Raw genomic sequence first — 57671 nt, 5'->3', positions numbered from 1 at the left:
GACGCTCAACAGCCTGTCGAAATCCCACGCCATGACAGGTTGGCGCGTCGGTTGGGTGGTGGCGCCGCCATCCTTGTCCGCGCACCTGGAAAACCTCGCGCTGTGCATGCTCTACGGCTCGCCGGACTTTATCCAAGATGCCGCCGTGGTGGCGCTGGAAAGCCAGCTGCCGGAACTGGAGGCCATGCGCGAAGCCTATCGCCAGCGCCGGGATCTGGTTTGCGAAAGCCTTGCGAACTGCCCCGGCGTTCGCGCGCTGAAGCCCGATGGCGGCATGTTCGTGATGGTCGATATCCGCGAAACCGGGCTCAGCGCCCAGGCGTTCGCTGATCGCTTGCTCGATCGTCATGGCGTCTCGGTACTGGCCGGCGAAGCCTTCGGTCCGAGCGCTGCCGGTCACATTCGTTTGGGGCTGGTTGTGGGCACCACGCAATTGCGTGATGCCTGCCAGCGCATCGCCCGTTGTGCCGAGGAATTGATGGAGGCTCAAGTACATGCTTAATCACAAGGCACTGTTTATTGATGGACGTTGGCAAACCCCGTCCGGGCAAGGTGTCGCCGAGGTGATCAACCCGGCCACCGAGGAAGTCGCCGGCAGCGTGCCGTTGGGCGATGAACGCGATGTCGACAATGCCGTGGCGGCGGCGCGCAAGGCTTTTGAGCCATGGTCGCGCACGCCATCCAGCGTTCGTGCCGGGTACATCGGTGCACTGGCCGAGCAACTGCGGGCTCGCGCCGATGAAATGGCGTCGGTGATCACCACCGAGCTGGGCATGCCGGTTCAGTGGTGCCGCTCGGTGCAAGTGGACGGGCCGATCATTGGCTTGCAGCAATACGTCGAACTCGCCGGTTTGATGGACGAAGTGCGTGAAGTCGGCAACTCGCTGGTGATCCGTGAGGCGGTGGGTGTCTGTGCGTTCATCAACCCGTGGAACTACCCGCTGCACCAGTTGATCGGCAAACTTGCCCCGGCGCTGGCCGCCGGTTGCACAGTCGTGGTCAAGCCCAGTCAGGAAACCCCGCTGCACGCCTTTTTGCTGGCGCAGATGATCGAAGACATTGGCCTGCCGGCCGGAGTGTTCAACCTGGTCAGCGGGCCGGGTTCGAAGGTCGGTGAAGCCCTGGCGAAACACCCGGACGTGGACATGGTGTCTTTTACCGGTTCCACCGGCGCCGGCGTGCGGGTCGCCCAAGCGGCGGCGCCTTCGGTGAAACGGGTATGCCTGGAACTGGGCGGCAAGTCGCCGCTGCTGATCGCCGAGGACGCCGATCTGGCGGCGGCTGTGCGATACGGCGTGCAGGACGTGATGATCAACTCCGGGCAAACCTGCACCGCATTGACCCGCCTGTTGCTGCCCGCCAGCCGATACGCCGAGGCTGTGGGATTGGCACTGGCCGAAACCCTGAGCCTGCGCATGGGCGACCCGCTCGATCCGCAGAGTTTCCTTGGCCCTATGTGTTCGGCCGGGCAACGCCGCACCGTGCAGGATTACATTCGCCTCGGTCAGGACGAAGGCGCACGGCTGTTGTGCGGTGGCGATTCGGCGCAGGCGTTCGAGCGTGGCTATTACGTCAGTCCGACGATTTTCGCCGACGTCGACAACCGCATGCGCATCGCCCAGGAAGAAATCTTTGGGCCGGTGCTGTGCCTGATCCCCTATGTTAATGAGGCGCAGGCGATCCAGATCGCCAACGACTCGCCGTTCGGCCTGTCCAGCGCAGTCTGGGCCGGCAACGCCGAGCGTGCCTTGCAACTGGGCCGGCAACTGCGCGCGGGGCAGTGCTTCCTCAATGGCGCAGCGTTCAACTATCAGGTGCCGTTCGGTGGCTATAAACAATCGGGTAATGGACGTGAATGGGGGGAAGAAGGACTTAACGAATACATCGAAGTGAAGGCGATCCAGGTGTGACCGTTGGGAACTCAAACGTTTTTCGCACCGGGCCTTGTGTGGTTGAACTGGTGTGCTGCCGAACGCGGCAGCGCCATTGATTGCAGAGTTCGGCCTGCGCTTCTGCTTTGTGTTCCTGTTTATCAGCGCGCTGTCATTTCTCGGCCTGGGCATTCAACCGCCCACCGCCGATTGGGACAGCATGGTGCGCGATAACGCCGTACTGATCACCTTTGGCGATATCAGCCAATTTCGTCGTCGACTGGATGCTGCACAAATCCAGCGGCCTCAAGGAGTGAGTGCTGAACATGAGCTCCGCACCAGGACTACACGGGACTGTTGTTTTCCTCGGCACCGCAAATGGACCCCGACTGGCTCGACCGCTTGCTGGCCAGCCGCGCCGCCCCGAATTCAAACCCTACGCTGGAAAAAGTCTAAGGAATCACCATGAAAGTACTGATCGTCCACGCTCATCCCGAGCCTAAATCCTTCACCGCTGCCCTGCGTGACCAGGCGGTGGCCACCCTTGAAGCCCAGGGCCATGAGGTGCAGGTCAGTGACCTGTACAAAATGAACTGGAACCCAGTGGCCAGCGCCGATGACTTTTCCTCGCGGGAGAATTCCGAGTACCTGGTCTATGCGCTGGAACAACGCCTGGGGGTGAAAAGCCAGTCGCTGGCAGCCGATATCCAGGCGGAACTGGACAAACTGGTGTGGGCCGACCTGCTGATTCTCAACTTCCCGATCTTCTGGTTCTCCGCCCCGGCCATGCTCAAGGGCTGGATCGACCGGGTGCTGGTGTCGGGCGTCTGCTACGGCGGCAAGCGCTTCTACGATCAGGGCGGCCTGAGCGGCAAGAAGGCGTTGGTGACGGTGACTCTGGGCGGCCGTGAGCACATGTTCGGTGAAGACGCGATTCATGGCCCGTTGCAGGACATGCTGCGGCCGATCCTGCGCGGTACCCTGGCCTATGTTGGGTTCGAGGTGCTCGAACCTTTCGTCGCCTGGCATGTGCCGTACATCAGCGACGAGGCGCGGCAACGATTCCTGGTTGACTATGACCAGCGTCTGCAACACTTGGCGGACGAGCAGCCGCTGGAATTTCCGAGGCTGTCGCAGTTCGATGAGCAGTTGTATCCGCTGAGCCGGCCAGTTGCCGTAGATGCCTATTAACGGCACAAACCCTGTAGAAGCGTGGCTTGCCGATGTCCTGCCCGCCGATATCCAAGTAGTGCAGCTGCAAACCTTCCGGCAGCGTAACGAAGTGCCCTTGCGCGGATGCGCTCATAAGGTGTCCTCCCGGCCTGTTGTTGTCGCCGGATTATTCCGAGCGCCCGGGCAAACAACATCGTCCGACAGGACTACGATGCGGGCGGAATGCGCCGGCTGCTGGCGCTGCAACTGTTCGATGAGTCCTTGATCAGCGACGAAACGGTCAATGAGCGGGTCGCCGTGGTGCGACAGCAACCGGTCTGCGTGTTGTCGACCATGCAAGTGCCGAACATGACCTCGCGCCTCGGCGAGTTGCAGTGTCCGATCCTCGGTTTCTGAACGACAAATTCTGCCCGGTGTCTGGCGCGCAAACGATGATGCAACACTGCCAGAACATTCGCTTTGTCCTGCTCAGCGAATGCGGGCATTGGGTGATGGTCGAGCACCGTGAGCTGTTCAATCGCGAGTGCCTGGCGTTCTTCGAGGAGGCTCGCTCATGAGTGAACAACTGCGCCATCAATACGGCGAAGAGCTTTATCAGGCGCTACTCAGCGGCGCCACCCTGGCGCCGCTGACCGAGCGCCACTGTTCATGGCCATGGGCGCCATTGCCCGGCGGGGATGACGTAAATACCAGGCAACACACAAAACCAGTGGGAGCAGCCCTCGCTTCATTGAGTTCGCCGCGGGCCACCAGGTCGGGGATCTGCGCCAGCGGCACGCGCAGGCATTCCAGCGGTTCGGGCTCGTCGCCGACCAGTTGGCAGGAACTCAACTGTTCGGCCAGCACCACCCGGTAGCGATGGCACAGGTGACCCGGTGCCAGGGTCAGTTCGCCCAGTTCGCTGAGGCGCGCGGCGCGCATTCCGACTTCTTCGCAGAGTTCGTGTTGCGCCGCTTGCAGATAGTCTTCATGGGGTTCTGCTCCGCCCTTTGGCAGGCCGAGGACGGTTTTTTCGATACCGACGGCGTACTCACGCACCAGCAAAACATGCAACGGATCGGGTATCGCCACCAGCATCACCGATCCTATCAACGTGCCATCCAGCCGATACTGAAGACTCCTAATTGAGGGGCCTGCCTTTTACGCTGCTAAGTCGTCGTCCCCGCGTAGCTTTCAGAAGCCTCAGAAGGAGGAGGACATGTTCGCTTGGTTTAAAATCTACTGACTTCATTTTAATTTCTAATGACCACCGAAGCTGTGTAGACGGTAATTGCGATAGTCTGTGTAAACCAAAAGTTTATAGTGGCGCTTATGGAAACCTTCAGCAGTATCGAATGCTTCGTGCGCAGTGCAGAGGTCGGCAGCTTCGCCGAAGCCGCGCGCCGCCTGAGCCTGACCCCGGCGGCGGTGGGCAAGAGCATCGCCAAACTTGAGGCGCGCCTGGGTGTGCGGCTGTTTCAGCGCAGCACTCGCAGCTTGACGCTCACAGAAGCGGGTCATCTGTTTCTCGGCGAAGTGAGTTCCAGTCTTCACACGATCCAGAATGCCGTGGCCAATCTGGCCAGCGCCGAAGGGCGACCGGCGGGGACGTTGAAGGTCAGCATGGGCACGGTGTTCGGGCGTTTGTATGTCGTACCGTTGCTCGGGGAGTTTCTGCGGCGCTTTCCGGCGATCAACCCGGACTGGCATTTCGATAATCGTCAGGTCGATCTCATCGCTCAGGGTTTCGATGCGGCGATTGGTGGAGGATTCGAGCTGCCGCAGGGGGTGGTGGCGCGTAAGCTGACGCCGGCCCATCGGGTGCTGGTCGCGTCAGCTGACTATCTTGCAGGGCGTGAGGTGATTGCCGAGCCCGATGATCTCAAACATCATGATGGCATCCTGATTCGATCGCCACAGACGGGGCGTGTGCGTTCCTGGCAATTGACCAGTCGCACCCAGCAACACAGCCCGCTGACGCTCAAGGCGCGGATGACCATGAGTGATTCGGAGGCGGCCTGCGCCACGGCCGCCCAAGGATTGGGCATTGCGCTGGTGAGCATGCCGTTTGCCGTGGGCTATCTGGAGGCCGGGACCTTGCAGCGGGTGCTGCCGGACTGGTATGTCGACGATGGCAACATTTCGATCTATTACGCGGAGCACAAACTGCTGCCCGGCAAGACCCGGGCGTTTGTGGATTTCATCATTGAGCAGTTTGCGGAGCAGGGGTTGGGGCAGCGGTTTAGTGCGCTCTGATTCAAAACCGAGGCGCGGCCATCGCGAGCAAGCTCGCTCCCACAGGGGATTTGTGAACGACGCAAAACAATGTGGGAGCGAGCTTGCTCGCGATGGCGGCGACTCGGTTCAGTGCGAACTCATCGCCCAAACCGCCCCGGCCAGCCGATAATTTTCTTCGGCCGCGGCGTCGCATAAGTCCGCACCTTGGAAGTCGACAATCCCAATCGCACCAACGACTCGGCAATCGTCACCGCCGCCGTCACACCATCCACCACCGGAACCCCGGTGCGCTGACGAATCTGTTCATCCAGCCCGGCCATGCCGCCGCAGCCCAGGCAAATCACCTCGGCCTTGTCTTCAAGCACGGCCAATTCCGCCTGACGAATAATTGCCTCCAACGCACGCTCAGGATCGGATTCCAGTTCCAGCACCGCCAAGCCACTGGCCCGCACAGACGCGCAACGGTCCCAGAGTCCGGACAGTTTGAGGCGATCCTCGATCAGCGGCACGGTGCGGTCCAGCGTGGTGACCACCGAGTAGGCATGGCCGAGGAACATTGCCGTGCTGGCCGCCGCATCGGTGATGTCCACCACCGGCACGTTGAGCAACTCCTGCAAACCTTCGCGGCCGTGTTCACCGTAACCGGCCTGGATCACGGCATCGAAGGGTTGGTCGTAAGCCATCACCCGGTCCATCACCGCGATAGCGGCCAGGTAACTTTCGAAATTGCCTTCGATGGAGTCAGCACCGAAGTAGGGCGTCAGGCCGATGATTTCCGTGCCCGGCGCGGCCACGGACTGAGCCGAACGGGCGATGGCCTGGGTGATGGACTCGGTGGTGTTGACGTTGACCACGAGAATTCGCATGGGAAGTCCTTATAGCGGGTGGTTCTGCGGCCCGACGGTGCCGGGCCACCAGGGGATTAATGGCTGACGTTATCGACGGCGATGGCTTCACCGCTGACGTCTGCGTAATGAGGCTGCCGTTTGGCGATGATCAGGTAGAGCATCCCGGCAATCCCGGCACCAATCAGCCAGGAGAAGGGCGATACGCTGTCGAAGCCCGGTACCAGCGCCAGGACGATGGCGATCAGCGCGGCAGGAATGAACGCCGCGACGGCGCGTAAATTGACTCCGCGGCTGTAGTAATAAGCGCCGTTAGGGTCTTCGCTGTACAACTGCGGCACGTTGACCTGACCTTTTCGTACGAGCCAGTAGTCGACCATGATCACCCCGTACAAAGGGCCGAGCAGGGCGCCGAGGCCGGACAGGAAATACACGATCACCAGGGGGCTGTTGTAGAGGTTCCACGGCAGAATCAGCACCGCGATGGTCGCGCTGATCAGGCCGGCGCGGCGAAACGTCAGGTATTTGGGCGCCAGGTTGCTCAGTACGAAGGCCGGGGCGACGAAGTTGGCCATGATGTTCACCGCCACGGTGACGATCAGGAACGCCAGGCAACCGAGCACCAGAAAGAAGGTGTTGGGAATCGAGGCGATGATCTCGGTCGGGCTTTCGATAATCCGGCCATTGATCTGAAATTGCGCGCCACAGAGCAGGACGGTGATGCTGGCGAACACCAGAATATTCACCGGCAGGCCCCAGAAATTGCCGACCTTGATGGTCTTGCGGCACGGCGAAGAACGGGCGAAGTCGCAGAAGTTGAGGATCAGCGTGCCGTAGATCGACAGCCACAACGCACCACCGGCAAAGATGTTGCGCCACATCTCGCCGCCGGTCAGCGGTTCGCGGATCGACCAGGCGATGGTCGCGTTGGCCTGAAAGTACATCCACCCGGCGAGGGCGGCGACGGTCAGCAGAATCACTGGCCCGGCGAACGCCTCGTAGCGCCGCACCATTTCCATGCCATAGGCGAGAATCGCCAGTTGCACGAACCAGATCGCCACGAAGCACACCCAGCCCAGGCTCGATAGACCGAGGATCGAGTTGTGGTCGTAGTCCGCGAAGCCGGGATGAACCGCGATCAGCAGCACCCGAAAGACCACCGAGGCCAAGTAGGTCTGAATCCCAAACCAGGCAATGGCGATAACGGCACGGATCAATGCAGGAATTTGCGCCCCGTGAATGCCGAAACTGATCCGGCTGATGACAGGAAACGGCACACCGGTCTTTTGCCCCATGTAGCCGGAGAGGTTCATGAAGCAATACACCAACGCCGCGCCGATCCCCAGGGACAGCAGGATTTGCCAGCCGCCCAGTCCGAGGGCATACAGCCCGATGGCGAATGAGTAATTGGCGATGTTGTGAACGTCGTTGGTCCACAGGGCGAAGATGCTGTAGCGGCCCCAGCGTCGACCTTCGGCCTTGGTCGGCGCCAGGTCCTTGTTGTGCAGGCGAGGGCTGAGTACGACGGGTTCTTGAAACGTTTGGTCGTGAGGGGGTGAAGTGGGTGGGAAGGAGGGCAGATCCAGCGCGATGTTGTTATTGGAGAGGCTAGTACGCATTCCGGCAGGCTCCGAGCTTGGCGTCGCGATGACTGTGCATGAGCGTTGGCTCGACAAATCTTCGTCGCGGGCAGTCAGCATCATTGGTTACGGGGCATCTGCAGCCTGTACGGGATAGGGCGCTTCAGGCTTGCGGATCTAAAGTGTGTGTATGTTTTGATGTGATTGTATACAAAACATGTATGCACTTAAGCCAGATCCATGCCAGTCAGCGATCTATGAATTTCGCTATTAATTTCGTTTTGTTATCTGTTTGCGATAAGTATCTGAAATAAAGGCGATATAAATTGACTGTTTGAACAGGTATTTATTTTTCAGAGGGATGTGTATGAAAGGTCGACTGAGGGAGTCAGGGCAGGGGCGTGTAACTTTTTGGGGCGCTTAAATGAAAAGTGCACACACAAATGGCACCTATGGTGACATTCGTGTGTACACATTTTTGGAGCCGATCATAGAACCTGTGGGAGCGGGCTTGCTCGCGAAAGCGTTGTGTCAGTCGACATCAATGTTGGATGTCAGTCCGCTTTCGCGAGCAAGCCCGCTCCCACATTGGATCTCACAAGGCTCAAGATTACGCCTTGGATTTGCTGATGATGTTGCCCGCATGCAGCCCGCATTCTTTCTGCGTCGCTTCTTCCCACCACCAACGACCTTCGCGCTCGTGCTGGTTCGGCAACACCGGACGGGTGCAGGGTTCGCAGCCGATGCTGATGAACCCGCGCTCATGCAGGCTGTTGTACGGCAGCTCGAGCATGCGGATGTAGCCCCAGATCTCTTCACTGGTCATTTGCGCCAGCGGGTTGAATTTGTACAGGGTGCGTTCCGGGGTGGAGAACGCGGTGTCGATTTCCAGCACGGCGACGGCGCTGCGTGTTCCAGGGCTCTGATCCCGGCGCTGACCGGTGGCCCAGGCCGTCACGCCCGAGAGCTTGCGACGTAGTGGCTCGATCTTGCGGATGCCGCAGCATTCGCCATGGCCGTCCTTGTAGAAACTGAACAGGCCTTTTTCCTTCACGAAAGGTTCGAGCTTGGTGTAGTCCGGCGACACCAGTTCGATGTCGATCTTGTAGTGCTCACGCACCTGATCGATGAAGCGATAGGTCTCGGGGTGCAAGCGGCCAGTGTCGAGGCTGAACACTTTGACGTTCTTGTTCAGCTTCCAGGCCATGTCTACCAGCACCACGTCTTCGGCGCCGCTGAAAGATATCCACAGGTCATCGCCAAACTCGGCGAACGCGAGTTTCAGGATGTCCTGGGCGGATTTGTTGGCATAGGTCGTGGCGAGTTCCACGACATCGAACGATGGGCTCATCAGGGCGGCTTCCTACAGGTCGGTGGCGCTGGGCGCTCTATATGTGGCTGATGGTAACAAAATCCTGCAGCGACTGGCGCGCCCTATGCGTTGCACCGGTCAGCCTGAGTCGCTAGAGTTCGGCAGTCTTTTTGGCTCGCTCGACTCAATAATCAATACAAATGGGAGTGTCTTGTGGAAATTGCCTGTCTGGATCTTGAAGGTGTACTGGTCCCGGAAATCTGGATCGCCTTCGCCGAAAAAACCGGGATCGAGTCCCTCAGGGCTACCACCCGGGACATCCCCGACTACGACGTGCTAATGAAGCAGCGTCTGCGGATTCTCGACGAGCACGGCTTGAAACTCACCGACATCCAGGAAGTGATCGCCACGCTCAAGCCGCTGGATGGCGCCATCGAGTTCGTCAACTGGCTGCGTGAGCGCTTTCAGGTGGTGATTCTGTCGGACACATTCTATGAGTTCTCCCAGCCGTTGATGCGTCAACTGGGCTTCCCGACCTTGCTCTGCCATCGTCTGATTACTGACGATTCCGGTCGGGTGACGAGCTATCAGTTGCGTCAGAAAGATCCCAAGCGCCAGTCGGTTTTGGCCTTCAAGAGCCTTTACTACCGGGTGATCGCGGCGGGGGATTCCTACAACGACACCACGATGCTGGGTGAGGCGGATGCGGGGATTCTGTTCCATGCGCCGGACAATGTGATTCGCGAGTTTCCGCAGTTCCCGGCGGTGCATAGTTTTGAGGAGCTGAAGCAGGAATTCATCAAGGCTTCGAATCGGGCGTTGAGTTTGTAGTCGTCTGGGAGGACGTCATCGCGAGCAAGCTCGCTCCCACAGGGATCGGTGATCACCTGTGGGCGCGAGCTTGCTCCGGGCGGCGTTCCGACGATGCTTTTAAAGGCTCTGCAAGGTATCGAGCAGTACTTTTACCTTGGTAATCGATTCCTGATACTCGGCCTGCCACTCGGAATCCGCGACGATCCCGCCACCGCCCCAGCAACACACCTGCCCATCCTTGACCAGCAAACTGCGAATCGCGATGGAGCTGTCCATCTCGCCGCGCACGTCCAGATACAGCAAAGACCCGCAGTACAACCCGCGACGCGTCGGCTCCAGCTCGTCGATGATCTGCATCGCGCGAATTTTCGGTGCGCCGGTAATCGAGCCGCCAGGGAAGCTGCCAGCAATCAGGTCCAGCGCGTCCCGGTCATCCGCCAGTTCTCCGGTGACACTGCTCACCAAGTGATGCACGTTCGGGTAGCTTTCCAGGCTGAACAACTCCGGCACCCGCACCGAACCGATACGGCACGTACGGCCGAGGTCGTTGCGCAGCAGGTCAACGATCATCAGGTTTTCCGCGCGGTCCTTGGGGCTGGCCAGCAGTTCGGCGGCGTTTGCCGCATCTTCGGCAGCGGTCAGTCCGCGAGGGCGGGTGCCTTTGATCGGGCGGGTTTCCACATGGCGTTCGCTGACTTTGACGAAGCGTTCTGGCGACAGGCTCAACACCGCACCGCCGTCGGGCAAGCTTTGAAAACCGGAAAACGGCGTCGGGCACGCCGCCCGCAGCGCGCAATACGCGGCCCATGGATCGCCCTGGCACTGCGCGCGGAAACGCTGGGCGAAGTTGACCTGGTAACAGTCGCCGGCCTGGATGTAATGCTGAATGCGTTCTAGCGCGTGGCGATACTCGTCAGCGCTAAGGTCTGCCTTCATCGGGGCTTTCAACTTGAAAGACTCGACTGCTTCAGCCGTCGGCTCACTGAATAGCGTGATCAGACGCTGACGTTCGCTGTCGATCAGCGACGGGTGGAAGACCAACTGACTTGTACTCAGTTGGTGATCGCTGATCAGCGCCCAGTCATACAGCCCGAAATGTGCGTCGGGCAATTGCAGATCGTCCTGCGCCTGACTCGGAAGATTCTCCAGATGCCGACCGAAGTCGTAGCTCAGGTAACCGATGAGGCCGCCAGCGAAGGGCAAGTCGCAAGGAACAGCCGCTTCACCGAGTCGTGTCAGATTGTCGCGAAGGCGTTGCAGGAAATCGCTGCCACTTTCGTCAGGCAGTACCGCTATTTGCTCCAGTGGCCAGGCACTGAGCAAGTCGTAGCGGCCGCGATCGGCGGTTGGTCGACCACTGTCGAGCAGCACGGCACCGGGGGCATGACGAATCGCCGCGAAGTACTCGGCGGGGTTGGCGCGATAGGGAAGCGGGTGTACGGAACAGGTCAACATGGGCGGGGCAGATCAGCCATCGAGGCGGGGTGGCGATTGTAGTCCCCTCGGGGAATTGCTCCTAGAGGGGATGTCGGGGATTGGTAGATTGGGGGCAATGGGTGAGAGACAGGTCAGCCCTCAACGGCCGGAATATGCCCAAACATCTCCTGAACAAACTCCACTCGCTCCCTCACCGTCTCAGTAATCCCGCGAGCCTTCAACTCCTCCAGGCGCGCTTCGACCGCATGGGTGCGCAACGTCAGCCCGCAATCATTGGCAATCTGAATGTTCAGTCCAGGCCGGGCGTTGAGCTCAAGAATCAGCGGCCCTTTCTCCTGGTCCAACACCATGTCGACACCGATATAACCCAGCCCGCACAGCTCGTAGCAGCCGGCGGCGAGCTTCATGAAACCGTCCCAGTAGGGCAGTTGCACGCCGTCCACCGCGTTGGTGGTGTCCGGGTGTTTGTTGATGATGTTGTTCAGCCAGGTGCCGCGCAACGTCTGCCCGGTCGCGAGGTCAACACCGACGCCGATGGCGCCCTGGTGCAGGTTGGCCTTGCCGCCGGACTGGCGCGTCGGCAAGCGCAGCATGGCCATCACCGGGTAACCCAACAGCACGATGATGCGGATGTCCGGCACGCCTTCATAGCTGATGCTTTTGAAAATCTGGTCCGGGATCACTCGGTATTCGATCAGCGCGCGGTCGCGGTGCCCGCCCAGGGAATACAGGCCGGTGAGGATGCTCGAGATATGGTGCTCGAGCTCCTCATGGTCGATGATCTTGCCGGACACTGTGCGATAGCGCCCCTCGAACCGGTCGGCCACCACAATGATGCCGTCACCGCCCGCGCCCTGGGCCGGTTTGATCACGAAGTCGTTGCGCCCGCCGATGATGTCGTCGAGGTTGTCGATTTCTTTCTCGGTGGAGATCACGCCATACAGTTCCGGCACATGAATGCCGGCGGCGATCGCGCGTTCCTTGGTGATGATCTTGTCATCGACGATCGGGTACAGACTGCGCTTGTTGTACTTGAGCACGTAGTCCGCGTTACGCCGATTGATCCCCATGATGCCCCGGGCTTCCAGGGCCTTCCAGGTTTTCCAGAAGCCGAACATCAGGCGTCAGCCTTCTTCAGGAAAGCCTTGAAACGCACCAGTTCGGTCAGGCGGTAGCCGCGATAGCGACCCATGGCCAGCATGAAGCCCACCAGAATCAGCAGGATCGCCGGGAAGGTGAACACGAAGTAAATTAGCTCTGGCACGGTCATGATCAGGTGCGCCAGAGACGCAGCGAACAGCGTACCGATCGCCACTTTCATGGCATGGCCGGAACCGCGTTCTTCCCAGGTAATCGACAGGCGTTCGATGGTCATCGTCAGAATTACCATCGGGAACAGCGCTACCGACAACCCGCGTTCCAGGCCGAGTTTATGGCTGAGCAGGCTGATCGTCGCGATCAGCACCACCACGAAGGTCAGTACCACCGACAGTCTCGGCAGCATTTGCAGCTTCAAGTGTTCAAGGTAGGAGCGCAGCGACAGGCCCAACGCAGTGATGATCGTAAACAGCGCGATACCGAAGCCGAGCTGGGTTTCCCGGAACGCCAGGGCGATCAGCACCGGAGTAAAGGTGCCGAGGGTCTGAATGCCGATCAGGTTGCGCAGGATCAGGATCACCAGCACACCGATCGGGATCATCACCATGATCATGAAGGTCTGCTGGGTTTGCAGCGGCAGGCCGTACAGCGAGTATTCGAGGAAGTTGGCGTCGGTGTTTTCGTCGGTCAGCTTGGCCAGGCGAATCGCGTTCATTTCGCTGTTGTTCAGGCTGAAGGTCACGTTGGCCTTCTTGCCACCATCGACGGTGATCAGGTTTTCGTCGCCGGTCCACCACAGCAGGCGGTCGGTCGGCAGGCCCTGTTCACCGGTTTCCGGGTTGAAGTACAGCCAGTCGGTGCCGTTGAAGCTGCGCAGCCAGAGTTCAGGTATTTGCGGTTGGTCGGCCACCAGGCGAATGGTGTGGACCTTTTCTATCGGCACGTGGGCGATGGACAGTACCAGCTCGACGATTTTGGCTTTGTTCGCGGTGGATGGATCGCCACCCAGCAGCAGTTTCACATTGTCGTCGCTAAGGTTGTTGACGCGCTTGATGGCTTCGCCGATGAAGGTTTCAACGTCGGCCGAGTGCTGGCGGATCGGTGCGAGCAGGGCTTCGGCGGCGATTTTTTCCGCGCCTTCGACGGCGATGCTGTCGCGGAAGGTTGGCCCTTTGATCTTGGATTTTTCACCGGTGTAGCGCTTGGTCAGCACCAGGCGGTAATAAAGCGTTTGATTGCCCTTGGCCCGACGTGCCGACCAGGTGACTTTGCGGTTGCCGTCGGCACGGTTCACGGCCACGCCGTAGTTATTGGAAATGAAGCTCTCGTTGAGGCTGACGTAATCGCGGCTCAGCGGCGGCACGAACATCTGGATCTTGACCGGGTCCTTGGCACTGGCGACGAACTCGACTTTGGCGTCGATGTTCCACAAGTCGTCGGTGGCGTCTTCGGTCACGGGGATACCGAGCACGAAGATCTGATAGGCCGTGACTGAAATACCCAGCACCACCAGGATGGCGATCAGGAATTTCAGGTGAAGGGTAAGAGAGCGCATTGGAATTACTCTGCGGTATGAGCGTCGGTGGCGCAGGCGGGTTTGCCAGCAGCGTATTTAAGACTGGGGTCGACCAGCGCATCGAAGCGTTTCAGCGCTTCGGAGCCGATCAGGAGCGGGTATTGGAAGGCGCTGCGGTCGGTCAAGTTCACTTCGATGCTACGTAAAGCCGAACCCATGCAGATATTCAGCTCGATCACCGGACGGGCGGTGTATTTCTTGCCTTCTTCCGGGTCGTAGTCGCCGGCCCGGCGCTTGATCTTGCTGACGCGGGCCAGTGGCCGTTCGATCGGGTGCGAGTGAGCGGTGTCGATCGCCAAGTAAAAACGCACCCAGGACTCGCCATTGCGTTTGAAGCGTTTGATGTCTCGGGCGCTCAGGGACGCGGTTTTCGCCCCGGTGTCGAGTTTGGCGGCGACCTCCAGGTTGATACCGTCCAGGGAGGCGTACTCATTGAGGCCGTACACGGTCTTTTCCCCTGCCGCGGCTACACCTGGCAGGCAAAGAAGATAAAGGAAGGTGGGGAAGGGCTTGAGTCTCATAAATCCTGGTGCGCAGCGGTCTGTACTTCTATTCAAGGCCCTGGCATCGCTGCGCAAGCTCCCTCGTATGCCTATCAACTATTTATGACAAGCAGTGCAGATGTCACAAACAAATGCGGCCGGCATTCTAGCACGGTGGTTTTATGGCGCCAGCGCCGGGGGGCGGCTATAAACAGGGAGGGCTGGGTCGTTATGGTGCAGTCGGTTATTAGACGATTGTCGACAATACCTATTTATCCTTTGACTAAAAGGTCTGTATTCGCTAGTTTTTGCGGCATCAGCTTTCAAGGTGTCGACAATATGTTGGATCAACTCGATCCCCCGGTCATTGCCCAAGACGATTCAGAGACACTTTCCGAGAACGTCTTCCGGCGCATTCAGGCGGCCATCGTCAAGGGCGAGATCGCCCCGGGCAGCAAGATCTCCGAGCCGGAACTGGCGCGCACCTATGGCATCAGCCGCGGGCCGTTGCGTGAGGCGATCCACCGTCTGGAAGGCCAGCGCCTGCTGGTTCGCGTGCCGCACGTCGGGGCGCGGGTGGTTTCGTTGAGCCATGCCGAGTTGCTGGAACTCTACGAAATCCGCGAATCCCTCGAAGGCATGGCCTGCCGTCTGGCGGCCGAGCGCATGACTCTCGAAGAAATCGACGAACTGCGCCGGGTCCTTGAAACCCATGAGCGCGATGCGGCGTTTCAGGCTGGTGTCGGCTACTACCAGCAGGAAGGCGATTTCGACTTCCATTACCGAATCATCCAGGGCAGCGGCAACCGCACCTTGACTCAGATGCTCTGCGGCGAGCTCTATCAACTGGTGCGCATGTACCGCATCCAGTTTTCCACCACGCCCAATCGCCCGCGTCAGGCCTTTGCCGAGCACCACCGAATTCTCGACGCCATCGCCGACCGTGACGGTGAACTGGCCGAGTTGTTGATGCGCCGCCACATCGGCGCCTCCAAACGCAATATCGCTCGTCACTACCAGGACGGCGCAAACCAGACAGCCACTGAACGAGGTGAGTCATGAGTTCCAACAAGAGCACTCCAGGCCAGCGATTCCGCGATGCGGTCGCCAGCGAACATCCGCTGCAAGTGGTCGGCGCGATCAACGCCAATCACGCGCTGCTGGCCAAGCGCGCCGGTTTCAAGGCTATTTATCTGTCGGGTGGCGGGGTGGCTGCCGGCTCCCTCGGCGTGCCGGACCTGGGCATCACCGGCCTGGACGACGTGCTGACCGACGTGCGCCGCATCACTGACGTCTGCGACCTGCCGCTGTTGGTGGACGTGGACACCGGTTTCGGTTCTTCGGCGTTCAACGTCGCGCGCACCGTCAAGTCGATGATCAAGTTCGGCGCGGCGGCGATTCACATCGAAGACCAGGTCGGCGCCAAGCGCTGCGGTCACCGTCCTAATAAAGAGATCGTGTCCCTGCAGGAAATGGTCGATCGGATCAAGGCAGCCGTCGATGCGCGCACCGATGACAGCTTCGTGATCATGGCCCGTACCGACGCCCTGGCGGTGGAAGGTCTGGAATCTGCGCTGGATCGCGCCGCCGCGTGTATCGAGGCTGGCGCCGACATGATCTTCCCGGAAGCCATCACCGAACTGGACATGTACAAGCTGTTCGCCAGCCGCGTGAAAGCGCCAATCCTGGCCAACATCACCGAATTCGGCGCGACGCCGCTGTACACCACCGAGCAACTCGCCGCTGCTGATGTGTCGCTGGTGCTGTACCCGCTGTCGGCGTTCCGCGCGATGAACAAAGCCGCAGAAAACGTCTACACCGCAATCCGTCGTGACGGCACGCAACAGAACGTCATCGACACCATGCAGACCCGCATGGAGCTTTACGATCGCATCGACTACCACACCTTCGAGCAGAAGCTCGATGCGTTGTTCGCCGCGAAGAAATAAAGATCAAAAGATCGCAGCCTCGTTTCACTCGACAGCTCCTACAGATTCCCTAACAAATTCAAGATTGGAGACAGCAATGGCCGAAGCAAAAGTACTCAGTGGCGCCGGGCTCCGTGGCCAGGTTGCCGGGCAAACCGCACTGTCCACGGTGGGCCAGTCGGGCGCAGGCCTGACCTATCGTGGCTACGACGTTCGCGAACTGGCGGCTGACGCACAATTCGAAGAAGTGGCCTACCTGCTGCTGTACGGCGAACTGCCGACCAAAACACAACTCGCCGCTTACATCAGCAAACTGAGCAAGCTGCGCGACCTGCCGCAAGCGCTCAAAGAAGTGCTGGAGCGCATCCCCGTCGACGCCCACCCGATGGACGTGATGCGCACCGGTTGCTCGTTCCTGGGCAACATCGAGCCGGAGCAAGACTTCTGCGAACAACACGACGTGACTGACCGTTTGCTGGCCGCGTTCCCGGCGATCATGTGCTACTGGTATCGCTTCAGCCATGACGGCAAACGCATCAGCTGCGTGAGCGACGAACAATCCATCGGCGGCCACTTCCTGCACCTGCTGCACGACAAGAAGCCGAGCGAGTTGCACGTCAAAGTGATGAACGTTTCGCTGATCCTCTACGCGGAACACGAGTTCAACGCCTCGACGTTCACCGCACGGGTTTGCGCCTCGACCCTGTCGGACATGTATTCCTGCGTCACGGCGGCTATTGGCTCGCTGCGCGGTCCGCTGCACGGCGGCGCCAACGAAGCGGCGATGGAAATGATCGAGCGCTTCAGCTCGCCGGAAGAGGCGATCAAAGGCACCCTCGGCATGCTCGAGCGCAAGGACAAGATCATGGGCTTCGGTCACGCGATCTATAAGGACAACGATCCGCGCAACGAGGTGATCAAGGGCTGGTCGAAAAAACTCGCTGACGAAGTGGGCGACACCGTGTTGTTCCCGGTTTCCGAAGCCATCGACAAGACCATGTGGGAACAGAAGAAGCTGTTCCCGAACGCCGACTTCTACCACGCGTCGACGTACCACTTCATGGGCATTCCGACCAAGTTGTTCACCCCGATTTTCGTCTGCTCGCGCCTGACCGGCTGGGCGGCGCACGTGTTCGAACAACGTGCCAACAACCGTATCATCCGCCCGAGCGCCGAGTACGTCGGCGTCGAACAGCGCAAGTTCGTGCCAATCGAACAACGCTGAATGGTGGGGGCTGACCACGCAGGTTGCTGAATGAACCCGGGAACCATTGTGGGAGCGGGCTTGCTCGCGAAGACGGACTGACATTCAACATTGATGTCGACTGATACACCGCATTCGCGAGCAAGCCCGCTCCCACATTTGACCGAGTTCATTTCAGCGTCGGCGAAAGGCCCCACCTTTTGAAACTACCGTGACCGAGTCCTGACGATGAACACTGAATTCCGTAAACCGCTGCCCGGCAGCCATCTGGATTACTTCGACGTCCGTGCGGCTGTCGAAGCCATCCAGCCCGGCGCCTACGACACCCTGCCGTACACCTCCCGCGTGCTGGCGGAAAACCTGGTGCGTCGCTGCGACCCGGCCACGCTCACCGAATCCCTGAAGCAGTTTATCGAGCGCAAACGCGACCTCGACTTCCCATGGTTCCCGGCCCGCGTGGTGTGCCACGACATTCTCGGCCAGACCGCGCTGGTCGACCTCGCCGGCCTGCGTGACGCCATCGCTCTGCAAGGCGGCGATCCGGCGCAAGTGAACCCGGTGGTGCCGACGCAATTGATCGTCGACCACTCCCTGGCCGTCGAGCGCGGTGGCTTCGATCCGGAGGCGTTCGAGAAGAACCGCGCCATCGAAGACCGTCGCAACGAAGACCGTTTCCACTTCATCAACTGGACCAAAAAAGCCTTCAAGAACGTTGATGTGATCCCGCCGGGCAACGGGATCATGCACCAGATCAACCTGGAGAAAATGTCTCCGGTGATCCAGGTGCGCGACGGCGTGGCGTTCCCCGACACCTGCGTCGGTACCGACAGCCACACCCCGCACGTCGACGCGCTGGGCGTGATCGCCATTGGTGTCGGTGGTCTGGAAGCGGAAAGCGTGATGCTCGGCCGCGCGTCGTGGATGCGTCTGCCGGAAAGTGTCGGCGTCGAATTGACGGGCAAGCTGCAACCGGGCATCACCGCCACCGACATGGTGCTGGCGCTGACCGAGTTCCTGCGTCAGCAAAAAGTCGTCGGTGCGTGGCTGGAGTTCTTCGGCGAAGGCGCCTCCGCGTTGACTCTGGGCGATCGTGCGACCATCTCCAACATGGCCCCGGAATACGGCGCCACCGCAGCGATGTTCTACATCGACCAGCAGACCATCGACTACCTCAAACTTACTGGCCGTGAAGACGAGCAAGTGCAGTTGGTCGAGAACTACGCCAAGCAAACCGGCCTCTGGGCTGACAGCTTGAAGAATGCGCAATACGAGCGCGGGTTGACCTTTGACCTGTCCTCGGTGGTGCGCAACATGGCCGGCCCGAGCAACCCGCACGCTCGCGTTGCGACCTCGGACCTCGCCGCCCAAGGCATTTCCGGCCAGTGGACCGAAGTGCCCGGCCAGATGCCGGACGGCGCGGTCATCATCGCCGCCATCACCAGTTGCACCAACACCAGCAACCCGCGCAACGTCATCGCCGCCGGTCTGCTGGCGCGCAATGCCAACAAGCTCGGGTTGACCCGCAAGCCGTGGGTCAAATCGTCTCTGGCGCCGGGTTCGAAAACCGTGGCGCTGTACCTGGACGAAGCCGGCCTGACCACCGAACTGGAGCAACTCGGTTTCGGCATCGTCGCCTTCGCCTGCACCACGTGCAACGGCATGTCCGGCGCGCTGGACCCGGTGATCCAGCAAGAGATCATCGACCGCGACTTGTACGCCACCGCCGTACTCTCCGGCAACCGCAACTTCGACGGCCGGATCCACCCGTACGCCAAGAACGCCTTCCTCGCGTCGCCGCCGTTGGTGGTCGCTTACGCCATCGCCGGCACCATCCGTTTCGACATCGAAAAAGATGTGCTGGGTCTGGACGCCGAGGGCAAGGAAATTCGCCTGAAAGACATCTGGCCGAGCGACGAAGAAATCGACGCAGTGGTCAAGGCATCGGTCAAACCTGAGCAGTTCCGTCAGGTCTACATCCCGATGTTCGCCATCCATGAAGACACCGGCCCGAAAGTGACGCCCCTGTACGACTGGCGCGAGATGAGCACCTACATCCGCCGTCCGCCGTACTGGGAAGGCTCGCTGGCCGGGGCGCGTCCGCTCAAGGGCATGCGCCCGCTGGCAGTGCTGCCGGACAACATCACCACCGATCACCTGTCGCCGTCGAACGCGATCATGCTCGACAGCGCCGCCGGCGAATACCTGGCGAAAATGGGCTTGCCGGAGGAGGACTTCAACTCTTACGCAACTCATAGGGGCGACCATTTGACTGCGCAGCGCGCCACCTTCGCCAACCCGAAACTGTTCAACGAAATGGTTCAGGAAAACGGCAAGGTCAAACAGGGCTCGCTGGCTCGCGTCGAGCCGGAAGGGCAGGTTATGCGCATGTGGGAAGCCATCGAAACCTACATGGAACGCAAGCAGCCGCTGATCATCATCGCCGGCGCCGACTACGGTCAGGGTTCGTCCCGCGACTGGGCGGCCAAAGGTGTGCGTCTGGCGGGTGTGGAAGCGATTGCAGCCGAAGGCTTCGAGCGCATTCACCGCACCAACCTGGTGGGCATGGGTGTGCTGCCGCTGGAGTTCAAACCGGGCACCGACCGCAAAACCTTGGGCATCGATGGCAGCGAAACCTACGACGTGATCGGTGAGCGCACCCCGCGTGCCGAGCTGACGCTGGTGATCAACCGCAAGAACGGCGAACGCGTCGAAGTGCCGGTGACCTGCCGCCTCGACACCGCCGAAGAAGTGTCGATCTACGAGGCCGGCGGCGTGCTGCAACGCTTCGCTCAGGACTTCCTCGAAGAATCGGCGGTTGCCGTTTAACACGATGAGTTCGGGCGGGGCCATGCGGTCCCGCTCGATCCTAAAAGGAACATCATGGCTCACGCACCTCAAATCGCCCCTCAAATTAAAATCGCCGCCACCTACATGCGCGGCGGCACCAGTAAAGGCGTGTTCTTCAGCCTGAAAGACCTGCCCGAAGCGGCACAGATTCCAGGGCCTGCTCGCGATGCCTTGTTGCTGCGCGTGATCGGCAGCCCCGACCCGTATGACAAGCAAATCGACGGCATGGGCGGCGCGACCTCCAGCACCAGCAAAACCGTGATCCTGTCCAAAAGCATCAAGGCCGATCACGATGTCGATTACCTGTTCGGTCAGGTGTCCATCGACAAGCCTTTCGTCGATTGGAGCGGCAACTGCGGCAACCTGTCGGCAGCGGTCGGTTCGTTCGCCATCAGCAATGGTTTGGTGGACGCCAGCCGCATCCCGCACAACGGCGTTGCCGTGGTTCGCGTGTGGCAGGCCAACATCGGCAAGACCATCATCGCCCACGTGCCGATCACCAACGGTGAAGTGCAGGAAACCGGTGATTTCGAACTCGACGGCGTGACCTTTCCGGCCGCTGAAGTACAGGTCGAATTCATGGACCCGGCGGCGGAAGAAGAGGGCGGCGGTGGTTCGATGTTCCCTACCGGCAACCTGGTGGATGACCTCGAAGTACCCGGCGTCGGAACCTTCAAGGCGACCATGATCAATGCCGGTATTCCGACGATTTTCGTCAACGCCGAAGACATCGGTTACACCGGCACTGAGCTGCAAGGCGCGATCAACAGTGATCCGAAAGCGCTGCTGATGTTTGAAACCATTCGGGCTTACGGCGCATTGCGCATGGGCCTGATCAAGGATCTGGACGAAGCGGCCAAGCGTCAGCACACGCCTAAAGTTGCCTTTGTGGCCAAGCCTGCGGACTACGTTGCTTCGAGTGGTAAAGCGATTGCGGCGGGTGATGTCGATCTGCTGGTGCGGGCGCTGTCCATGGGCAAATTGCACCACGCGATGATGGGCACGGCGGCGGTGGCCATCGGTACTGCCGCGGCGATTTCCGGCACGCTGGTGAACCTCGCAGCGGGTGGTATCGAACGCAATGCCGTGCGCTTTGGGCATCCGTCCGGCACGTTGCGCGTGGGTGCTGAAGCCAGCCAGGTGAACGGCGAGTGGACCGTGAACAAAGCCATCATGAGCCGCAGTGCGCGGGTGTTGATGGAAGGCTTTGTCCGTATTCCGGGCGACTCTTTCTAACCGATGCATACCTTGTAGGAGCTGCCGAAGGCTGCGATCTTTTGATCTTGCCTATTAAAAGCAAAATCAAAAGATCGCAGCCTTTGGCAGCTCCTACATTTGATCCCGTTGCCAAAATAAGAAAGCAGTAACCCGCTGAGTTTGCCCTGAACCGAGGTCCCATTAACGAACCACTTCAAGAGTGAATCGAACATGAGCACCAACGTCGACCTGAACAACCGCCCCGACTACGACACGGTCCTGCAGGACATCGCCGACTACGTCCTCAACTTCAAGATCCAATCCGCCGAAGCCCTCGACACCGCGCGCAACTGCCTGATGGACACGTTGGGCTGTGGCCTGCTGGCCCTGCGCTTTCCCGAATGCACCAAACACCTCGGCCCCATGGTGGAAGGCACCGTCGTCCCGTTCGGCGCTCGCGTCCCCGGCACCAGTTATCGCCTCGACCCGGTCAAGGCGGCGTGGGACATTGGCTGCATCGTTCGCTGGCTCGATTACAACGACACATGGCTCGCCGCCGAATGGGGCCATCCGTCCGATAACCTCGGCGGCATTCTCGCGGTGGCCGATCATCTTTCGCAAAAACGCGTGGCCAATGGCGACGCGCCGCTGACCGTTCGCGTGGTACTCGAAGCCATGATCATGGCTCACGAAATCCAGGGCGTGATCGCGCTGGAAAACTCCTTCAATCGCGTAGGCCTTGATCACGTCATCCTGGTGAAAGTCGCCTCGACCGCTGTCACCGCCAAGCTGATGGGCGCCAATCGCGAGCAGTTGTTGTCCGCGTTGTCCCATGCGTTCGCCGACGGACAGGCGCTGCGCACTTACCGTCATGCACCCAATGCCGGGTCACGAAAATCCTGGGCCGCAGGCGACGCGTCCAGCCGTGGCGTGCGTCTGGCGGACATCGCAATGCGTGGCGAGATGGGCATCCCCGGCGTACTGACCGCCAAACAGTGGGGCTTCTACGACGTGTTGTTCAGCCACACCAACAACGACCTGGCGCTCAAGCCCGAAGACAAGCGCGCGTTCAGCTTCTCCCGACCATACGGCAGCTACGTGATGGAAAACGTGCTGTTCAAAATCAGCTTCCCTGCCGAATTCCACGCGCAAACGGCCTGCGAAGCGGCCGTGACGTTGCATCCGCAAGTCAGAAATCGCCTGCACGAAATCGACAAAATCGTCATCACCACCCACGAATCGGCGATCCGTATCATCTCCAAGGTCGGCCCGCTGGCCAACGCTGCGGACCGTGACCATTGCATTCAGTACATGACAGCCGTGCCGCTGGCGTTCGGCAATCTGGTGGCCGAGCACTACGAGGACGACTTCCACGCGGCGCATCCGATCATCGACGTGCTGCGCGAAAAAATGGTCATCGTCGAAGACCCGCGCTACACCCGCGAATACCTGGAGGCCGACAAACGCTCCATCGCCAATGCGATACAGGTGTTCTTCAAGGATGGCTCCAGCACCGAGAACGTGTTGGTGGAATACCCGATCGGCCATCGCCGTCGCCGCACCGACGGCATTCCGCTGCTGGAAGACAAGTTCAAGGCCAACCTGGCGACGCGCTTCACCGCCCAGCGCAGCGCCGAGATTTTTGCGTTGTGCAAGGATCAGGCTGCGCTTGAGGCGACACCGGTGAACCGGTTTGTCGACCTGTTCGTCATTTGATCGGATAAACACCAATCCCCCCGTAGGAGCTGCCGAAGGCTGCGATCTTTTGATCTTCGCTTTTAAAAGCAGAATCAAGAGATCGCAGCCTTCGGCAGCTCCTACGCGTTCCCGTGTTTATCCGTTGAGCCATTTTTCGATGGGCAATTTGGTGATCGCAAACCCCGTCAGCAAAATCGCCGAGTACATCATCAGTTCCCGGGACAAGGTTTGCCCCTCGTACCAGGCACCGATGATCACCGCGAACACTGGAAAAATGATGAACACAAACGACAGGATGATCGGGCTCAGCCGCTTGAGCAGCAGGAAGTAAACGATAAACCCGCCCACCGACGCCACCAGCCCCAGATAGAGCAGGGCGCTCCACGAACGCGCGGTGATGGCATCGAACACCGGTGCTTCGACATTCAATCCGGCGACAAACAGCATCAGCCCGGCAATGCCGATCGGCAGCGTGTTGTAGGTAATTACGCTGATCGCCGTACCGTGTTTTTTAGTCACCACGTAACACAGCGCATGCATCACCGCGGCGCAGAGGATCGCCAATACCCCGAACAATTCAGCATGGTCCAGATGCAGCCCTTGGCTGCGGATGATCATGAACAGGCTGCCGAAACCGATGGCGATGCCTAGCATTTGCGAGGGGTAGACTCTCTCCCGCAGAAACAGCGCGGAAAACAGCAGGATGAACACCGGCATGCAGCTGAACAGCAGCGCCGTCAGGCCGGACGAAACGTGCATCTCGCCGTAGTTGAGCAAGTAATACGGCAGGCTGAAATACGTCAACGTGACGAAGACAAAGAACCAGCGACTTTCCCTGGGAAACAGCAGCGGTTCACGACGGATCAGGGCGAAGCCGAGAAATAGCGGGAAGGCGATGAGGAACCGCAGGCCGGCGGCGGTCAGTGGCGGCACGCTTTCAACGGCAATCTTGATCCCCAGCCACGTGGTGCCCCAGCTCAGGCACACGATCAGGAACAGCACGCTGGTGACCAAGGCGGCGAGCCAGGGTTTTGCGGTACATGAAGGTGCATTGACGGCAATGGACATGAGCGAGCTCCTTTTATGTTCGGAGTTGACCTTCATCTGCAAAAGGTCTATCCCTGATTGAACCTGTTTAAAGCACGCTATTCGGGGCTGGAATGACTGTCAAAACAAGTATTGCCATGGTGTCAATCCTGCGCGACGGCCTGGCGAACGGTCTGGGGGTGAAATACAAACGCCTCGCCGACGCGATCGAAAAAGGCATCGCTGAAGGGCTGATCGAGCCAGGCTGCAAATTGCCACCTCATCGGTTGCTGGCGGATAGCCTCGGCGTGACCATCGGCACCATCAGTCGCGCTTACGGTGAACTCGAACGTGTGGGATTGGTGGTCGCGCGGGTGGGCGACGGCACGTATGTACGTCAGCGCGGAATGGAACGACCGCGGGATGGTGGCTTTCGCAATGTCAGCGATGAACCGCGGGCGTTTTTTGACATGAGCCGCAATCAACCGATTCCGGGGCAGGAAGCGCTTTTTTTGAGTCAGAGCCTGCAAGCGTTGTCCCTTGATCCTGAGGCCTTGCAACACCTCGGGGGCTACAGCGCCGAGGCTGGATTGCTACGCTACCGTGCGGCGGGGGCGCACTGGCTCAGGCATAAAGAGTTTGTCCCGAGCGCCGAGCATATCGTTTGCGTGAACGGCGGCCAGCACGGTCTGTTGTGTGCCTTGATGGGGTTGCTCAAGGCGGGCGATACGTTGGTGACGGAGCACATGACCTACCCGGGGTTGATCAGCGTCGCACGCCAGCTCGGGATAAAACTGATCGGCGTCGGGATGGATGATGAAGGACTGATGCCCGATGCCCTGGCGGAGGTTTGCCGCAACCATCGAGTGTCGGCGCTGTATTGCACACCGACGATCCAGAATCCTACGGCTGCAGTGATGTCCGTCGCACGGCGCGAGGCGATTGCAGAGGTCTGTCGGCAGCACAATCTGTTGATCTTTGAAGACGAAGCCCACGCGGTATTGGCTCAACAGCGGCCGTTACCCTTGAGCCATTTCGCCCCGGAGCGCTCAGTGCTGATCGGCAGCCTGAGCAAGGCGGTTTCGGCGGGTTTGCGAGTCGGTTACCTGCATGCGCCGCAACCGTTGATCGGACGCTTGAGCGCAGCAGTGCGCGGGACGTGCTGGATGGCCAGCCCGTTGTCGCTGGAGGTGGCGAGTCTGTGGATAGAAAACGGCATTGCCGAGCAGTTGCTGGGCCAGCAGATTGCCGAGATCGGTCGGCGCAAGGCGTTGGTAAGTGGTGTGCTGGAGGGCTTGGCGTACAAAACTCATTCCCATAGCCCGCACTTCTGGATCGAAGTGCCCGAGCCGTGGCGGGCTTCGCAGATTTCTGAGGAGCTTAAGGAAAAAAATTATCTGGTGGCTACTGCCGAGATGTTTGCGGTCGGGCATGGGGCGGTGCCGCAGTTCATCAGGGCGAGTGTTTGTAATTCGGCGGGGGATGATCGGTTGTTGCTGGGTGGGTTTGACGCATTGGCGGCAGCATTGGCAGAGACCATGTAATCGTTCTTCGCGAGCAAGCTCGCTCCCACATTTGATCTTCAGTGAACACAGAGTTTGTGTTCGACATTGATCCCCCTGTGGGAGCGAGCTTGCTCGCGATAGCGGTGTTGCTGTCGCCGAAAACCTACTTGAAGCGCCGCTCCACACCTTTCTCCACCAAAATCTTCGCGGAAATTTCTTCAACGGAGAAGTGCGTGGAATTGATGTGCGGAATGTTCTCGCGGCGGAACAGATTCTCCACCTCGCGCACTTCGAATTCGCACTGGGCGTAGCTCGAATAGCGGCTGTTGGGCTTGCGTTCGTTGCGGATCGCGGTGAGGCGATCCGGGTCGATGGTCAGGCCGAACAGCTTGTGCTGGTGGGCGCGCAGGGTGGCAGGCAGTTGCAGGCGCTCCATGTCGTCTTCGGTCAGCGGGTAGTTGGCCGCGCGGATGCCGAATTGCATGGCCATGTACAGGCACGTCGGCGTCTTACCACAACGCGACACGCCCACTAGGATCAGGTCCGCCTTGTCGTAATAATGCGTGCGCGCACCGTCGTCGTTGTCGAGGGCGAAGTTCACCGCCTCGATCCGCTCCATGTAATTGGAGTTGCTGCCAATGGAGTGGGACTTGCCGACGGTGTAGGAAGAATGCTCGGTCAATTCCTGTTCAAGAGGCGCCAGGAAGGTCGAGAAAATGTCGATCATGAAACCATTGGACGTTGCGAGGATCTCACGGATGTCCTGATTGACAATGGTGTCGAAGATGATCGGCCGAAAGCCGTCGGTTTCGGCGGCTTTGTTGATTTGTTGTACCATGACCCGCGCTTTATCCGCGTTGTCGATATAGGGCCGCGTGATTTTGCTGAAGGTAATGTTTTCGAACTGCGCCAACAGGCTTTGACCGAGCGTTTCGGCCGTAATGCCGGTGCCATCGGAGATAAAGAAAGCAGATCGTTTCATTTGCACCTTGGGCCTTAAGCTAGTGACGATTCTTGGATATAGTAGGCGCGATTTGCCGGCCACCAATGGCCCGCATTCTCACTTATTTTCCAGGTCCAGGCCATACAGCTGGCAAACGCTCTAATGAGCAGCCGGCTTCTGAGCTTTTCCAACACAGTTAGTGGAGAGATCACCTTGGTAGAGTACGTAGTTTCCCTCGATAAGCTCGGCGTCCATGATGTAGAGCACGTAGGGGGCAAGAACGCATCCCTGGGCGAGATGATCAGTAACCTTGCAGGTGCCGGTGTATCGGTGCCCGGTGGCTTCGCCACGACAGCTCAGGCTTATCGTGATTTTCTCGAGCTGAGCGGCCTGAACGATCAGATCCACGCCGCCCTCGACGCCCTGGACGTCGACGATGTCAATGCCCTGGCCAAGACCGGCGCCCAGATCCGTCAATGGATCATGGAAGCCGAATTCCCCGAGAAGCTCAACGCCGAGATCCGCATCGCGTTCGCCACGCTGTCGGCCGGCAACCCTGACATGGCCGTGGCCGTGCGCTCTTCCGCTACCGCCGAAGACCTGCCGGACGCTTCCTTCGCCGGTCAGCAGGAAACCTTCCTGAACATCCGTGGTGTCGAAAACGTAATTCGCGCCGCCAAAGAGGTGTTCGCTTCGCTGTTTAACGACCGCGCGATTTCCTACCGCGTCCACCAGGGCTTCGACCACAAGCTGGTAGCCCTGTCGGCCGGCGTGCAGCGCATGGTCCGCTCCGAAACCGGCACCGCCGGCGTGATGTTCACCCTCGATACCGAATCGGGCTTCCGTGACGTGGTGTTCATCACCGGCGCCTACGGCTTGGGTGAAACCGTCGTACAAGGCGCGGTGAACCCGGATGAGTTCTACGTCCACAAAGGCACGCTGGCAGCCGGTCGTCCGGCCATCCTGCGTCGCAACCTGGGCAGCAAAGCCATCAAGATGATCTACGGCGAAGTGGCCACGGCCGGTAAATCGGTCAAGACCATCGACGTGGACAAGGCTGATCGCGCACGTTTCTGCCTGAGCGACGCCGAAGTCAGCGAACTGGCCAAGCAAGCAATGATCATCGAGAAGCACTACAAGTGCCCGATGGACATCGAATGGGCCAAAGACGGCGACGACGGCAAGCTCTACATCGTTCAGGCCCGTCCTGAAACCGTGAAGAGCCGTACCTCGGCCAACGTCATGGAACGCTACCTGTTGAAAGAAACCGGCACCGTGCTGGTTGAAGGTCGCGCCATCGGCCAGCGTATCGGCGCCGGCAAGGTCCGCATCATCAAGGACGTGTCCGAGATGGACAAAGTCCAGCCAGGCGACGTACTGGTCTCCGACATGACCGACCCGGACTGGGAACCGGTCATGAAGCGCGCCAGCGCCATCGTCACCAACCGTGGCGGCCGTACTTGCCACGCGGCGATCATCGCTCGCGAACTGGGCATCCCGGCCGTAGTCGGTTGCGGCAACGCCACCCAGCTGTTGAAAGACGGCCAGGGCGTGACCGTTTCCTGCGCTGAAGGCGACACCGGTTACATCTTCGAGGGTGAACTGGGCTTCGACATCAAGAAAAACTCCGTCGATGCCATGCCGGATCTGCCGTTCAAGATCATGATGAACGTCGGCAACCCGGACCGCGCCTTCGATTTCGCGCAACTGCCGAACGCCGGTGTGGGCCTGGCCCGTCTGGAGTTCATCATCAACCGCATGATCGGTGTTCACCCCAAAGCGCTGTTGAATTACGACGGTCTGCCGCAGGACATCAAGGAAAGCGTCGACAAGCGCATCGCCGGTTACGACGATCCGGTTGGCTTCTATGTCGACAAACTGGTTGAAGGTATCAGCACCCTGGCCGCTGCGTTCACCCCGAAAAAGGTCATCGTGCGTCTGTCGGACTTCAAGTCCAACGAATACGCGAACCTGATCGGCGGCAAGCTCTACGAGCCGGAAGAAGAAAACCCGATGCTGGGCTTCCGCGGTGCTTCGCGTTACATCAGCGAAGCGTTCCGTGACTGCTTCGAACTCGAGTGCCGCGCCCTCAAGCGTGTGCGCAACGAGATGGGCCTGACCAACGTTGAAATCATGGTGCCGTTCGTCCGTACACTGGGCGAAGCTAGCCAAGTGATCGATCTGTTGGCCGAAAATGGCCTGGCCCGCGGCGAGAATGGTCTGCGCATCATCATGATGTGCGAGCTGCCGTCCAACGCGATCCTTGCCGAAGAGTTCCTCGAATTCTTCGACGGCTTCTCTATCGGTTCCAACGACCTGACCCAGCTGACGCTGGGCCTGGACCGTGACTCCGGGATCATCGCGCACCTGTTTGACGAGCGTAATCCGGCGGTCAAGAAGCTGCTGGCCAACGCGATTCAGGCCTGCAACAAGGCTGGCAAGTACATCGGCATTTGCGGTCAGGGTCCTTCGGACCACCCTGATTTGGCCAAATGGCTGATGGAGCAGGGCATCGAAAGCGTTTCGTTGAACCCCGATTCCGTGCTGGAAACCTGGTTCTTCCTGGCTGAAGGTCAAGCTTCGGCTTGATGTGAATGAAGCCTCGGTCATGTGGCCGAGGCTTTAAGAATCAAGTAGGGCGGGCTCCTCTGGAAGCCGCCCTTTTTTGTGCAAGAGCATTATGCAAAGCAGCAGCAACCTATTTCCTGTCGCCCTGATCAGCGCCGAGCGGCGCGGCGATCTGAGCGAAGACGTCTATCGTCTGAAACCCGGCAACAGCCCTGACGGCACCGTCGAACTGGCTGTGACGCGCCTGGGCATGGCGGATGGCTCAGACGCGCGTGGCGTTCCGGTTATTTTGCTTCACGGCAGCTTTTCCAATCGCCGGTTCTGGTTTTCCCCGAAGGGGCTTGGACTGGGCGCCTATCTGACGCGTCTGGGATTCGATGTATGGATTCCCGAAATGCGTGGCCACGGCCTGTCCCAGCGTAACCAGAACTACCGCAAGAACCGCGTCGCCGACTACGCCCGTTACGATTTGCCGGCCATTGGCGCGTTCGTGCGCGAGCAGAGCGGCCAGATCCCGCACTGGATCGGTCACTCGCTGGGCGGGATTACCCTGGCGGCGGCGCTGGGTGGTGAGTACATCGGCGAGCCGGTGGTGGCCTCTGCGGCGTTTTTCGGTACGCAAGTCAGCCGCACCTACTGGCCGCTGAAGATTCCACCGGTGGAGTGGAGCGGGCGCTTCATTCTCAAACGTTTTGCCCAGCTGTCCGGTTCACGGCTCAAGCGCGGTCCGGAGGACGAGCCCATTGGCCTGGCCCTGGAAAGCATGCGCTGGTATGGCCTGTTCGGGCGCTTCGGCGATGCCGACAAGGATTGGTGGGCCGGATTGGCCGACGTTCAGTTACCGGTATTGGCCGTGAGTGCCGCAGGTGACCATCAGGACCCGACCTGGGCTTGTCGCAAGCTGTTCGATCAGGTGGGTTCCGAGCATAAGCAATTCATCAGCCTGGGTCGTGAGCAGGGTTTCGCGGATAATTTCGGTCACGTTGAAATGCTGGTCAGCAAAGCCGCGCAGGTTGAAGTCTGGCCGTTGGTGGCGCGCTGGTTGGCAGATCAGCAAACGCCATTGCTGGGTGAAAAACCGGATCTGGCTGCGGCGGTCTGAGCCTGATGCTCTAACAAGGGCATTTCGCTCTGTTCGGCTTGCGGCTAAGATATGACGCATTGAGCTGTTCTGGTCACGTTTCGACACCCTCGATTGTCTTCCTCTTTACAGGAGTTTCTCGATGAATCATTACCTCACGCCTGACCTGTGCGACGCCTATCCGGAGCTGGTGCAGGTGCTGGAACCGATGTTCAGCAATTTCGGTGGCCGTGATTCTTTCGGCGGGGAAATCGTGACCATCAAGTGCTTCGAAGATAACTCGCTGGTCAAGGAACAAGCCGAGCTCAAGGGCAATGGCAAGGTGTTGGTGGTCGACGGTGGCGGTTCCCTGCGTCGTGCGCTGCTGGGCGACATGATCGCCGAGAAAGCCGCGAAAAATGGTTGGGAAGGGCTGGTGATCTACGGTTGCATCCGCGACGTCGACGTCATCGCGCAAACCGATTTGGGGGTTCAGGCCCTGGCGAGCCACCCGATGAAAACCGACAAGCGTGGCATCGGCGATCTCAACGTAGCGGTGACCTTTGCCGGCGTGACGTTCCATCCTGGCCATTACATCTATGCGGACAACAACGGCGTGATCATCTCGCCAAGCCCGCTGAAAATGCCTGAATAAACAGAAACCAACAAAGGGATGCGGATGTTCGAGGAAGAAAACGCGCAGTGGGGGCTGGTGCATGCCCTGGTGCTGGACGGTAAAGGCGGTGCGCGTTCGATAGCCCGGACTGAACTCGATGACTTGCAGCTGCAGGCCCATGAAAGCCTGTGGCTGCACTGGGATCGCAGTCACCCGCAAACCCAGACCTGGTTGCGAACATCCAGCGGTCTGAGCGAATTCAGCTGTGATCTGTTACTTGAAGAAAACACCCGACCGCGTCTTTTACAGCTTTCGGACAGCGAACTGCTGCTATTTTTGCGTGGGGTCAACCTGAACCCGGGCGCCGAGCCGGAAGACATGGTCTCGGTGCGGATTTTTGCGTCGGCCCAGCGTGTTATTTCTCTGCGTTTGCGTCCGTTGCGCGCCACCGATGATTTGCTGGTGCAGCTCGCCGAAGGCAAAGGACCGAAAACTGCGTCAGAACTCATCCTTTATATGGCGCAATACCTCACCAATAAGGTGCAGGATCTGGTCAGTTGCCTCTCGGAAGTGGTCGATGAGGAAGAAGAAAAGCTGGATGCCGACGAACGGTATACACCCGAGCACGGAGCCGTTTTGCAGATCCGTCGCAGGGCCGCTGCGCTGAAACGTTTTCTTGCGCCGCAGCGGGAAATATTCGGTCAGCTGACACGGATAAAACTGCCTTGGTTCGTCGAACACGACGGTGACTACTGGAACGAATTGAACAACAGCCTGACCCGGTATCTCGAGGAGCTGGAATTGACCCGGGAGCGGGTGGGGTTGGTCCTTGAGGCCGAAGATAGACGTTTGAGCGTGCGAATGAACCGCACGATGTACCGTTTCGGAATCATCACCGGGATCTTTTTGCCGATGAGTTTTCTGACGGGGCTTTTGGGTATCAATGTCGGCGGAATTCCGTTCTCTGCAAGCCCCTATGGCTTCCTGATTGCGTGCGTGATGATGATCTCGGTGGCGTTGGGGCAGTGGTGGTTATTCCGACGTTTGCGCTGGGTCTGAGGGTGAAGCATGTGACCCGAGCAAATTTGATCGCGTCTTTCACAGACATCACGAGAGGTGCGTATGCACGATCCGTTTGAACAGTCTTTGCGCGACATGCTGAACGCCTCGCCGTCCACCCGTGACGACGATGCCTGCCTTGGGCGTGTACTGAAAACCGCCAACCGCCAGGTCGGCGCAGGTGATCTGTTCAGCCTGCTGGGCCGCTGGCTGCCCGCGCTGATGATTGCCTTGAATAACGGATCGGCCCATGTCGCTCCGGTTTCCCGTCACCGTAAACCTACCGTTCGCACTGCTGATAAGGCTGATTGAATATGGAACTTGATCTCTGGACTCAGAGCCTCGTCACTGCAATGACTGCGTTATGGACCAAGGTTGCAAATTTCATCCCGAACCTGTTCGGCGCACTGGTTGTGTTGCTGTTGGGTTTCGTCGTTGCGAAACTTTTGGATACTTTGTTGTCCAAGTTGCTCGCCAAGCTGGGGCTCGATCGCCTGATGGGCGGCACCGGACTGACCAAATTGCTGTCCCGGGCCGGCCTTCAAGTACCGATCTCGACCTTGATCGGCAAGATTGTCTATTGGTTCGTTCTGCTGATTTTTCTGGTTTCTGCCGCAGAATCCCTTGGACTTGAGCGAGTTTCGGCTACGCTGGACATGCTTGCGCTGTATTTGCCGAAAGTATTCGGCGCCGCGCTGGTGCTGCTGGTGGGTGTATTGCTCGCGCAACTGGCCAATGGGCTGGTGCGGGGTGCGGCAGAGGGCGTAGGGCTGGATTACGCTGCGGGCCTGGGGCGAATTGCCCAGGGCCTGGTGATTATCATCAGTATTTCGGTCGCAATCAGCCAGTTGGAGGTCAAGACTGACCTGCTCAACCATGTGATTGTGATCGTATTGATTACCGTTGGTCTGGCGGTTGCGCTGGCCATGGGGTTGGGAAGCCGGGAAATTGCCGGTCAGATTCTTGCGGGAATCTATGTGCGTGAGTTGTATCAGGTTGGGCAACAAGTGCGTGTTGGCGAGGTCGAAGGCCAGATCGAAGAGATCGGCACGGTTAAAACCACATTGCTGACCGATGAGGGTGAGCTAGTCTCTCTCTCCAATCGGATCCTCCTGGAGCAGCATGTGAGTAGCCGCTAACCCGGCAAACCCTGCTAATGTATGCCGCCGCAAAATGCCCTGTAAGGGCTGCGGCGGACATTGACCTGACTGTCGGCCCGACTTGTTTTGAATAAAGCTCAATCGCTGTCCACGCGCTACGACCCCCGCGAGCTCTCTGATGAGGAGTTGGTCGCGCGCTCGCATACCGAGCTGTTTCACGTAACTCGCGCCTATGAAGAACTGATGCGGCGTTACCAGCGAACATTATTTAACGTCTGTGCACGGTATCTTGGGAACGATCGAGACGCAGACGATGTCTGTCAGGAAGTGATGTTGAAGGTGTTGTATGGCCTGAAGAACTTCGAGGGCAAATCGAAGTTCAAGACATGGCTATATAGCATCACGTACAACGAGTGCATCACGCAGTATCGGAAAGAACGGCGAAAGCGTCGCTTGATGGATGCTTTGAGTCTGGACCCCCTCGAGGAAGCGTCTGAAGAAAAGGCGCCGAAACCTGAAGATAAGGGTGGACTCGATCGCTGGTTAGTGTATGTGAACCCGATTGACCGTGAAATTCTGGTGCTACGATTTGTCGCAGAGCTGGAATTTCAAGAGATCGCGGATATCATGCACATGGGTTTGAGTGCGACAAAAATGCGTTACAAACGTGCTCTAGATAAATTGCGTGAGAAATTTGCAGGCATTGCTGAAACTTAGTTCGGCGCAAATATCTCTTACGTGTAGGCAAGTTCTGATAGACTTGCCGCCGAGTTGTCCCCCGGTTTGCGGGACTGCTTCACAATCACCAGATGGGGATTTAACGGATGAAACTGAAAAACACCTTGGGCTTGGCCATTGGTTCTTTGATTGCCGCCACTTCGTTCGGCGCTCTGGCACAAGGCCAAGGCGCAGTTGAAATCGAAGGCTTCGCGAAGAAAGAGCAGTACGACAGCGATCGTAACTTCAAGAACAACGGCAACCTGTTCGGCGGTTCGGTTGGTTACTTCCTGACCGACGACGTTGAACTGCGTCTGGCTTACGACGAAGTGCACAACGTACGTTCCGATGACGGTCGTAACGTTAAGGGCGCTGATACCGCTCTGGACGCTCTGTACCACTTCAACAACCCAGGCGACATGCTCCGTCCATACGTTTCTGCCGGTTTCTCGGACCAGAGCATTGGCCAGAACGGCGGTGGCGGTCGTAACCGTTCCACTTTCGCCAACGTTGGCGGCGGTGCCAAGCTGTACTTCACCGAGAACTTCTACGCCCGTGCTGGCGTTGAAGCTCAATACAATATCGACCAGGGCGACACCGAGTGGGCTCCAAGCGTCGGTATCGGTGTGAACTTCGGTGGCGGCTCCAAGCCTGCTGCTGCTCCAGTTCAAGCACCCGCTGAAGTCTGCTCCGACAGCGACAACGATGGCGTTTGCGACAACGTTGACAAGTGCCCGGACACCCCAGCCAACGTAACTGTTGACGCTGATGGCTGCCCAGCAGTTGCTGAAGTTGTTCGTGTTGAGCTGGACGTGAAATTCGACTTCGACAAGTCGGTAGTCAAGCCTAACAGCTACGGCGACATCAAAAACCTCGCTGACTTCATGAAGCAGTACCCATCCACCAGCACTACTGTTGAAGGTCACACTGACTCCGTCGGTCCTGACGCTTACAACCAGAAACTGTCCGAGCGTCGTGCAAGCGCCGTTAAGCAAGTTCTGACCAACCAGTACGGTGTTGAATCGTCCCGCGTTCAGTCTGTTGGCTACGGCGAATCCCGCCCAGTTGCTGACAACAAAACTGAAGCTGGTCGCGCTGTAAACCGTCGCGTAGAAGCGCAGGTTGAAGCTAAAGCTAAGTAATTAGCTCGCAGCTCTGAAAAGCCCGGCTTAGGCCGGGCTTTTCTTTGTCTGCGATTTGGGTTTTAGCGGGAGATTTGCGTTGCGGCGAAAAGATCGTCCGAACGCGGCCCGAGCCTTCGGCAGCTCCTACGGGATTGGATTTGCACACGGTCAATGTAGGAGCTGCCGAAGGCTCGGGCCGCGTTCGGACGATCTTTTGATCTCATCACACCCCGCGACGGCACCGATCACCAGGATCGCCGGGCTTTTGAGCTCGAAGCTGCAGGCGTCTTCTTCCATTGCCGTCAGGTCGCTCCGACATTCCCGCTGGTGTGGCAGGGAAGCGTTTTCAATCATTGCCACCGGTGTATCCGCCGCCATTCCTCCGGCGAGCAACTGCTCACGAATCTCGCTCAGTTTTTCGACCCCCATATACACCACCAGCGTCGTGCCACCTTGGGCCAGGGCTTGCCAGTTCAGACTGCTGCCATCCTGAGTGTGAGCGGTGACCAGCGTCACGCCACGAGCAATACCCCGCAGGGTCAACGGAATATCGCATTGCGTTGCGCCAGCAAGCCCGGCAGTGATGCCGTTGACCAGTTCCACTTCGACCCCATGTTCACGCAGCCACTGCGCCTCTTCGCCGCCCCGGCCAAAAATGCACGGGTCGCCACCCTTGAGCCGCACCACGCATTTATCGTGGCGGGAATAACGCAGCATCAGGCGATGAATGAACGCCTGAGGTGTGGAGCGACAGCCGCCGCGTTTGCCCACGGGAATGATCCGCGCCTGCGGGCAATGTTCCAGCACCGCGTCGTTGACCAGGTCATCGATCAGCACCACATCCGCTTCGCTCAGCGCCCGCACGGCCTTGAGGGTCAACAATTCCGGATCGCCAGGACCCGCACCCACCAGCCAGACTTTTGCGCTCATAGTGTTTTTCCTCACGAGGTGACGGCGACCGGCTGCGCAGTGGCGGCCAGCAAGCGCTTGATTTCCGGGACGCAGGAGCCGCATTGCGTGCCGCAGCCCAATTCTTGTTTCAAACCCTGCAGGTCCAGGCCGCGGCTAATGCCGGCGCAGACCGCGCTTTGGCTGACGTTTTTGCAGTTGCACAGGGTTTTGTTACCGATAGCCGGTGTACTGGTGTTGCCCGGCGGTGCGCTCAGCGGTGCCAGCAGCCAGCGCCGCAGCTGTTCGTCAGCGCGACCTTCCAGCCACAGGCTTTGCAGCCAGTGTTGGGCAAGGGTTTCACCGGCCAGGCGAATTGCAGTGATCCGGCCGTTCTCGATCCGCACCCGTTTACCGATGGAGCGCCGTGGGTCGTCGTAGGCCAAAACCGGGCCATCGTTGAGTCCCAGGCATTGATCGATATCACGCAGCAATTGCGGGTCGGGCGCGACGGCGCTGGCAGCGCGTATCAGCAGCGCGGGGCGTTCGCGGCCGGCCAGGCTGAGGCTGACGTAGGAAAACGCCTCACAGAGCGGTCGTAGCGTCTCAAAATTCTGTTGAACATTGCCCTCGATCAGGGCGAACAGGTTCCACGGCAGTTGCACCGGTTCCAGGCGTACGCCGCTGTGCTTGAGTTCGGGTTGTTTCGACAAAGGGTCGAAAGCCGGTTGGGTGAGCGCATTTACGCCGCCCTTGAGGAAGCGGTCACCCCAATGCATGGGCAGAAAGGCCTGACCAGGTCGCACGCTGTCGTCACTGCCAACGGCGACAATCACTGCGCCACGGCGACTTTTCAGACTGACCAGGTCGCCCGATTGCAGCCGATGCCGGCGCAGTTCATCCGGGTGCAAACTCAACACCGCTTCACTGACGTGGCCGAAGAGCTGTGCGGCGGTGCCGGTACGGCTCATGCCGTGCCATTGATCCCGCAGGCGGCCGGTGATCAGGGTCAGCGGGAAGCGCGCGTCGCGTTGTTCCTTGGCGGCGCGATACGGGTCGGCCACGAATTGCGCGCGTCCACTGGCCGTCGGGAAAATACCGTCCAGGTACAGCCGGGCCGTGCCTTCACTGGCGCCAGTGGGGAAGGGCCATTGCTGCGGGCCGAGGCGATCGATCAGTTCATGACTGATGCCGGACAAGTCCAGATCACGCCCGCGGGTCAATTGCTTGTACTCGTCGAAGACCTGCGCCGGGTTTTCAAAGGCAAACAGGCTGGTTTGCCCGGGGCGCAGATGTTTTTCCAGGCGCTGTGCGAAATCCACGGTGATCGCCCAGTCAGAGCGGGCTTCACCGGGTGCGAGGATCGCCCGGCGAACGTGGGAAATGCGACGTTCAGAGTTGGTCACCGTGCCGTCCTTTTCGCCCCAACTGGCTGCAGGCAGCAGCAGGTCAGCGAAGGCCGCGGTTTCTGTGGTCCGGAACGCTTCCTGCAACACCACGAACGGGCAGGCTTCCAGTGTCGCGCGCACTGCGGTTTGATCCGGCATTGATTGCGCAGGATTGGTGCAGGCGATCCACAGCGCCTTGATCTTGCCGCTGCGCACCTGCTCAAACAATTCGATTGCGGTGAGCCCGGTGTTTGCAGGCAGTTGATCCACGCCCCAATACGCCGCCACTTCCGCGCGATGTTTGGCATTGGCAGCCTCGCGATGGCCGGGCAGCAGGTTCGACAAGCTGCCGGTTTCGCGGCCACCCATGGCATTTGGCTGACCGGTCAGGGAGAAAGGTCCTGCACCGGGGCGGCCGATTTGCCCGGTGGCCAGGTGCAGGTTGATCAGTGCGCTGTTTTTCGCGCTGCCGGCGGTGGACTGGTTCATGCCCATGCACCACAGCGACAGGAAGCTCGGTGAAGTGCCCACCCATTCAGCGCATTGCTGCAGTTGCTCGACACTGATCCCGCAGAGCTGCGAAACCATCTGCGGCGTGTAATCACGCACCAGGTTTTTCAGTTCGGCCAAGCCTTCGGTGTGGGCCTTGATGAAGTCGCGGTCAACCCAGTCTTCCCACAGCAGCAGGTGCAAAATCCCATGGAACAAGGCGACATCGGTGCCTGGCAGAATCGCCAGGTGCAGGTCGGCCAGATCGCAGGTGTCGGTACGACGCGGGTCGATGACGATGACTTTCATCTGCGGCCGGCGGGATTTCGCTTCCTCCAGGCGACGGAAAAGTATCGGGTGGGCGTAGGCCATGTTGCTGCCGACGATCATCACGCAGTCGCTCAATTCCAGGTCTTCGTAGTTGCACGGCGGTGCGTCGGCGCCCAGGCTGCGCTTGTAACCGACCACGGCCGAAGACATGCACAGGCGCGAATTGCTGTCGATGTTGTTGGTGCCCACCAGCGCTCGCGCCAGTTTGTTGAAGGCGTAGTAATCCTCGGTCAGCAATTGTCCGGAAATGTAGAACGCCACGCTGTCCGGGCCGTGTTCGGCGATGGTCTTGGCAAAAACGCTGGCGGCGTGATCAAGGGCGGTGTCCCAGTCGGTGCGACTGCGGGCCAGGCCTTTGCCCAGGCGCAGTTCGGGATACAACGCCCTGGCTGCGAGATCGCCGGTCAGGTGCAAGGTAGAGCCTTTACTGCACAATTTGCCGAAGTTGGCCGGGTGGGCCGGATCGCCGCTGACGCCGAGAATGCGCTCGCCATCATGCTCTATCAGCACGCCGCAGCCGACCCCGCAATAGCAGCAGGTGGAAGCGGTGATCTGGTTCATCAGCTTGCTTCCCGCAGGGCCAGCAACACCCGGCCATTCTCGACCCGTGCTGAATGGTGGTGAGCGCAACCGATGTCCGGGGCCTGGGCTTCGCCGGTCTCCAGGTCGATCTGCCAGTTATGCAGCGGGCAGGCGACCCGTTTGCCGTAGATCAAACCTTGGGACAGCGGCCCGCCCTTGTGCGGGCAACGGTCGTCGAGTGCGAAAACCTCATCGTCGCTGGTACGAAAAATCGCGATGTCACCTTTCGGGCCGGCGATGATCCGCGAGCCCAGGGCATTGATTTCTTCCAGTGCGCAGATATCCAGCCAGTTCATGCCGGCACCTCCAGGTTCTTCACTGTGATGACGTCGAATTCTTTCTTCAGCAGCGGTTGTTCCAGGCGTTCCTTCCACGGGTCCTGTTCGAACGACAAGGAGAATTGCAAGCGATCGTTGAGCGCCTTGCGCCGCTCCGGGTCCTCCAGCACGGCTTTCTTGATGTGTTCCATGCCGACCCGTTGCAGGTAGTGCACGGTGCGTTCGAGGTAGAAAGCTTCTTCGCGATAGAGCTGCAGGAACGCGCTGTTGTATTCACGCACTTCTTCGGCGGTCTTGAGCTTGACGAAGAATTCCGCGACTTCGGTTTTGATCCCGCCGTTGCCACCGATGTACATCTCCCAGCCCGAATCCACGCCGATAATTCCGACGTCCTTGATGCCCGCTTCCGAACAGTTGCGAGGGCAACCGGAGACGGCCAGTTTCACTTTGTGCGGCGACCACATATTGAACAGGTCGTGCTCAAGCTCGATGCCCAGTTGGGTGGAGTTCTGGGTACCGAAGCGGCAGAACTCACTGCCAACGCAAGTCTTCACGGTGCGGATGGATTTGCCGTAGGCGTGGCCGGACGGCATGTCGAGATCCTTCCAGACGCCCGGCAGGTCCTGCTTCTTGATCCCCAGCAAATCGATACGCTGGCCTCCGGTCACCTTGACCATCGGCACGTTGTATTTGTCGGCCACGTCGGCAATGCGCCGCAGTTCCGAAGGATTGGTCACACCGCCCCACATCCGCGGGACTACAGAGTAAGTGCCGTCTTTCTGAATGTTGGCGTGGGCGCGTTCGTTGATCAGGCGCGATTGCGGATCGTCCTTGGCTTCGCCCGGCCAGGTGGAAATCAGGTAGTAGTTGAGCGCCGGGCGGCACGTGGCGCAGCCGTTCGGCGTGCGCCAGTTCAGATAGCTCATGGTGCCGGCAATGGTCAGCAAATGCTGCTCGCGGATGGCCTGACGAATTTGCCCGTGATTCAAGTCGCTGCAACCGCAAATGGCTTTCTCGCTTTTCGGTTTGACGTCTGCTGCGCCGCCCACGGTGTTGATCAGGATCTGTTCCACCAACCCTGCGCAGGAGCCGCAAGAGCTGGCAGCCTTGGTGTGTTTCTTGACGTCGTCGACGCTGAACAACCCGTGTTCCTGAATCGCCTTGACGATGGTGCCTTTGCACACGCCGTTGCAACCGCAGACTTCGGCGGTGTCGGCCATGCTCATGGCTTTGTCCTGGCCCTGATGTCCTACATCGCCCAGAGCGTTTTCGCCAAACATCAGGTGATCGCGGATCTCGTCGATGGCGTGGTTCTCACGGATCTGCCGGAAATACCAGCCACCGTCTGCCGTATCGCCGTACAGACAGGCCCCGACCAGCACGTCATCCTTGATCACCAGTTTTTTGTAGACCCCGCCGATAGGGTCGGAGAGGGTGATGGTTTCGGTACCTTCGCCGCCCATAAAGTCGCCGGCGGAGAACAGGTCGATGCCGGTGACTTTCAATTTGGTCGACGTCACCGAGCCCTTATAGGTGGCGAAGCCCAGTTGGGCGAGGTGGTTGGCGCAGACCTTGGCCTGTTCGAACAGCGGCGCCACCAGGCCGTAAGCGATGCCGCGGTGGCTGGCGCATTCGCCGATGGCGTAGATGCGTGGGTCGTAGGTTTGCAGGGTGTCGTTGACCAGAATCCCGCGGTTACAGGGAATGCCGGATTTTTCCGCGAGCTCGGTGTTAGGTCGAATACCGGCGGCCATCACCACCAGGTCGGCGGGGATGATGTCGCCATTCTTGAACTCCACCGAGCCGACCCGGCCATTGCCTGCATCGTGCAGGGCCTGGGTTTGCTCGCAAAGACGAAAGTGCAAGCCGCGGGCTTCCAGGGCAGTTTGCAGCAACTGGCCGCTGGTTTTATCCAGTTGCCGTTCCAGCAGCCATTCCCCGATGTGCACCACGGTGACGTGCATGCCGCGCAGCATCAGGCCGTTGGCGGCTTCCAGGCCGAGCAGGCCGCCACCGATCACAACGGCGTGCTTGTGGGTTTTCGCGGTGTCGATCATTGCCTGGGTGTCGGCGATGTCGCGGTAGCCGATCACGCCGTGCAAGGTGTTGCCGGGGATCGGCAGGATGAACGGAGTCGAGCCGGTGGCGATCAGCAGGCGATCGTATTCGGCCTCGCTGCCGTCTTCGGCGATCACGCGGCGTTTGACCCGGTCGATCTCCACCACTTTGCGGTTGAGCAGCAGCTTGATGTTGTTGTCCAGGTACCAGTCCAGATCGTTGAGCACGATCTCTTCGAAGGTCTGTTCACCGGCCAACACCGGTGACAGCAGGATGCGGTTGTAGTTGGTATGGGGTTCGGCGCCGAAGACCGTGATGTCGTACAGCTCATTGCTCAGCTTGAGCAGTTCTTCCAGGGTGCGAACCCCGGCCATGCCGTTGCCGATCATCACCAGTTTTAGTTTTTTCATCAGGTTCTCCGGGGAGCTCGGACCCGCCTCATCAGGGCTTACAGGTCTTGCTCGACAAAATTTGCGCAAACAAAAAAAGGCGTCCCGCTAGTTGCCTAGCGAGGACGCCTTTGTCCTGGTCCCGTTCTCTCGGGCAGCGCATCCTTCGTCGTTGAAGGCTGGGCTTTATGTATGGTGAGAAAGGTAATGCAGTGGTTGTGCCAAGTCGCACAAATGCCGAATTTATGGGCTCTTGTCATGGGAGGAGGTATTTCCGTGCACCGGTTCAATGCGCGATGCCCGGTTTTGAAGCAGAAAAGTCAAAAGATCGCAGCCTACGGCAGCTCCACAGGAGATCGTGGGCACCCGTAGGAGCTGCCGCAGGCTGCGATCTTTTGATCTTTTGGGTGCAGTGAAAAACTCAGCCATGAAACAGTAAAAACAGCAGCACCAGATTCACCAGCAACGACACCAGCGCCAAGGTTCGCCAGACCTTCAACGGTTCGCGCTCCAGCAACGGTCTGGGTCGCACGCTCAAACTGCGCCGCTCGCCCTGTTCCAGTAGCAGCAACCATTCTTCCGCCGTTTCAAAACGTTGACCCGGATCCGCCGCCACGGCGCGCTCCAGACTTTGCGCAATCCATTCCGGCAGGTCGGGTCGATATCGACTGGCGCTGACAGAAACCCCGAACCGTGGGCGCTGGAAGGCTTCGATTTCGCCGTAGGGATAATGCCCGGTGAGCAGGAAATACAGGGTCACGCCGACGGCATACAAATCCTGTTGCGGTGTCGGTGCTTCCCCGCGAAAGGCTTCCGGCGCGATATAGGTGGGCGTTCCAGGCAGGGCAGAAGGCTGATCTTCAGACAGGCCAGGGCAGTAGGCGAGTCCGAAGTCCAGCAGGCGTAATTCGCCGTCGTCCCCCAGCAGCAGGTTCTCCGGTTTGATGTCTCGATGGAGAATCTGCCGTCGATGCAGTATGCCAACGGCGCGCAGCAGGCGTTCGGCCAGATCCTGCCATTGGGGCAGAGGCAGCGGTCCGACATCGGCGTGCAGCTCCGCCAAGGTAGATCCGGAATATTCCCGCATCACGTAGTACAAATGCTGACGCTGACTGGTGGCATGGACTTCAGGGAAATGCCGCCCGGCCACGCGCTTGAGAAACCATTCTTCCGACAGCAACGCCTGCCCGGCCAAGTGATCGTCGCGCAGCGCGCCTGGCAAGGTTTTCAGTAGCCAGGGTTGTTGTTGCCCATCGCGCACCCGATAGAGCAGCGACTGCTGGCTCTGGCCGAGTATCCCTTCGACCTGCCAACCTTCGAAAGTCTGGCCTGGTTTCAAGGCTGGCGGCAGCGGCCATTGCTGCAAATGAATCAATGCATCGCCGATGCTCGTTTCACCGAGGGCATCGACTCGCACCAGCAAGGCGCTGGCGTTGTCCTGGCTGCCGGCCAGATGCGCCGCGTTGACCAAGGTCTGCGCAGCGCTGTTCAAATCCGGTTGATCGCGCAGAATTGCCGCAATCGCGGTGTCGCCCAGCACGGCCCAAATGCCGTCGCTGAGCAGTACGAAACTTTCGTTCAACCGCAGTTCGCCATCGAGAAAATCCAGCACCAAATGCTGATCGAGCCCAAGTGCCCGTTTGAGCACATGCTGCATGCCCGGTTGGTCCCAGACGTGATCCTCGCTGACCCGTTGCAAAGTGTCGGCGTGCCAGCGATAAACCCGGCAATCGCCGACATGGGCCAAGGTAAATCGCCTACCGCGCATGACCAAAGCACTGACAGTGGTGAGCAACGGTTGCCCACCGCCATTGGCCTGCAACCAGCGATTTTGTGCCAGCAGCAGGCGATCCAGTGCCTGCGCGACGCCCCAGGTTTCCGGCGTGGCGTAGTAATCGAGCGCCAGAGCCTGCAACGTCGAGCGGGCGGCGAGGCCACCATCGGCACATTGGCTGACGCCATCGGCGATGGCGAACAGGTAACCCTTGCTCGCCGCCAGCGCCGGGGCCGGAGTCACCAGACGCAGGGCGTCCTGATTCTCCTCGCGAGGGCCAATGGCGCTCGCTTCGGCAAAACTCAGTTGCAGGCTCATTGAGGCCTCAGACTCGAGCAGCGGTCACGGCTGCCGAACCCCAAGTGGTTCTCCAGCGACGTTTCACGCCGTGCAGACCGAACCAGGCCAGAACGCCAAGACTGGCGAACAACCACAAGGCCAGTTGATAACTGCCGGTGCTTTGCTTGATCGCGCCCATGCCTGCTGCCAGCGCAAACCCACCGATACCGCCGGCCATGCCGATCAAACCGGTCATCACACCGATCTCCCGACGAAAACGCTGCGGCACCAATTGGAAAACAGCGCCGTTACCGGCACCCAAACCGAGCATGGTGCAGACGAAAAGTGCCAGCGCCGCGTAGGAGCTCGGCAGATTGAAACCCACCGCAGCGATGCAGACTGCCGCCACCGTGTACATCCCCAAGAGGGTGCGAATGCCACCGAAACGGTCGGCCAGAGCGCCGCCCAACGGACGCATCAAACTGCCACCGAACACACAGGCTGCGGTGTAGTAACCGGCGGTCACCGGGCTGAGGCCATATTGGTCGTTGAAGTAGCCGGGCAGGGCGCTGGCCAGGCCGATGAAGCCGCCGAAGGTCACGCTGTAGAAAAACATGAACCACCAGCTGTCGCGGTCGCCCAAGGCCTTGAAGTAGTCGGACACGGACTTGGCTTTTGGCCGCTCAGGCGCGTTTTTGGCCAACCAGGCGAAGACGATGATGGTCAGAATCAGCGGGATCAGGGCGAATCCGAACACGTTGCTCCAGCCAAATGCTGCGGCCAGCACCGGGGCGATCAGTGCCGCGAGCACGGTGCCCGAGTTACCGGCACCGGCGATGCCCATGGCTTTGCCTTGGTGTTGGGGTGGATACCATTGCGACGCCAGCGGCAGGGCGACGGCGAAGGATGCGCCGGCCATGCCGAGGAACAGGCCCAGCACCAACGCTTGTTCATAGCTGTGGATGCCGAGCTTCCAGGCACCAAACAGTGCGCAGATGACGATCACCTGGCCAATCAGCCCGGCGGTTTTCGGCGATAGGCGATCGGCCAGCAAGCCCATTACAAAGCGCAATACCGCCCCGGCCAGAATCGGCGTGGCCACCACCAGGCCGCGCTGCTGGGTGGTCAGGTGCAGGTCGGCGGCGATTTGCACTGCCAGTGGGCCGAGCAGGTACCAGACCATGAAACTCAGGTCGAAATAGAGGAAGGCCGCGAACAATGTCGGGGTATGGCCAGATTTCCAGAAGCTTGATTTCATCGCGCACCTCAGCTGTTAGGAGTCTCGAGAAGGAGTCATGAGCTTGCAGGTGGGGCGCCGCATCGGCCGCACCACCGGCCCCGGTCTATGGGGCCAAAACAAAAAAACGCCGCCACCGGATTCGCCAAAGGGCAAATGAGGTGAGCGACGTCTTTGTCGTAGGTGGGGCAACCGCCGTTGGTTACCTGTAGTGATTACCTAGCGAGATCTGTGCCACATCTAGAGTTTGTGCCGAGACGAAAAGATCGCAGCCTTCGGCAGCTCCAGGTGTACGCGATACCAAGTAGGAGCTGCCGAAGGCTGCGATCTTTTTGCTCTTCAGCCGAGCAACTCACTCATCGCGATGATCTGCTCCGCCACCTGAATCAGCTTCTGCTGACGGCTCATGGCCTGGCGGCGCATCAGGGTGTAGGCCTCTTCCTCGTTGCAGTCCTTCATTTTCATCAGAAGCCCTTTGGCCAGCTCGATGCGCTTGCGCTCGGCCAGTTGCTGGTCGCGGGTATTGAGTTGGGCGCGCAGGGCCTGGTCGCTTTCAAAACGCGCCATGGCCACGTCGAGAATCGGCTGCAAGCGCTGTGCGTGGATGCCTTCGACGATGTAGGCACTGACGCCGGACTTGATCGCCTGACGCATCACATCGGGGTCATGTTCGTCAGTAAACATCACGATTGGCCGCGGTTGATCGCGGCTCACCAGCACCACTTGTTCCATCACATCGCGGCTCGGTGACTCGGTATCGATCAAAATCACGTCCGGACGCACCGTTTCGACGCGCGCGGGCAGGTCGATGGTCAGGCCCGACTCGTCGATCACCTCGAACCCGGCTTCGGTCAGGGCCGCCTTCAGGCGACCGACTTTCTTCGCGGTGTCGTTGATCAGCAGGATACGCAACATATTCGCAGTCTCCTGTCAGCGGCTGGCGAGAAGGGGCGAGCTGTCGCTCATGGCGTGCAGCTTGAAACTGCGGGCATAGCCGGCGGGGTCCAGGCCATCCCAGACCTTGCCGTCGATCAACTGGCTGCTGCGCATTGGCTGATCACTCGTGGCCACACCGACAGCGGTGGCGGCCTCTCGATACAAGTCTAGTTGCTGGACCTGACGGGCCACGCCCAGGTAGTCCGGGTCGTCGCGCAACAAACCCCAACGGCGGAACTGGGTCATGAACCACATGCCATCGGACAGATACGGCAGATTGACCTCGCCTTCACCATGGAAGCGCAGCGCGTGCGGATCTTGCCAGCGATTACCCAGCCCATCGGCGTAGTCACCGAGCAATCGCGGCTCGATGCAGTCGAGCGGTGCGTCGAGATATTCGGGCGCGCTCAAGAGCTTCGCGGTGCTGCGGCGATTCTCGGTACTTTCTTCGATGAAGCGGCTGGCCTCCAGAATCGCCATCACCAGCGCCCTTGCGGTGTTGGGGTATTGCTCGACAAAGGCGCGTGTGCAACCGAGGACTTTTTCCGGATGATCGGGCCAGATGGTCTGGGTGGTTGCCATCGTGAACCCCAGATTTTGCTGCACCGCGCTGGCGGACCATGGCTCGCCGACGCAGAAGCCGTCGATGCGCCCGGCTTGCAGGTGCGCGACCATTTGCGGCGGCGGCACCACCACGCTGTCGACGTCCTGCAACGGATGAATACCCTGACTCGCGAGCCAGTAATACAACCACATGGCGTGGGTGCCCGTAGGAAATGTCTGGGCGAAGGTGAGTTTTGGGCGACTTTGGTGCACGTGCCGTTCCAGTGCTTCAGGACCGGTCACGTCCAGCGCCTGTAAGCCATGGGAGAGGTTGATGCTCTGGCCATTCTGATTCAGGCCCATGAGCACCGCCATGTCGGTCGACGCGACACCGCCGATGCCCAAATGCACCGCGTAGATCAAACCGTACAGACTGTGGGCGGCGTCGAGTTCGCCACTGACCAGTTTGTCCCGCAGGTTGGCCCAGGACGACTGGCGCTTGAGGTTCAGCGTCAGGCCATAAGGTTGGGCAAAGCCCTGCGTGGCCGCGACCACTACCGAGGCGCAGTCACTCAGGGCCATGAAGCCGAGGTTGATTTCGGTCTTTTCCGGGGCATCGCTGCCGTTGACCCAGGCCAGAGGGTTGGCTGGAACTTCAATCATCAGTAAACACCTTCCATAAAAAAGCGCCGGACCGGCTGCTTGCCAGAGCAAGGCCAAGTGACGACGCCTTTGTCTTTCGACTCATCCCGCCGTTGGCATGAGTGCTTATGTGAGTGACGGTGCAAGGCATATGCCATTGCTCGCTGATTTTGTCGTGCGCCTCGCCTGCAACCCCGATGCCCGGCTATAATCGCCGCCACTTTTCGTAGCCCAGAGTCAAACCCGCCCATGTACACCCTGGCCCGTCAGCTGTTGTTCAAACTTTCCCCGGAAACCTCCCACGATCTGTCCCTGGACCTGATCGGCGCGGGCGGGCGTTTGGGCCTCAACGGCTTGCTGTGCAAGGCGCCGGCGAAAATGCCGGTGACCGTCATGGGCCTCGACTTCCCGAACCCGGTGGGTCTGGCGGCCGGTCTGGACAAGAACGGCGCGGCCATCGACGGTTTTGCGCAACTGGGTTTTGGTTTTGTCGAAATCGGCACCATCACTCCGCGTCCGCAGCCGGGCAACCCGAAGCCACGCATTTTCCGTCTGCCGGAAGCCGAGGCGATCATCAACCGCATGGGGTTCAACAACCTCGGCGTCGATCACCTGCTGGCTCGAGTGGCGGCGGCCAAGTTCAAGGGCGTGCTGGGTATCAATATCGGCAAAAACTTCGATACCCCGGTTGAGCGGGCGGTCGACGACTACCTGATCTGCCTGGACAAGGTCTACGCCCACGCCAGCTATGTGACGGTCAACGTCAGCTCGCCGAACACCCCGGGCCTGCGCAGCCTGCAATTCGGCGATTCGCTGAAGCAATTGTTGGCCGACCTGGCGACGCGCCGCGCAGAACTGGCGCTGCGCCATGGCAAACATGTACCACTGGCGATCAAGATTGCGCCGGACATGACCGACGAAGAAACCGCTCAGGTCGCGCAAGCGCTGATCGAAACCGGGATGGACGCGGTGATCGCTACCAACACCACCCTGAGCCGCGTCGGCGTAGAAGGCATGGAGCACGGCGACGAGGCGGGCGGTCTGTCCGGCGCACCGGTTCGTGACAAGAGCACCCACACCGTGAAGGTGCTGGCGGCCGAGTTGGCCGGTCGCTTGCCGATCATCGCCGTGGGCGGCATCACCGAAGGCAAGCACGCGGCTGAGAAAATCGCTGCGGGTGCCAGCCTGGTGCAGCTCTATTCCGGCTTCATCTATAAAGGCCCGGCGCTGATTCGTGAATCCGTAGACGCCATCGCCGCCCTGCGCTGATCCCTGTGGGAGCGAGCTTGCTCGCGATGACGGACTTGCATCCAACGTCATTGTTGAATGTTAAGCCGCTATCGCGAGCAAGCTCGCTCCCACAGAGATGTATGCTGCTCAAGGTGAGATTTTGGCAGGCATAAAAAAGGGCTCCTCGAAGGAGCCCCTGGGCCGAAGCCCGCCGCCCGGATGGGGCGTGCGTGGTAAGTCGTTACGTAATCAGATTGTCGTGTCGGAGTGTGTGCCCTGTGTTAGCCGACGGCGTGAAGTTCGTTGAGTCTATGGATTCCCGCAGTGCCGGTCATACCGTCCCAGTTGTCGCCGCGTCCTTCTCGCCAGCCGTTAATCCAGGCTTGGCGTACCGACGGTAGAGTAAATGGGCAAAGCTCACGGGATTTGCCACCAACGCCATATTGATATCCGCGCAAAAATGCTCTTTCCAACGGATCACGCTTAAGTCTTCTCATAGGGTGTTGCCCTCACTTGTTGACTGTATTAATCGTGTCGACCTCAATCGAGGTCTGGCAGAAAAACTCCTGCCGTTGGGGCTCGCTGCCGGCGTCGCGAGCCAAGGTGTTGACGTCATTGCGGCGTCAACCTGTATTGAGTTCTAACCAATGCGTCACATCGAGGGAATGATCGTTTTGTCATAAGGACGTAACGATAAAGATGGTATGGCGATAAGTAACACGATGTTGTCCCGTGTCTATTGGCAAAACCCCGGTATGATCAGCCCCGCGCTGCATGATGGGGTTAATCCTTTAGTGAGAATGCCTCCTGTTGAGCAGGGGGACTATTCGACGAAGGGTCGACTTATGACATTTTGTTGCATCAACTTTTTTATCTGTCTTTGCATCTAAGCTCTTTTAACCCGAGCTTGCAGGGGTGGGACGGCACACCTTCGTGCCACGCGGGCGCTCTTTTAGAAAAGCGCCTGATTGAAAACCGGGCCGGCAATGCGTTGCCGGTTCACTTAGCTAAAGGCTCTGGAATTACCATGTCCGATCGTTTCGAACTCTTCCTCACTTGCCCCAAAGGCCTTGAAGGCCTGCTCATCGAGGAAGCCATCGGGCTTGGCCTTGAGGAAGCGCGTGAGCACACCTCTGCCGTGCGCGGCATGGCCACCATGGAAACCGCTTATCGCCTGTGCCTGTGGTCGCGTCTGGCGAACCGGGTGCTGCTGGTGCTCAAGCGTTTCCCGATGAAGGACGCCGAAGACCTTTATCACGGCGTGCTGGATATCGAGTGGCAAGACCACATGCTCAACGATGGCACCTTGGCCGTTGAGTTCAGCGGTCACGGCTCGGGCATCGACAACACCCACTTCGGCGCCTTGAAGGTCAAGGACGCCATCGTCGACAAACTGCGCACGCCGCAGGGCGATCGTCCTTCCATCGACAAGCTCAACCCGGATCTGCGCATTCACCTGCGCCTGGACCGTGGCGAAGCCATCCTGTCCCTCGACCTCTCCGGCCACAGCCTGCACCAGCGCGGCTATCGCTTGCAGCAGGGCGCGGCGCCGCTGAAGGAAAACCTCGCGGCCGCGATCCTGATCCGTTCCGGCTGGCCACGCATTGCGGCCGAAGGCGGCGCGCTGGCTGACCCGATGTGCGGTGTCGGTACGTTCCTCGTCGAAGCCGCGATGATTGCCGCCGACATGGCGCCGAACCTGCGTCGCGAGCAGTGGGGCTTCACCGCCTGGCTCGGTCACGTCCCGGCGCTGTGGAAAAAGCTTCACGAAGAAGCCACTGAGCGTTGCGCGGCCGGTCTGGCCAAGCCACCGCTGTGGATTCGCGGTTACGAAGCCGACCCGCGCTTGATTCAACCGGGCCGCAACAACGTTGAACGTGCCGGCCTGAGCGAGTGGATCAAGATCTACCAGGGCGAAGTCGGGACGTTCGAGCCGCGTCCGGACCAGAACCAGAAAGGCCTGGTCATCTGCAACCCTCCGTACGGCGAGCGTCTGGGCGACGAGGCGAGCTTGCTCTACCTCTACCAGAACCTCGGCGAGCGTCTGCGTCAGGCCTGCCTGAACTGGGAAGCCGCGGTGTTCACTGGTGCCCCGGACCTGGGCAAGCGCATGGGCATCCGCAGCCACAAACAGTATTCGTTCTGGAACGGCGCGTTGCCGTGCAAGTTGCTGCTGATCAAGGTCACGCCAGATCAGTTCGTCACTGGCGAACGCCGCACCCCGGAACAGCGTCAGGTCGAGCGTGAACAAGTTCAAGCCGAAGTCGAAGTCGCAGACAACGACGTAGCACCCGGCAAGTACGAGAAGTACAACAAGAACGGCAACCCGATCAAACCGGCGCCGGTGGTGATCGAACAGCCGCGCTTGAGCGAAGGCGGGCAGATGTTTGCCAACCGTCTGCAAAAGAACCTCAAGGCCCTCGGCAAGTGGGTCAAGCGTGAAGGCATCGACTGCTACCGCGTCTACGATGCCGACATGCCGGAATACTCGATGGCCATCGACCTGTATCAGGATTGGGTCCACGTCCAGGAATACGCCGCGCCGAAGTCCATCGACCCGGAAAAAGCCTCGGCGCGTATGTTCGATGCCCTGGCGGCCATTCCGCAGGCCTTGAACATCGACAAGAGCCGCGTGGTGGTCAAGCGTCGCGAGCGTCAGAGCGGCACCAAGCAGTACGAGCGCCAAGCGGCACAGGGCAAGTTCGTCGAGGTCAACGAAGGCGGCGTGAAGCTGCTGGTGAACCTCACGGATTACCTCGACACCGGGCTGTTCCTCGATCACCGGCCAATGCGCATGCGGATTCAGAAAGAGGCAGCCGGCAAGCGCTTCCTCAACCTGTATAGCTACACCGCAACCGCCAGTGTTCACGCAGCCAAGGGCGGCGCGCGCAGCACCACCAGCGTCGACCTGTCGAAAACCTATCTGGACTGGGCGCGTCGCAACTTGTCGCTGAACGGTTTCTCCGAGAAGAACCGTCTGGAGCAGGGCGACGTGATGGCCTGGCTCGATGCCTGCCGTGACGAGTACGACCTGATCTTCATCGATCCGCCGACGTTCTCCAACTCCAAGCGCATGGAAGGGATCTTCGACGTGCAGCGTGACCAGGTGCAATTGATCGACCTGGCCATGGCGCGTCTGGCCCCGGGCGGCGTGTTGTACTTCTCCAACAACTTCCGCAAGTTCCAGCTCGAGGAAAACCTCACCGAGCGTTATGCGGTCGAGGAAATCACCGCCCAGACCATCGATCCGGATTTCGCTCGTAATGGCAAAATCCACCGTGCCTGGAAAATCACGGCTCGTTGACGCTCGAAGGGATTGGATCCACAGAGCCTTGATTTTTAAAGGCTCTTGGCTTCTTTCTGTGCTGGTCAAATTGATGGCTAATAGCTATAACTCAACGCATGGCCAATGGGCTTTCCCGCACCTGGCGATGTGAGTTGCGTCTATGTCGTTGCACGCCGTGCGCCCGAAGATCCTGGGTTTTATCAGTGAAGATGTCTCGGCCTGGCTGGTCGCACTGCTGGTATTGGTCGTCGGCGGGATTCTCACGGGATTGCTGGCGTGGTCGACGCTGAATCTGTTCCACCATCAATTGCGGCAACGTTTCCAACTGCTGGCCAGTGAACGTTACAGCCGTATCGAAGAACGCTTCGAAGATCAGGAGCAGCGCCTCGATGGCCTGCGCCGGTTCTTTGCCAATTCCGATTCGGTCTCCCGAGCGCAGTTCGACGGTTACACCCAACCGCTGCTGCACCGGACTCAGGCCTATTCCTTCGCCAAGCGGGTAACCGGTGCCGAGCGGGCGGTATTTGAACGCCAGGTGCGTGCAGAGGGTTTACCCGAGTTCACCCTGCGCGAAATCAATGCCGACGGCCAACTGCAACTGGCGGCCGAACGGGATGAGTACGTGGCGGTGCTGTATAGCCAGACCCAAAGCAAACTGGGTTCGCCGCTGGGCTATGACTTGTGGGCTCAACCCTTGCGCCGTTCCACCCTTGAACGGGCCGATCAGCACGGCGGCATGGCGGTATCGCAGCCGATGCATCTGGTCAGTATCGAACCGGCCTATGCGCGCGGCGTGCTGCTGGTCGCACCGGTGTTGCTGCGCAATAGTCCGGCTACGGCGGGGGTGAAATCGTACGGTTATGTCATGGCCGTGATCAGCATGCATCAGTTGCTGGCGGACGGGCTGCCGGACGCTGGCCGTGACTATCTTTCGGTGCGCATCCTCGACTTATCCACAGACGATCAGCACGAAGTGCTTTATGAGTCCCCCAACACGCCGGCGCCCAGTGAGTTGTCCGCGACCCAGCTGTTGCGGCTTGCCGACCATGACTATCAAGTCGACATTCAGCCCAGCGATGCCTTCCTGCGAGCCAATCACTCTTCGGTGACCACCTTGGTGGTGCTGGGCGGCTTGCTCAGTCTGTTGCTCAGTGCCTTGCTCTATGTGCTGGTCAGTCAGCGTCGACGGGCGCTGAAAATGGTCGAGCAACGGACCCAGGAACTGCGCGCCCGTGAGCAGGAGTTGCGCGGCACCCATGGTCAGTTGCGCGGCGTGCTGAATGCCGCGACCCAAGTGGCGATCATCGCCACTGACCTGCGCGGGGTTATCCGCACCTTTAATGCCGGTGCCGAGCAAATGCTCGGTTATGCCGGCGCTGAGGTGGTGGGCCACATGACCCTGGAAAACCTGCACCTGCCCCGAGAGCTCCTGGCACGTTCGGCGGAGTTGAGCGCGCGTTATGGCAAACCGATTCCGACCTGCCAGGCGATGTTGGTCGAGGGCGGCGAGGAGGGCGGTCACGAAGCGCGGGAATGGACGCTGCTGCGTAGCGACGGCAGCCATTTGACGGTGAACATGCTGGCGACCCCGGTCCTCGACGAGCAAGGCTTGTGGGTCGGGCACCTGGCGATCTGTATCGACATCACTGAACGTAAGCGGGTCCACGAGGCCCTGGCGGCACGGGACCTGTTGTTGAAGAAACTCAGCGCCCATGTGCCCGGCGGGATCTACCAATTCAAAATGGAATTCGATGGGCGCTTCAGTGTGATCTACGCCAGCGACGGTATTCGCGAAATCTACGAACTTGAACCGGATGTGCTGTTGTTCAACGCCGAAGCGATTTTCACGCGGATTCATCCGCAGGACACCACCCGGGTCCGCGCTTCGATCCGGGCGTCGGCGGACACCCTCAGCCCTTGGCGCGAGGAGTACCGCGTGCAGCTGCCCCTGCGCGGCCTGCGTTGGGTTCGTGGCGAGGCGACGCCGGAGGAATTGCCCGGTGGCGGCGTGCTCTGGCACGGCTACATCTCGGACATCTCCGATTTGAAACGGGTGGAAGAAGAACTGCGGGCACTATCGATCACCGACTCGCTGACCGGGATCCACAACCGCCGCTATTTCCAGGAACGCCTGACCACCGAAATGGTCCGGGTCGAACGCGGTGGCGGCGAACTGGCGGTGATCATGCTCGATATCGACCATTTCAAACGCATCAATGATCAGCATGGCCACGCGGTTGGCGATCGGGTGTTGCAGATCGTGTGCGAACGCATCGGCCATCGTCTGCGCCGCACCGATGTGTTCTGTCGCCTGGGTGGCGAGGAGTTCATGGTGCTTTGCCCGGATATCAACGGCGAGCATGCCCATGTCCTGGCCTTGCAGCTATGGCAAGGGTTGCGCAGTTCGCCGATTGAAGGCGTCGGGACAGTGACCGCCAGTTTCGGGATTGCCAGTTGGCGAGTCGGGGAGGGCGCGGATGCGCTGCTGCTGCGGGCGGATTCGGGGGTGTATGCGGCGAAACTGGCAGGACGGGATCGGGTTGAGGGGGAGATGACCTGAGCCTCCATGCGGAACCCTGTGGGAGCGAGCTTGCTCGCGATAGCGGTGTGACAGTCGACATCAATGTTGAATGTCAGGGCCTCATCGCGAGCAAGCTCGCTCCCACATTGGATCTTGGGTGTCTGGTAGATCCGGTTAGAGCACCGAAGCCGTTTCCGGCAGTTTCGGCTGGCGATACAGGTCCAGCAGCACCTGATCCAGCACCGACGACGCGCCAAACGGTGCCTTGTCGTTGAGGATGGCCACTACCGCCCAGGTATTGCCGTTGATGTCACGGCTGAAACCGGCAATTGCCCGCACCGTATTCAGGGTGCCGGTCTTGATGTGCGCTTCACCGCGCATCGCCGTGGTCTTCAGGCGTTTGCGCATGGTGCCGTCGGTGCCGGCAATCGGCATCGAGCTGATGAACTCGGCTGAATACGGGCTTTTCCAGGCCGCTTGCAGCATGCCGGCCATTTCACGCGCACTCACCCGTTCCGCACGGGACAGGCCGGAACCGTTCTCCATCACCAGGTGCGGCGCGGTGATGCCTTTCTTCGCCAGCCACTGACGCACCACACGCTGTGCAGCCTTGGCATCGTCACCGTCGGCCTCAGTGCGGAACTGCGCACCCAGGCTCAGGAACAGCTGCTGGGCCATGGTGTTGTTACTGTATTTGTTGATGTCGCGGATGATTTCCGCCAGGTCCGGCGAGAAGGCTCGAGCCAGGACCTTGGCATCTTTAGGTGTTGGCGCCAGACGGTCCACGCCCTGAATGCTGCCGCCCAGTTCTTTCCAGATCGCTCGCACGGCGCCTGCGGTGTAGGTCGCGTGGTCGAGCAGCGACAGGTAAGTCTGGGAGCTGCAACCCTCGCCCAACTGGCCGCCGACCGTCACGGTCACGCTGCCATCGGCCTGGGTCACCGGGTTGTAACGCACGCCACCGGTGCATTGCTTGGAGTTGACGGCTTTGACCTGGTTTTCGATGCGAATGGTGGCAATCGGCGGTTCCACCGACACCAGCACCCGGCCGTTGTCGTTACGCGCCACAAAGCGCAAGGCCTTGAGGTTGACCATCAGCGCGTCAGGTTTGACCAGGAACGGCTTGTTATCGTCATTGCCGTCGTCGTTGAACTGCGGCAATTGCGGTTGTACGAAGAAATTGCGGTCCAGCACCAGGTCGCCGGTGATTTGAGTCACACCGTTGGCGCGCAGGTCACGCATCAGCAACCAGAGCTTTTCCATGTTCAGCTTCGGATCGCCGCCACCCTTGAGGTAGAGGTTACCGTTGAGGATGCCGCCGCTGAGGGTGCCGTCGGTGTAGAACTCGGTTTTCCACTGGTGGTTCGGGCCGAGCATTTCCAGCGCCGCGTATGTGGTGACCAGTTTCATGGTCGAGGCCGGATTGACCGAGACGTCAGCGTTGAAAATCGTCGGGGTGCCAGGGCCGTTGAGCGGGATCATCACCAGCGACAGGGCGTTGTCCTGCATCTTGCTGGCCTTGAGGGCTTTTTCAACGTTTGGCGACAGCGCGGTGTTGATCGGGGCGGCGGAAACAGAGAAGGCCAGAGGGAGCAGAAAACCGGCCAGTAACAATGGACGCAAAGATTTGATCATGTGAAATAAAACCCTACAGCCGAGGGGAAAAAGACGAGGGCATGAAGATAAATTCCCTCAGTGGTCATGAAAGTGTCGGCATTATGCCCCAAGGTGTAGCGGCTTGTGCCGTACCCTGGTCCTCTAATTCGCTATTTTTTTACCGACGGTAGGGCCTGCAACCCAGAGAGACGGGCAATCGGCGCCTTAAACTGCTAAAGTGCCGCCCGTTATTACTTATGAGGATTGTTCCAATGGCGACTAACCGTTCCCAGCGTCTGCGCAAAAAACTGTGCGTCGATGAATTTCAAGAGCTGGGTTTCGAACTGAACCTGGATTTCAAAGAAGATTTGGCTGATGAAGCCATTGATGCTTTCCTCGACGCGTTCCTGAAAGAAGCCATGGAAGCCAACGGTCTGGGCTATGTTGGCGGCGACGACTTCGGTCTGGTTTGCCTGCAGAAGCGTGGCTCGGTGTCCGAAGAGCAGCGTGCCGCTGTTGAAGCCTGGCTCAAAGGCCGCAGCGAACTGACTGAAGCAACCGTCAGCCCGCTGATCGACGTCTGGTACCCGGAAAAGCCGATCAATCCGGTAGCTTGATGTTGTAAAAAACGGCGACCCAAGGGTCGCCGTTTTTTTTGTGAAGATCAAAGGATCGCAGCCTCGTTTCACTCGACAGCTCCTACAGGATGAACGCAATCGATGCGGGAGCTGTGTAGGAGCTGTCGAGTGAAACGAGGCTGCGATCTTTTGCTTTTCAGGCTTTACGCCAGTTCAGAATCACCAGCGTCAACACCCCCGCCACAATCCCCCAGAACGCCGAACCGATGGAAAACAGTGTCAACCCCGACGCCGTGACCATAAAGGTAATCAGCGCCGCTTCACGCTCCTTCACTTCGCTCATGGCGATGCTCAAGCCGTTGATGATCGAGCCGAACAACGCCAGCGCCGCAATCGACAGCACCAACTCTTTCGGCAGCGCGGCAAACAGTGCCGCCAGTGTCGCGCCGAACACCCCGGCAATCCCGTAGAAGATCCCGCACCAGACGGCCGCCGTGTAGCGCTTGTTGCGATCCTCATGGGCATGCGGCCCGGTGCAAATCGCCGCGCTGATGGCGGCGAGGTTTATCCCGTGGGAACCGAACGGCGCCAGCAGCAACGAAGCGATGCCGGTGGTGGTGATCAGCGGCGAGGCCGGCACGGTGTAACCGTCGGCGCGCAGCACGGCGATGCCGGGCATGTTCTGCGAGGTCATCGCCACGACAAACAGCGGAATGCCGATGCTGATGGTCGCAGCCAGGGAGAAGTGCGGCGTGGTCCAGACCGGCGTCGCCACTTCCAGATGGAAACCGCTGAAGTCCAGCAGGCCCATGAACCCTGACAGCGCCGTGCCGATCAACAGCGCGGCCAGTACGGCATAACGCGGCGACAGGCGTTTGACCACCAGATAAGTGAAGAACATGCCCAATACCAGCGCGGTGCGATGCTGCGCGGCGACGAAGATTTCGCTGCCGATCTTGAACAGAATCCCCGCCAGCAGAGCGGCGGCCAATGACGCCGGAATCTTTTTCACCAGCCGCTCGAAGCTGCCGGTCAAACCACAAATCGTCACCAGAATCGCGCAGGTAATGTAGGCGCCGATGGCTTCGCCGTAGGTCACGCCGCCCAGACTGGTGATCAGCAACGCCGCGCCGGGTGTCGACCAGGCGATGGTGATCGGCGTGCGGTAACGCAAAGACAGGCCAATCGAACACACCGCCATGCCAATCGAGATCGCCCAGATCCACGACGATATCTGCCCGCTGGTCAGACCCGCCGCTTGCCCGGCCTGAAACATCAGGACCAGCGAGCTGGTGTAACCGGTCATCATCGCGATGAAGCCGGCGACGATCGCAGAAGGCGACGTATCGGCAAAAGGGCGGAGCTGCGTGTGCGTGACGTCGTTCATGACAGCGGTGTTCCTTGTTCTGATGAAGATGTCCGAAACGCCGCTGAACCCTGTGGGAGCGGGCTTGCTCGCGAAGGCGGTGTGTCAGTCAAAGCAGATGTCGACTGATACACCGCCTTCGCGAGCAAGCCCGCTCCCACAGGGCGGCGGATTCTGCGTTCAAGCCTAAACTCAAAAGTAACCAGTCGTTGCAATACAGCGGAAGTGACAAACAGCCGTACAGTCGTGTTGCCACCCTCCATTGTGTACAATCGCAGTGTTTTT

Annotated in this window: 47 protein-coding genes and 1 pseudogene (1 of these 48 cut by a window edge); 27 read left to right on the top strand and 21 right to left on the bottom strand. The window is 59.7% G+C overall.

Translation table 11 applies throughout. The features are described 5' to 3' along the window. From ACMXYH_RS22560 to ACMXYH_RS22535, 6 genes and pseudogenes are all read left to right on the top strand, one after another. Nucleotides 1-502, top strand: partial view of a pyridoxal phosphate-dependent aminotransferase gene (locus ACMXYH_RS22560; protein ID WP_415764986.1) — the 3' portion only. The gene continues 689 nt to the left of window position 1, outside the view; 502 of the gene's 1191 nt are visible here — the last part of the coding sequence; its start codon lies beyond the left edge, outside the window; its stop codon occupies nt 500-502. Then, a complete protein-coding gene (locus ACMXYH_RS22555; protein WP_415764985.1) occupies nt 495-1910 on the top strand; it encodes an aldehyde dehydrogenase family protein in 1416 nt (471 codons plus the stop codon). The genes ACMXYH_RS22560 and ACMXYH_RS22555 overlap by 8 nt, the downstream gene beginning before the upstream one ends. Before the next feature lie 52 nt (nt 1911-1962). Next, a pseudogene (locus ACMXYH_RS22550) lies at nt 1963-2188 on the top strand (ABC transporter permease subunit); the annotation flags it as partial. Between the two features lie 148 nt (nt 2189-2336). Further along, nucleotides 2337-3062, top strand: a complete 726-nt coding sequence (locus ACMXYH_RS22545) for an NAD(P)H-dependent oxidoreductase (RefSeq protein WP_415764984.1) — start codon at nt 2337-2339, stop codon at nt 3060-3062. A gap of 204 nt (nt 3063-3266) precedes the next feature. Next, nucleotides 3267-3440 carry a hypothetical protein gene (locus ACMXYH_RS22540; RefSeq protein WP_415764983.1) on the top strand — a complete coding sequence of 58 codons (174 nt, stop codon included), beginning with the start codon at nt 3267-3269 and terminating at the stop codon, nt 3438-3440. Beyond that, nucleotides 3419-3601 carry an alpha/beta fold hydrolase gene (locus tag ACMXYH_RS22535; protein WP_415764982.1) on the top strand — a complete coding sequence of 61 codons (183 nt, stop codon included), beginning with the start codon at nt 3419-3421 and terminating at the stop codon, nt 3599-3601. The genes ACMXYH_RS22540 and ACMXYH_RS22535 overlap by 22 nt, the downstream gene beginning before the upstream one ends. A gap of 37 nt (nt 3602-3638) precedes the next feature. On the opposite strand, the gene ACMXYH_RS22530 is transcribed toward ACMXYH_RS22535, so the two are convergent. After that, on the bottom strand, nt 3639-4121 hold the full coding sequence (locus ACMXYH_RS22530) for an NUDIX domain-containing protein (protein ID WP_415764981.1): 483 nt from the start codon (nt 4119-4121) through the stop codon (nt 3639-3641). 234 nt (nt 4122-4355) lie between these two features. Between ACMXYH_RS22530 and ACMXYH_RS22525 the strand changes: the two genes are divergently transcribed. Beyond that, entirely contained in the window at nt 4356-5279 is a 924-nt protein-coding gene (locus ACMXYH_RS22525; RefSeq protein WP_134421802.1) for a LysR family transcriptional regulator, read from the top strand. A 119-nt stretch (nt 5280-5398) separates the two neighbouring features. On the opposite strand, the gene ACMXYH_RS22520 is transcribed toward ACMXYH_RS22525, so the two are convergent. From ACMXYH_RS22520 to ACMXYH_RS22510, 3 genes are all read right to left on the bottom strand, one after another. Further along, the gene (locus ACMXYH_RS22520; protein ID WP_201186788.1) at nt 5399-6127 is read right to left on the bottom strand and encodes an aspartate/glutamate racemase family protein; all 729 of its coding nucleotides are present in this window, start codon (nt 6125-6127) and stop codon (nt 5399-5401) included. A gap of 56 nt (nt 6128-6183) precedes the next feature. After that, complete coding sequence (locus ACMXYH_RS22515) at nt 6184-7725, bottom strand: NCS1 family nucleobase:cation symporter-1 (protein WP_129442755.1); 1542 nt, start codon at nt 7723-7725, stop codon at nt 6184-6186. Between the two features lie 571 nt (nt 7726-8296). Continuing rightward, a complete protein-coding gene (locus ACMXYH_RS22510; protein ID WP_008042297.1) occupies nt 8297-9037 on the bottom strand; it encodes a phosphoadenylyl-sulfate reductase in 741 nt (246 codons plus the stop codon). Between the two features lie 174 nt (nt 9038-9211). On the opposite strand from ACMXYH_RS22510, the gene thrH reads away from it, so the two are divergent. Further along, entirely contained in the window at nt 9212-9829 is a 618-nt protein-coding gene (thrH, locus tag ACMXYH_RS22505; RefSeq protein WP_056744191.1) for a bifunctional phosphoserine phosphatase/homoserine phosphotransferase ThrH, read from the top strand. Between the two features lie 99 nt (nt 9830-9928). Here the strand turns inward: thrH and pabB are convergent, their stop codons facing one another. The 4 genes from pabB to ACMXYH_RS22485 all read right to left on the bottom strand — a co-directional run bounded on the left by pabB (nt 9929) and on the right by ACMXYH_RS22485 (nt 14443). Next, a complete protein-coding gene (gene pabB / locus ACMXYH_RS22500; protein WP_415764980.1) occupies nt 9929-11266 on the bottom strand; it encodes an aminodeoxychorismate synthase component I in 1338 nt (445 codons plus the stop codon). A gap of 113 nt (nt 11267-11379) precedes the next feature. Continuing rightward, complete coding sequence (locus ACMXYH_RS22495) at nt 11380-12366, bottom strand: alpha-L-glutamate ligase-like protein (RefSeq protein ID WP_415764979.1); 987 nt, start codon at nt 12364-12366, stop codon at nt 11380-11382. Then, nucleotides 12366-13901 carry an inactive transglutaminase family protein gene (locus ACMXYH_RS22490; protein WP_129442767.1) on the bottom strand — a complete coding sequence of 512 codons (1536 nt, stop codon included), beginning with the start codon at nt 13899-13901 and terminating at the stop codon, nt 12366-12368. The genes ACMXYH_RS22495 and ACMXYH_RS22490 overlap by 1 nt, the downstream gene beginning before the upstream one ends. 5 nt (nt 13902-13906) lie before the next feature. Next, nucleotides 13907-14443: an ATP-dependent zinc protease family protein gene (locus tag ACMXYH_RS22485; RefSeq protein WP_415764978.1), complete on the bottom strand. Its 537-nt coding sequence runs from the start codon at nt 14441-14443 to the stop codon at nt 13907-13909. Between the two features lie 303 nt (nt 14444-14746). On the opposite strand from ACMXYH_RS22485, the gene ACMXYH_RS22480 reads away from it, so the two are divergent. From ACMXYH_RS22480 to prpD, 6 genes are all read left to right on the top strand, one after another. After that, nucleotides 14747-15466, top strand: coding sequence for a GntR family transcriptional regulator (locus tag ACMXYH_RS22480; protein ID WP_177327884.1), 720 nt, complete (start codon nt 14747-14749; stop codon nt 15464-15466). Then, nucleotides 15463-16353, top strand: a complete 891-nt coding sequence (gene prpB, locus ACMXYH_RS22475) for a methylisocitrate lyase (protein ID WP_008146328.1) — start codon at nt 15463-15465, stop codon at nt 16351-16353. Before ACMXYH_RS22480 ends, prpB begins: the two co-directional genes overlap by 4 nt. 76 nt (nt 16354-16429) lie before the next feature. Further along, the gene (gene prpC, locus ACMXYH_RS22470; protein ID WP_134421796.1) at nt 16430-17557 is read left to right on the top strand and encodes a bifunctional 2-methylcitrate synthase/citrate synthase; all 1128 of its coding nucleotides are present in this window, start codon (nt 16430-16432) and stop codon (nt 17555-17557) included. Between the two features lie 207 nt (nt 17558-17764). Further along, nucleotides 17765-20362, top strand: coding sequence for a Fe/S-dependent 2-methylisocitrate dehydratase AcnD (gene acnD / locus ACMXYH_RS22465; RefSeq protein ID WP_415764977.1), 2598 nt, complete (start codon nt 17765-17767; stop codon nt 20360-20362). Between the two features lie 54 nt (nt 20363-20416). Beyond that, nucleotides 20417-21619, top strand: coding sequence for a 2-methylaconitate cis-trans isomerase PrpF (prpF, locus tag ACMXYH_RS22460; RefSeq protein WP_415764976.1), 1203 nt, complete (start codon nt 20417-20419; stop codon nt 21617-21619). Between the two features lie 192 nt (nt 21620-21811). Then, nucleotides 21812-23296 carry a 2-methylcitrate dehydratase gene (gene prpD / locus ACMXYH_RS22455; RefSeq protein WP_415764975.1) on the top strand — a complete coding sequence of 495 codons (1485 nt, stop codon included), beginning with the start codon at nt 21812-21814 and terminating at the stop codon, nt 23294-23296. A gap of 117 nt (nt 23297-23413) precedes the next feature. Here the strand turns inward: prpD and ACMXYH_RS22450 are convergent, their stop codons facing one another. Then, a complete protein-coding gene (locus ACMXYH_RS22450; protein WP_415764974.1) occupies nt 23414-24346 on the bottom strand; it encodes a DMT family transporter in 933 nt (310 codons plus the stop codon). Between the two features lie 92 nt (nt 24347-24438). Here ACMXYH_RS22450 and ACMXYH_RS22445 point away from each other — a divergent pair, with 92 nt between their 5' ends. Continuing rightward, nucleotides 24439-25848, top strand: coding sequence for a PLP-dependent aminotransferase family protein (locus ACMXYH_RS22445; protein ID WP_415764973.1), 1410 nt, complete (start codon nt 24439-24441; stop codon nt 25846-25848). Between the two features lie 124 nt (nt 25849-25972). On the opposite strand, the gene ppsR is transcribed toward ACMXYH_RS22445, so the two are convergent. Beyond that, entirely contained in the window at nt 25973-26791 is an 819-nt protein-coding gene (ppsR, locus tag ACMXYH_RS22440) for a posphoenolpyruvate synthetase regulatory kinase/phosphorylase PpsR (RefSeq protein ID WP_415764972.1), read from the bottom strand. A gap of 174 nt (nt 26792-26965) precedes the next feature. Between ppsR and ppsA the strand changes: the two genes are divergently transcribed. The 8 genes from ppsA to ACMXYH_RS22400 all read left to right on the top strand — a co-directional run bounded on the left by ppsA (nt 26966) and on the right by ACMXYH_RS22400 (nt 35014). After that, nucleotides 26966-29341: a phosphoenolpyruvate synthase gene (gene ppsA, locus ACMXYH_RS22435; protein ID WP_415764971.1), complete on the top strand. Its 2376-nt coding sequence runs from the start codon at nt 26966-26968 to the stop codon at nt 29339-29341. A gap of 91 nt (nt 29342-29432) precedes the next feature. Beyond that, nucleotides 29433-30422, top strand: a complete 990-nt coding sequence (locus ACMXYH_RS22430) for an alpha/beta fold hydrolase (RefSeq protein WP_129442795.1) — start codon at nt 29433-29435, stop codon at nt 30420-30422. A gap of 121 nt (nt 30423-30543) precedes the next feature. Next, nucleotides 30544-31035: a ribonuclease E activity regulator RraA gene (rraA, locus tag ACMXYH_RS22425; protein ID WP_027922555.1), complete on the top strand. Its 492-nt coding sequence runs from the start codon at nt 30544-30546 to the stop codon at nt 31033-31035. Between the two features lie 24 nt (nt 31036-31059). Next, nucleotides 31060-32055 (top strand): zinc transporter ZntB, encoded by a 996-nt coding sequence (locus tag ACMXYH_RS22420; protein WP_415764970.1) that lies wholly within the window; start codon nt 31060-31062, stop codon nt 32053-32055. A gap of 63 nt (nt 32056-32118) precedes the next feature. Next, complete coding sequence (locus ACMXYH_RS22415; RefSeq protein WP_027922557.1) at nt 32119-32367, top strand: hypothetical protein; 249 nt, start codon at nt 32119-32121, stop codon at nt 32365-32367. 2 nt (nt 32368-32369) lie between these two features. Then, the gene (locus ACMXYH_RS22410) at nt 32370-33194 is read left to right on the top strand and encodes a mechanosensitive ion channel family protein (RefSeq protein ID WP_008027407.1); all 825 of its coding nucleotides are present in this window, start codon (nt 32370-32372) and stop codon (nt 33192-33194) included. An 87-nt stretch (nt 33195-33281) separates the two neighbouring features. Continuing rightward, nucleotides 33282-33872 carry an RNA polymerase sigma factor SigX gene (gene sigX, locus ACMXYH_RS22405; protein WP_008146300.1) on the top strand — a complete coding sequence of 197 codons (591 nt, stop codon included), beginning with the start codon at nt 33282-33284 and terminating at the stop codon, nt 33870-33872. Between the two features lie 107 nt (nt 33873-33979). Beyond that, complete coding sequence (locus tag ACMXYH_RS22400; protein WP_129442801.1) at nt 33980-35014, top strand: OmpA family protein; 1035 nt, start codon at nt 33980-33982, stop codon at nt 35012-35014. A gap of 150 nt (nt 35015-35164) precedes the next feature. Here the strand turns inward: ACMXYH_RS22400 and cobA are convergent, their stop codons facing one another. The 8 genes from cobA to ACMXYH_RS22360 form a co-directional block, all read right to left on the bottom strand. Then, a complete protein-coding gene (gene cobA, locus ACMXYH_RS22395; RefSeq protein ID WP_415764969.1) occupies nt 35165-35926 on the bottom strand; it encodes a uroporphyrinogen-III C-methyltransferase in 762 nt (253 codons plus the stop codon). An 11-nt stretch (nt 35927-35937) separates the two neighbouring features. After that, entirely contained in the window at nt 35938-38652 is a 2715-nt protein-coding gene (locus tag ACMXYH_RS22390) for a nitrate reductase (RefSeq protein ID WP_415764968.1), read from the bottom strand. Beyond that, on the bottom strand, nt 38652-38969 hold the full coding sequence (nirD, locus tag ACMXYH_RS22385) for a nitrite reductase small subunit NirD (RefSeq protein ID WP_008146292.1): 318 nt from the start codon (nt 38967-38969) through the stop codon (nt 38652-38654). Before nirD ends, ACMXYH_RS22390 begins: the two co-directional genes overlap by 1 nt. Beyond that, entirely contained in the window at nt 38966-41419 is a 2454-nt protein-coding gene (gene nirB / locus ACMXYH_RS22380; protein ID WP_415764967.1) for a nitrite reductase large subunit NirB, read from the bottom strand. Before nirB ends, nirD begins: the two co-directional genes overlap by 4 nt. A 400-nt stretch (nt 41420-41819) precedes the next feature. After that, entirely contained in the window at nt 41820-43490 is a 1671-nt protein-coding gene (locus ACMXYH_RS22375) for a protein kinase domain-containing protein (RefSeq protein ID WP_415764965.1), read from the bottom strand. 7 nt (nt 43491-43497) lie between these two features. Next, on the bottom strand, nt 43498-44709 hold the full coding sequence (locus ACMXYH_RS22370) for a nitrate/nitrite transporter (RefSeq protein ID WP_129442812.1): 1212 nt from the start codon (nt 44707-44709) through the stop codon (nt 43498-43500). 318 nt (nt 44710-45027) lie between these two features. Then, nucleotides 45028-45603 carry an ANTAR domain-containing response regulator gene (locus ACMXYH_RS22365; RefSeq protein WP_415764964.1) on the bottom strand — a complete coding sequence of 192 codons (576 nt, stop codon included), beginning with the start codon at nt 45601-45603 and terminating at the stop codon, nt 45028-45030. A 15-nt stretch (nt 45604-45618) separates the two neighbouring features. Next, nucleotides 45619-46830: a CmpA/NrtA family ABC transporter substrate-binding protein gene (locus ACMXYH_RS22360; RefSeq protein WP_415764963.1), complete on the bottom strand. Its 1212-nt coding sequence runs from the start codon at nt 46828-46830 to the stop codon at nt 45619-45621. A 228-nt stretch (nt 46831-47058) separates the two neighbouring features. Between ACMXYH_RS22360 and ACMXYH_RS22355 the strand changes: the two genes are divergently transcribed. Further along, a complete protein-coding gene (locus tag ACMXYH_RS22355; RefSeq protein ID WP_134421785.1) occupies nt 47059-48078 on the top strand; it encodes a quinone-dependent dihydroorotate dehydrogenase in 1020 nt (339 codons plus the stop codon). A gap of 242 nt (nt 48079-48320) precedes the next feature. Here the strand turns inward: ACMXYH_RS22355 and rmf are convergent, their stop codons facing one another. Continuing rightward, the gene (gene rmf / locus ACMXYH_RS22350) at nt 48321-48536 is read right to left on the bottom strand and encodes a ribosome modulation factor (RefSeq protein WP_003223300.1); all 216 of its coding nucleotides are present in this window, start codon (nt 48534-48536) and stop codon (nt 48321-48323) included. 530 nt (nt 48537-49066) lie between these two features. On the opposite strand from rmf, the gene rlmKL reads away from it, so the two are divergent. Then, nucleotides 49067-51343, top strand: coding sequence for a bifunctional 23S rRNA (guanine(2069)-N(7))-methyltransferase RlmK/23S rRNA (guanine(2445)-N(2))-methyltransferase RlmL (gene rlmKL / locus ACMXYH_RS22345; protein ID WP_415764962.1), 2277 nt, complete (start codon nt 49067-49069; stop codon nt 51341-51343). A 142-nt stretch (nt 51344-51485) separates the two neighbouring features. Continuing rightward, nucleotides 51486-53885 (top strand): sensor domain-containing diguanylate cyclase, encoded by a 2400-nt coding sequence (locus ACMXYH_RS22340; protein ID WP_415764961.1) that lies wholly within the window; start codon nt 51486-51488, stop codon nt 53883-53885. 135 nt (nt 53886-54020) lie between these two features. Here ACMXYH_RS22340 and dacB read toward each other — a convergent pair whose 3' ends face one another. Continuing rightward, nucleotides 54021-55481, bottom strand: a complete 1461-nt coding sequence (gene dacB / locus ACMXYH_RS22335; RefSeq protein ID WP_008146279.1) for a D-alanyl-D-alanine carboxypeptidase/D-alanyl-D-alanine endopeptidase — start codon at nt 55479-55481, stop codon at nt 54021-54023. A 233-nt stretch (nt 55482-55714) separates the two neighbouring features. Between dacB and ACMXYH_RS22330 the strand changes: the two genes are divergently transcribed. After that, nucleotides 55715-56059 carry a YggL family protein gene (locus ACMXYH_RS22330; protein WP_007896965.1) on the top strand — a complete coding sequence of 115 codons (345 nt, stop codon included), beginning with the start codon at nt 55715-55717 and terminating at the stop codon, nt 56057-56059. A 157-nt stretch (nt 56060-56216) separates the two neighbouring features. Here ACMXYH_RS22330 and ACMXYH_RS22325 read toward each other — a convergent pair whose 3' ends face one another. Beyond that, entirely contained in the window at nt 56217-57407 is a 1191-nt protein-coding gene (locus ACMXYH_RS22325; protein ID WP_415764960.1) for a benzoate/H(+) symporter BenE family transporter, read from the bottom strand. Between the last annotated feature and the right edge of the window lie 264 nt (nt 57408-57671).

Source organism: Pseudomonas frigoris (genome assembly GCF_047758635.1).
Lineage (GTDB): Bacteria > Pseudomonadota > Gammaproteobacteria > Pseudomonadales > Pseudomonadaceae > Aquipseudomonas > Aquipseudomonas frigoris.
Note: the sequence above shows the minus strand (reverse complement) of the source record. Positions and strands in the feature narration are given on the sequence as shown.

Bases quoted from the DNA above. Each gene is read 5' to 3' on its own strand.
- ACMXYH_RS22555 (WP_415764985.1), top strand. From the start codon at position 495: ATGCTTAATCACAAGGCACTGTTTATTGATGGACGTTGGCAAACCCCG.
- ACMXYH_RS22545 (WP_415764984.1), top strand. From the start codon at position 2,337: ATGAAAGTACTGATCGTCCACGCTCATCCCGAGCCTAAATCCTTCACC.
- ACMXYH_RS22540 (WP_415764983.1), top strand. From the start codon at position 3,267: ATGCGCCGGCTGCTGGCGCTGCAACTGTTCGATGAGTCCTTGATCAGC.
- ACMXYH_RS22530 (WP_415764981.1), bottom strand. From the start codon at position 4,121: ATGCTGGTGGCGATACCCGATCCGTTGCATGTTTTGCTGGTGCGTGAG.
- ACMXYH_RS22525 (WP_134421802.1), top strand. From the start codon at position 4,356: ATGGAAACCTTCAGCAGTATCGAATGCTTCGTGCGCAGTGCAGAGGTC.
- ACMXYH_RS22520 (WP_201186788.1), bottom strand. From the start codon at position 6,127: ATGCGAATTCTCGTGGTCAACGTCAACACCACCGAGTCCATCACCCAG.
- ACMXYH_RS22515 (WP_129442755.1), bottom strand. From the start codon at position 7,725: ATGCGTACTAGCCTCTCCAATAACAACATCGCGCTGGATCTGCCCTCC.
- ACMXYH_RS22510 (WP_008042297.1), bottom strand. From the start codon at position 9,037: ATGAGCCCATCGTTCGATGTCGTGGAACTCGCCACGACCTATGCCAAC.
- pabB (WP_415764980.1), bottom strand. From the start codon at position 11,266: ATGTTGACCTGTTCCGTACACCCGCTTCCCTATCGCGCCAACCCCGCC.
- ACMXYH_RS22495 (WP_415764979.1), bottom strand. From the start codon at position 12,366: ATGTTCGGCTTCTGGAAAACCTGGAAGGCCCTGGAAGCCCGGGGCATC.
- ACMXYH_RS22490 (WP_129442767.1), bottom strand. From the start codon at position 13,901: ATGCGCTCTCTTACCCTTCACCTGAAATTCCTGATCGCCATCCTGGTG.
- ACMXYH_RS22485 (WP_415764978.1), bottom strand. From the start codon at position 14,443: ATGAGACTCAAGCCCTTCCCCACCTTCCTTTATCTTCTTTGCCTGCCA.
- prpB (WP_008146328.1), top strand. From the start codon at position 15,463: ATGAGTTCCAACAAGAGCACTCCAGGCCAGCGATTCCGCGATGCGGTC.
- prpC (WP_134421796.1), top strand. From the start codon at position 16,430: ATGGCCGAAGCAAAAGTACTCAGTGGCGCCGGGCTCCGTGGCCAGGTT.
- acnD (WP_415764977.1), top strand. From the start codon at position 17,765: ATGAACACTGAATTCCGTAAACCGCTGCCCGGCAGCCATCTGGATTAC.
- prpF (WP_415764976.1), top strand. From the start codon at position 20,417: ATGGCTCACGCACCTCAAATCGCCCCTCAAATTAAAATCGCCGCCACC.
- prpD (WP_415764975.1), top strand. From the start codon at position 21,812: ATGAGCACCAACGTCGACCTGAACAACCGCCCCGACTACGACACGGTC.
- ACMXYH_RS22450 (WP_415764974.1), bottom strand. From the start codon at position 24,346: ATGTCCATTGCCGTCAATGCACCTTCATGTACCGCAAAACCCTGGCTC.
- ACMXYH_RS22445 (WP_415764973.1), top strand. From the start codon at position 24,439: ATGACTGTCAAAACAAGTATTGCCATGGTGTCAATCCTGCGCGACGGC.
- ppsR (WP_415764972.1), bottom strand. From the start codon at position 26,791: ATGAAACGATCTGCTTTCTTTATCTCCGATGGCACCGGCATTACGGCC.
- ACMXYH_RS22430 (WP_129442795.1), top strand. From the start codon at position 29,433: ATGCAAAGCAGCAGCAACCTATTTCCTGTCGCCCTGATCAGCGCCGAG.
- rraA (WP_027922555.1), top strand. From the start codon at position 30,544: ATGAATCATTACCTCACGCCTGACCTGTGCGACGCCTATCCGGAGCTG.
- ACMXYH_RS22420 (WP_415764970.1), top strand. From the start codon at position 31,060: ATGTTCGAGGAAGAAAACGCGCAGTGGGGGCTGGTGCATGCCCTGGTG.
- ACMXYH_RS22415 (WP_027922557.1), top strand. From the start codon at position 32,119: ATGCACGATCCGTTTGAACAGTCTTTGCGCGACATGCTGAACGCCTCG.
- ACMXYH_RS22410 (WP_008027407.1), top strand. From the start codon at position 32,370: ATGGAACTTGATCTCTGGACTCAGAGCCTCGTCACTGCAATGACTGCG.
- ACMXYH_RS22400 (WP_129442801.1), top strand. From the start codon at position 33,980: ATGAAACTGAAAAACACCTTGGGCTTGGCCATTGGTTCTTTGATTGCC.
- cobA (WP_415764969.1), bottom strand. From the start codon at position 35,926: ATGAGCGCAAAAGTCTGGCTGGTGGGTGCGGGTCCTGGCGATCCGGAA.
- ACMXYH_RS22390 (WP_415764968.1), bottom strand. From the start codon at position 38,652: ATGAACCAGATCACCGCTTCCACCTGCTGCTATTGCGGGGTCGGCTGC.
- nirD (WP_008146292.1), bottom strand. From the start codon at position 38,969: ATGAACTGGCTGGATATCTGCGCACTGGAAGAAATCAATGCCCTGGGC.
- nirB (WP_415764967.1), bottom strand. From the start codon at position 41,419: ATGAAAAAACTAAAACTGGTGATGATCGGCAACGGCATGGCCGGGGTT.
- ACMXYH_RS22375 (WP_415764965.1), bottom strand. From the start codon at position 43,490: ATGAGCCTGCAACTGAGTTTTGCCGAAGCGAGCGCCATTGGCCCTCGC.
- ACMXYH_RS22370 (WP_129442812.1), bottom strand. From the start codon at position 44,709: ATGAAATCAAGCTTCTGGAAATCTGGCCATACCCCGACATTGTTCGCG.
- ACMXYH_RS22365 (WP_415764964.1), bottom strand. From the start codon at position 45,603: ATGTTGCGTATCCTGCTGATCAACGACACCGCGAAGAAAGTCGGTCGC.
- ACMXYH_RS22360 (WP_415764963.1), bottom strand. From the start codon at position 46,830: ATGATTGAAGTTCCAGCCAACCCTCTGGCCTGGGTCAACGGCAGCGAT.
- ACMXYH_RS22355 (WP_134421785.1), top strand. From the start codon at position 47,059: ATGTACACCCTGGCCCGTCAGCTGTTGTTCAAACTTTCCCCGGAAACC.
- rmf (WP_003223300.1), bottom strand. From the start codon at position 48,536: ATGAGAAGACTTAAGCGTGATCCGTTGGAAAGAGCATTTTTGCGCGGA.
- rlmKL (WP_415764962.1), top strand. From the start codon at position 49,067: ATGTCCGATCGTTTCGAACTCTTCCTCACTTGCCCCAAAGGCCTTGAA.
- ACMXYH_RS22340 (WP_415764961.1), top strand. From the start codon at position 51,486: ATGTCGTTGCACGCCGTGCGCCCGAAGATCCTGGGTTTTATCAGTGAA.
- dacB (WP_008146279.1), bottom strand. From the start codon at position 55,481: ATGATCAAATCTTTGCGTCCATTGTTACTGGCCGGTTTTCTGCTCCCT.
- ACMXYH_RS22330 (WP_007896965.1), top strand. From the start codon at position 55,715: ATGGCGACTAACCGTTCCCAGCGTCTGCGCAAAAAACTGTGCGTCGAT.
- ACMXYH_RS22325 (WP_415764960.1), bottom strand. From the start codon at position 57,407: ATGAACGACGTCACGCACACGCAGCTCCGCCCTTTTGCCGATACGTCG.